The following is a 57,063-nucleotide window of genomic DNA, read 5'->3' on the forward strand; positions in this document are numbered from 1 at the left end:
TGCTGGCCAAGAAAGCCGTTGAACGCGGCCTCAAGAAACCGGGCTATGTGAAGAGCAGCTTGACCCCGGGCTCCCTGGTCGTTACGGAATACCTGGTTAAAGCCGGACTCATCGAGCCGCTTGAAGCGCTCGGATTCCACGTTGCGGGCTATGGCTGCGCCACCTGCATCGGGAACTCGGGACCTCTTCCTGACGAAGTCAGCGCGGCGATCGCCGAGAACGATATGACCGTTGCCGCCGTATTGTCCGGTAACCGGAACTTCGAAGGCCGCGTGCACGCTCAGGTTAAGGCGAACTACCTGGCTTCCCCGCCGCTTGTTGTAGCGTATGCGCTGGCAGGTACCGTCAACATCGATCTGCAAAATGATCCGCTGGGCTATGACCAGAACGATCAGCCGGTATACCTGAAAGACATCTGGCCTACTTCCGCGGAAATCAAAGAAGCGATCGGCCTGTCCGTCAGCCCGGAAATGTTCCGTGCCAAATACGAGAACGTATTTACCCAGAACGAGCGTTGGAACTCCATTCCGGTTCCGGAAGGCGAGCTGTACGAGTGGGACGAGAAATCCACTTACATCCAGAATCCTCCGTTCTTTGAAAAGATCAGCGACGGTCTCTCGGACATCGCCGATATCCGTAGCGCCCGCGTGCTTGCCCTGCTTGGCGATTCCGTCACGACCGACCACATTTCGCCGGCCGGCAACATTTCGCCGACCAGCCCTGCAGGCATTTACCTGAGCGACCGCGGTGTCGCCCGCAAAGACTTTAACTCCTATGGCTCGCGCCGGGGTAACCATGAAGTCATGATGCGCGGCACGTTCGCAAATATCCGTATCCGCAACCAGGTTGCCCCTGGCACGGAAGGCGGCGTAACGAAACACCTGCCTACGGATACGCTGATGTCGATCTATGATGCATCGATGAACTACCAGGCGGACGGCCAAAATCTGGTTGTCATTGCCGGTAAAGAATACGGCACAGGCAGTTCCCGTGACTGGGCGGCCAAAGGCACCTACTTGCTCGGAGTCAAAGCCGTCATCGCGGAAAGTTTCGAACGGATTCACCGCAGCAACCTGGTCGGCATGGGCGTACTGCCTCTGCAATTCCAGGAAGGCCACGGCTGGCAGACGCTCGGCATTGATGGCACCGAAACGTTTGATATCGTTGGCTTGAGCAACGATGTGAAGCCGGGCCAACAATTGACCGTTATCGCTACCCGTACGGACGGAACGCAATTCGAATTCCCGGTAACCGCCCGTCTCGACAGCATGGTCGACGTGGACTACTACCACAACGGCGGCATTCTTCAAACCGTTCTGCGGCAAATGATCGCGGAAAACAACTGATAACTGCAACTGCATATATAAACCAAGGCTGCCCTGTTTCCATGAAACAGGGCAGCCTTATCTATTGGATTGTATCTGAACCTCATTCAGCCCTCATCACATGCTCGTCCCGGCCTCGACATTCCATTACTCGGTCGAGCCATTCGCTAGCTAAGGCCTGGAATAGATCATGCTGCTCGATTTGCAGGTTATGTCCGGCCCGGTCCAGCATTACAAAGCTGGCATGCGGATATTGCTGGGCATATTCCCACTGGTTTTTGTACCCGACGACATGATCCTGTCTTCCTGTCAGAATAAGTACCGGTTTCATATACGGTTCCCGAGGCATATCCTCATTCCCGGTCAAATCATACTTTAGAGAAATTCGATTCAGAAATTCTTGATCACCCGCCCGAAGCCCGCTAAAAATTTCAGCTTTGAACCGCTCCCAGTTATACTCATCCTGTACTACCTGAATTTCGAGGAATTCAGAGATCCCAGGTTCGTTCTCCAGCCGGGCAAGTACAGTTTTGTCCTTATAAACCGTGTTAGACGGTGGCGCATCATGCAGCGCAATCCCTGCCGTAGGACATATTAAGAGCATTCCGTCGATTTGATCCGGCCTTTTGGACAGCAACGCTCTGGACAAATACCCTCCATAAGACTCTCCTGCCAGCACAAACCGTTGACCGGCAAAGACTTTATCCACGAACTGTTCTACAAGGGTTAGTATTTCGTCCGTACTTTGAATCCATTCTGCCCCCTTCGTCCTCCCCATACCGGGCAAATCAAGGTAAATCCGTTGCCAGCCTGGCCGGTTTTTAAACACAGGCTCCATACAGCCGATCATCAACCGCCGATCGCATCCGAATCCGTGGATGAGCAGTACCGGATATCCGGAACCATGAACTTCATAGTCGATCGTAAGCGAATCCAGAACGCATTTCATAATAAGCACTCTCCTCGTAAATTATACATAGACGTCTATGCTTTATTTTATTCTGAAAAATATATAGATGTCTATATATAAAGCCAAAAAAGATCATAGCCTATTGAGAATTCGTTTTAACATATCTTCCAATTGTGCTTGTTCATCCAGGGTTAAGCCGCCGTAGATGGCCTCATTCAGTTGATTTGAAACCGCCCGGAACGTTGGCCCCAGTTGCTCTCCCTTCTCGGTCAGACTGATTAAAATCACCCGCTTGTCTTGCTCGTCTCTTCTCCTTTCCACGTACCCCAACTGTTCCAGTTTTCTGACCAAAACCGTTACCGTTGGCTGAGTGCGGTTAATTTTCTCGGCCAATACGCTGATCGGCATTCCGTAGGAATGAAAAAGCAAAGAAAGAATATCGCCGTGCGAGGGGACAATGTCCACAACGCCATTCTGTTCCAGTTCGGCTATGATCTTCTTATTTACAGCATCTCTTATTTTACTAATCATGGAAGCGGCATTATGTTCTATCATACCCCCATATTAATAATTCACCGAATGAAGATCAAGGACTTTACATATACAGTGCCATCTGTTATATTCAATGTATAACAGTTAGAACAAAAAAGGAGGGTTCTCTTGATTATTGAGCTTGATTTGCAATCAGAGGTCCCCATCTATACGCAACTGGTCAACCAGATCATCGAAGGCATCGCAAGCGGGCGGCTTCAGCTCGGCGAACCATTGCCCTCGGTGCGCAGCCTGGCCTCCGATATCGGAGTAAACCTGCACACGGTCAACAAGGCATATACGCTGCTCAAGCAGGAGGGCTATATTCAGGTTCACCGCCAGCGAGGGGTTGTCGTTCACCCGGATGGGATGCCTCCGGTTACCGAGTCATTTGCCGATAAACAGCGCAGCGAACTGCGGCCCATCATTGCTGAAGCGATCTGCAGGGGTATGGGCAAAGAACAGATGCTTGACGTTGTCGAAAGCCTCTACAAAGAGATTACGGAATATAGAGAGGAGAAATAACCATGCAAATGCTATCCGCCCTGCTGCTTATCCTGATGTTTCTGCCGGTCATGATATCCATGGCATTCATGCCTTATCTCACCAGAGAAACCGTCAGCTTCGGGGTCTCCGTTAGCGAGGATAACTACCGCAGCGAACCTCTGCGCCGGCTGCGCAAGACCTACGCATCGATAAGCCTGACCATAAATGCCATTCTATTCATTCTCTGCATTTACAGTTCGGTTCAATCGAAGGACGGCTTGGAGCAAAATACGGCCCTCGGAATTTACATCTCGATCATGGTCGCTGCCTCCATCGCATTAAATCTGATATTTCACTTTAAAATGAAAAAACTTCGGTCATCCCTTCCATCGGCGCCTGCGGCTAAATCCGTTCTCGCTGTGGATACGGGCTTCCGCCGAAACAAATTGATCCTGTCCAACTACTGGTTCCTTATCCATGCCGCGGTCATTGCGGCCAGCACCCTGATCGTGCTGGTGAATTACGATAAAATTCCGTCCACCATCGCGATGAAGTTCGACTTCCAAGGCGAGGTCATCAACAGCGCAGCCAAGTCTTATTGGACCGTGCTTTCTCCTAACTTGATGCAGATCGTGATGACCCTGATCTTCCTGTTCATTAACTGGAGCATTTTGAGAAGCAAACAGCAAATCTATGCCGGGGATCCGGAGCGGTCCATTCGTCAGAACACCTTGTTCCGCCGCAGATGGTCGTTGTTCACCATTGTGTCCGGTTTTGCGATGGTATTGTTGCTCTCTTTTATCCAACTGAATATGATGCATCCGATGGATACGGGTGTGATTCTGTCCGTCAGCATCGCCATTCCCGCATTCGTCGTGCTGTTCGCCGTCACGCTCTCCTTCAATACGGGTCAGGGCGGCAGCCGGATCAGCCGCAGACCGGCAGGCTCCAAGGTACAGCCTGTGGATGACGACAGCCATTGGAAGCTCGGCAGCATTTATTTCAATCCTCAGGACCCTTCGATATTCGTGGAAAAAAGAGCAGGCATCGGCTGGACGATGAATTTCGCCCATCCGGCCGGTTGGATCGTCCTCGCGGGCGTTGCGATTGCCATTGTGGCATCCCTTGTTTTCTCGGGCTAAACCAAATTCATATATTCTAGATTCTGGAGGGATTTCTCATGTCTAAAAACAGGAAAAACACGTTAAAAGCAGCCGCCACCGTTACCCTGGCTCTAAGCCTTACGCTTCCTGCAGCGTCGGCTCTCGCCGCTTCCCCGGCACCCGTTTCCCAAAGCGGAACCGCTCTTGCCCCCTTACGGGAGACGGCAACCGGACTTGGAGCAACGGTACATTGGGATCAGAATAAACAAACAATCACGGTCAAAAAGGGCGCTCATGTCCTGGTTCTTCAACCCAATAAGAAAGAAGCTTTGCTGGACGGCCAAACCGTTACTTTAAACAACTCCGTTAGAATCGTATCCGGGCAGACACTGATCGAACCCGCTTTTATGAATAAAATATTTCCGACTGCCGAAACTCCGGCCGACCCGGCCGATGACTTCATGGACTTGTTGAAGGCCGGGAACGGAACCGAAGCCGCGGCTTATGTAGGCCCGGAAGCAGCTGTTCTTCTGTCCGCGGATGTGCTCGGCAAGCTCTGGTCCAACTATGAAAGTATTTTTGGAAAAGTGTCCGGTCAAGCCGTAAAAACCGAAGCAACCAATTCGGTTCACCGCAATGTGACATATACATTCCAAGCGGCAAACACCCCGTTCCTTGTGACCTTAAGAATGAACGCTCAGGGACAAATCGATGATTTCTTTGCCAATACCGTCACACCATCCCTGTATCAAAAACCGGCTTACGACAATTCCGACGCATACACCGAGCAGGAAATCACCGTAGGCGAAGGGGCCATGGCTCTTCCGGGCACGCTCACTTTGCCAAAAGGGGACGGCTCCTTCCCTGCCGTCGTCCTCGTTCACGGCTCCGGGCCGCATGACCGCGACTCTTCCATCGGCAGTGCCAAGGTGTTTCGCGATCTCGCCGCGGGACTTGCTTCGCAGGGTATCGCCGTGCTGCGCTACGACAAAGTAACGTATGAGCATTCCATGAAGGTATCGGCCGATCAGAAGTTTACCCTGAAGCGGGAAACGGTGGATGACGCGTTGGCGGCCGTGAAGCTGTTGAAGAACAACGCCAAAATCGATGCTTCCAAGATTTTTGTGGCCGGTCATAGCCAAGGCGCGTTCGCGGTACCGATGATGATCGATGCCGACAAGAACGACGATATTGCCGGTGCAATTCTGCTCTCCGGCCCGAGCGGCAAATTTGCCGACATCCTGGCGCTGCAGCAGAAGGAACTGGTGTCCCGCGTAAAACAAAGCGGCCTCGACGCTACGCTTTTCGAGCAGCAAGCCGCTCAATATACGGCGGTCGCCGATATGGTAAACGACCCGAAATACACGGTCGACAACATGCCTGCGAATTTCCCGATGCCTCCGGCCTACTGGTGGTATGAGCAAAAGAATTATGTCCCTTCCGAAGTGGCCAAGAAGCAGACCGGCCCGCTCCTTATTCTCCAGGGAGAGAATGACTGGCAGGTTCCATTAAGCCAGCTTGACGGTTGGATGCAAGCGCTGAAGGACCGCACCGACGTAGAATACAAGTCCTATCCAAAGGTCAACCATCTGTTGGCCGAGTATGACGGAATCTCAATCGGTTCGGAATACTACCAGCCTTCCAACGTATCTAAATCGATCGTTGACGATATCGCTGCCTGGGTGAAAAAGACTAAATAATCTTAAAGGATATGACGCGCTGGCACTGATGATGGTGCTGGTGCTGACTTAAACAAACAAGCCCTCAGAATGAGGGCTTGTTTGTTGTCTATATGAGAGTACATTTGTGATTGAAGTCGATCGAAGTCTTAGCCGAGGAAGTATCTTCCTATTTCAGCCGCCAAAGCTTCCGGCGCCATCATCACCGCAGAATGGTCCTGACCGTCAAGCGTCCGGTGATCTCCCTGTTCCAGCAGATCCGCCAGCGCTTTTGCCGCTTCGTGGAGGAAAGGGGGCGAATTTTCGCCGGAGGTAACGCTTACCGGAATGCTGACCTTCCAACGGTCGGCCGGCAAAGGCTGTCCGGATTGAGTACTGCCCATAATTTGCCCGTCATAAGCCAGTGTATGAGCCATGGAGCTCATTTTGTCCCAAGACGGGTCCGCCTTCATAAACTCGATATATTCGCCAGGCACGCCTACCGCTTCGGTCATAAAATATTCCACGGCACCGCTTCGATCATCCTCGGCCACCACGCGGTTTAAAGTATTCACATATTCCGGCGAGACCGGAGGACGGCTCTCATCTACAATGAACGGAGGCTCGTATAAAAAGAGTTTATTCACGCCGCTCCCTAATTTGCTTGCCGCTTCCAGGGCCAAGACCGCTCCGGAAGAGCTTCCGAAGAGAAACGCGCTCCCGCCGGCTTCTTTGATCAACGCATGGATATCTTCCACTTCCCGGTCTATCGCATAGGGTGAAGCTTCATTGCTGCCGCCGCGTCCCCGGCGGTCAAAATTGTACACGGTAAATTGTCCGGCAAGCCGGGCTGCCAAATGCTCGGCATCTGTATGATCTGCGGCTGCGGCGGCTACCAGGATAAGTGCGGGGCCCTCACCCAGCTTAACAAAGGCGATCTTCGTGCCGTCTTCCGAAATTACGCTATTCTTCGATTGAATCAATTCCATGGATGATCTTCCTCCCTAAAAGGTTAAATATTAATGTGTGTTCAAAAAGTCGACTTTTTAGCACCGAGAAGGTTCAAGATTCGATGCCGGGTATGCAACCTGAATCACTTCGTGATCAAAAGATGACTTTTTGAACAACCTCTATATAAAGTGATTCTCGAGCCGGGTGAGCGTCTCCTTATATCCCTCAATCATGCCCATGGCCTCGGCGGACTCCAGTTGTTTTACCTCTTGGAACCGGGTAGTTATGGTAAGCTTCGTTCCTCCGGCAATCTCTTCGAAAGCAATGATTGTCGGCATTTCGCTCCCTTCGACGACATTCCAATCCCGATCCGTAAACGAATCGATATAATAGAGCCGGTATGGCTCGCTTACCTCACAATATGTAGCTTTGCAATACGCTTCATCGCCTTTGCCGTCGGCCGGTGCCAGACTGTACCGCCAAACGCCGCCGGGTCTCACATCCATTTCATAGACGGTTGCCGTAAAATTTCCGGGCCCCCACCAGTGCACAATATGCTCCGGCTTGGTCCATCCTAGCCAGGCAAGCTCCCGTTTCACGGCAACAGTGCGTTCAATGATAAGCTCCCGCCTATCCAAATCTTTGATGACCTTTGTTTTTTTCCTGATGAGGAGCCCTCCTTACCCGATCTGGTCGTTAAACGAAATCGAAATGAAAATGTAATTACTCGCTTACTCCTCTCCTTGGATTTGAATCAAGTAATCTTCAAAGCTGTCAAGTCGATCTTCCCATAAACGGCTGAATGAATTGAGCCAGGCGTCCAATTCTTGAAACGGTTGTGCCTCAAGACTGTAAATGCGTTGCTGCGCGTTACGACGGACACCTACCAGTCCCGCTTCGCTTAAAATGCGCAAATGCCGGGATACCTGAGGTTGGCCAAGTTTTAGTTCTTCTACGATGTCGCTAACCGAACGTGGTCCGAGCTTCAATAGCTCCACTATGTTAAACCGGTTAGGCTCTGCAATGGTGAACAAGGTTGTTTGCAAGGCTAAAGTATTCATGTCCACAATATACACTTAAACATATATACATGTCAACGTATATAATGCAAAAAAAGAAGACCGCTGATCCCAACCTCGGATCAACAGCCTGCTTATTAGTTTAAGTTCGTGTTCAAAAAGTCAGGTTTTCAGGACCAAGCGTATGCTTTCGAAGTGCGTTTTTACAAAACGCTTTAGGTCGGATGAAGCTAGGGACTGAGTAGCGGAGCTAAACGTTTTCGTAGAAAACGACTTCGTAAGCATTTGCTCATAGGGTACGTGAGCAACGGAAGGCCCGGCTGAATTCAAGATTCGACGTCGGATCCACTTCATGATCTGCTTCGTCATGGAAAGATGACTTTTTGAACAACCTCTTTAAGTATGAATCATCATGCCCATTTCCCGGGCCGTTTCGATCAAGACCGGAGCGAAGTCCTCCAGCGTCTGGGGCGACAGCCGGCTGACCGGTCCGGAGACGGAAAGGGCCGCGGCGACTTTCCCGGTCCGGTCAAAGATCGGGGCCGCTACCGCCGCCGCGCCGGGCTCCCGTTCCTCATAGCTCGTAGCGTAGCCGAGCTTGCGGATCTCCTGCAGCTGGGCGACATATGCGGGCCGGTCCACCGCCGCCGGCCAGTCGGCGCTCTCCAGCACGGCGCGGACGATTGCCTCCTCCGCATAGGCAACCAGCACTTTGCTGGATGCACCGACGTACAGGGGCAGCCTTGCACCGACCTGCGCGACCCGACGGATCGCCTGGTTGCTCTGTACCGCCTGAATGCGCAGCCGGTCCGTTCCATCGCGCAAATACAGGCTTACCGTTTCTCCGAGCCGGTCGCGAAGCTGTTCCATTTGCGGCAGCAGCAGGATGGCCGGATCATCATTTTGGGACAAATGGGCTGAAAGCTCCCATATTTTCAAACCGAGACGGTATTTCTCCGTCGCCGAGTTGCGGATGACGAACCCCTTCTCCTCCAACGTAGTCAGCAAACGGTGCACCGTACTCTTATGAAGCCCAATTTCACCCGCAATCTCGGTCAGGCCCAGATCGCTGTCCTTCGTAAAACACATTAATATATCAAGCGCCCTCTCTACGGCGCGTACAGTAAGTTTCCGATCTTCCATCAGGAAACCACCCCTCCTTAAGTTTCACTGCATGAAACGCGGTTACATAAATTATAAAGACAGGGACAGGGTTCCGTCAATGAATCACAGCCAATTATACCCTTGCATTGACATAAAGGACGCCTCATCATACGATAATTTTATAGGATTCGTCTCGTTTCGACATATTCCGATTATATTCTTGTCATCCGGTTATATATGAAATATTAAATTTGAACTTTTCTGTTCGTAAGGGAAGCCCGGCTTTAAGGAACATATATTATTATCAGATATTTATAAGGAGGGGGAATCATGAGCCAAAGCAACCGGAACGATCTTCCCCTGTCCGGAGGTCTTAAGGAGAAAGAAATACCCGCTCTTGAAATCAGGCGCATCAGCTTCAAGCATATTATTGTGGCCTTGATGTTATCGGTTCTGTTTTTCCTGCTCTTCTGCTTCGTTTCTCTGCATGGATATATCGCCTGGGTATTGTCCAATCCTACGGTAGCCCCGATCTATTCCAATCCGAAGCTATCCAAGAACCTGGAGTACGAGGATATCGTCTTCCCTGCCGCCGACGGCAGCAGAGTCATGCATGGCTGGTATATTCCGGCCGCCGACTCGAACCAAACGATCGTTTTCAGCCACGGCTACGGAGCCAATCGCGAGGAAACCTGGATTCCGATGTACGACCTCGCTCACTACGCTCACCGGCTGAACTTTAATGTAGTGATGTTCGATTACGGATTCGCCGCGCAAAACAGCAAAGAGGTCGCCACAGGAGGCAAGAAAGAAGCCCAGCAGCTGCTCGGTGCCATCCAGTTCGCCAAACAGCGGGGAAGTCAGGAGATCATCGTCTGGGGCTTTTCCATGGGGGCGGGTACCGCACTGCAAGCCGCCTTGACGAGCAAGGATATCGACGGAATGATCCTTGACAGCACTTTCCTGCTTGAGCCGGATACGATGTATCATAACATTCGCCAGCATATCGATCTCCCGCGCCATCCTTCTCTGGAGATTATCGGAATGCTGTTGCCCGTGCTGAACGGTACGAGCTTGCGGCAGATTCCGTATCCCGAGGTCAAATCCAAGGATTACCCCTTCCCGATTTACTTTATTCACGGGACGGAGGATGAGAAGGCGCCTTACCCGATTGCCGAAAAACTGGCGGAAAACCAGACGAATCCCGCTTCCGGCGTCTGGATCGTGGAGGGATCCCATCATGAGCTTATTTTCCGCGAGCATCCCAAGGAATACTTGCGTATCGTTTCCACCTTTCTAAGCCGGGTAGGACAGTCCCAGCATGAGGGTCGGACTCAAGACCAGCCGGCAGAAAAAGACACTGACTAACCCAAGCATAAAGGCCCGTTTCGAATGGCATAGGCCAGGCCATCCCCGGAATACAATGTACACAACGATACATTCCGAGGAGGTTTAACCCGATGCTGTTTGTTTACGGGCCTTATTTGCCTGTCCGCATTTTGGAAGAGATTCGTTTCTGGAAAGAACAGGAGACCGAGCATACCGATGTCATCAAAGCGATTGTTCCCGGTTTGGAGCCGAACTTCGTTAAACTGCTGGACGAATGGAAGCAGGTATTTGCCTCTACCCAACAGGCGGCAGATCAGCTGCTCCAATTCGGCGTTTCCTCCAAAGAAGCAGCCTGCGACCCCTGGCTGATCAAGGAGACCGAAAGATTACTGGGAGCATCGTTCCGGCAATCCCAGGAATTTATCCGCCAGCTGTATATCATTCTCGACCAGAGCGCTGCCGCTAAGTCCGTCCCCCTTGCGAAAACCGTCCTGCTTCATATCATCCGCGAGTCGGAATATTTCCTCGGTGTGCTGGAAACGCTCAATCGTCCGGGACAAATTGCGAACAGCATGGCCGAGGCCCACCCGTTCCTTGGCCCTTACCGGCCGGAACAGGAGCAGGCTGCCGTCATTTCCGGTTCCGCACAGCAAGATGATATTCCTTCGGCCAGTCACCAACCCCCGGCCACTATGTCTCTCGCCCAGGTTCAGCAATTTGACCGGAACGACAAGGATCCGAAGAGTGAAACGGAATCGGAGCAAGCCCTGATCAACAGCCGTCCCGTCCCAATTGGCGGCCACACGCTCCCTCCGTTGCCCTATCCTTACAATGCGCTTGAGCCCTACATCGATGAAACAACGATGCGCATCCATCACGACAAGCATCATAAAACCTATGTGGACGATTTAAATAAAGCGGAGAAAAAACTTCAGGACGCCCGTAAATCCGGTAATTTCGATCTAGTCAAACATTGGGAGCGGGAGCTTGCCTTCAATGGCGCGGGCCATTACCTGCATACGATCTTCTGGGATATCATGAACCCCCAAGGCGGCGGAAAGCCTGAAGGCGAGCTGATGGAGCAGATCAAACGCGACTTCGGCAGCTACGACGCCTTTCATAAGCAATTCTCCAGCGCTGCGGAAAAGGTCGAGGGCGGCGGCTGGGCCATCCTTGTCTGGAGCCCGCGCAGCCATCGACTGGAAATTCTCACGGCGGAGAAGCATCAGAACCTGTCGCAATGGGACGTCGTCCCTCTCCTCCCGCTTGACGTATGGGAACACGCTTATTATCTGAAGCATCAGAACAATCGCAAGGATTATATCAGCGACTGGTGGAACGTCGTCTATTGGCCAGCCGTCGCGGAGCGGTATGGAAAAGCGAAGCAACTAAAATGGCAGCCGTATTAACGGCTGCCATTCTTGTGCGATCTATTCAAATTTCAAATGCACTTCTTACTCTTTAATCAAGGACAGAAATTCCGCCCGCGAAGCAGCTTCCGTACGGAAGGTTCCCCGAACCGCCGAAGTAACCGTCTTGCTTCCCGGCTTCTTGATACCCCGGGCGCACATGCACAAGTGTTCTCCTTCAACGACAACCATTACGCCTTGAGGCTTGAGGACCTCGTCCATAATGTCGGCGATTTGCGACGTAATACGCTCCTGCACCTGCAGACGGCGGGTTACCGCTTCCACCAGACGAGCCAGCTTGCTGAGCCCGGCGATCTTCCCGCTCGGAATGTATCCAATATGCACTTTCCCGAAGAAAGGCGCCATATGGTGCTCGCATTGGCTGTAATATACGATATCCTTTACGATAACGAGCTCCTCATGGTTCTCTTCAAACGTAACTCCAAGCACGTCCCGGGGATCGACTTCATATCCGCCGAAGATTTCCTCGTACATCCGGGTTACCCTCGCCGGCGTTTCGAGCAGTCCTTCCCGCTCCACATCTTCCCCGACCAACTTAAGAATCTCGCGCACGTGATGCTCAATCTGTTCCCGGTTGTCTCCCACTCGAGAGTTGACATAATCTTTTACTCCAGCCATTTCAGCGCCTCCTCCTTTCGATTCATTCAGCCACCATGATACAGCGGCATTACTTTTTCTTGCGTTTTCCTCCTGCTGGAGGCATTTGACCCTGGTTCTTCATCATTTGCTGGGCTTTCTGCATTTGCTTGCCGTTTAAATTATACCCCATTTGCTTCGCCATCTTTTGCAGCATTTGCGGATCAGACTGCATCTTCGTCAGTTGTCTGCGCAAATAAAAGACCCCGATTGCAAAGCCGCCGACCAAACCGACGATTAACGTAATAATAGGAATTACGATATCCATTGCTTAAGCCACCCCTGTATCAATCTCAATCTTCTGGCGCCAAGCTATACAGCTAGCGCACTCAACATATCATAGCATTCAAGAAGATGCGATTCAAGCCAGAACCGCTTCGATAAACACCGTCGTTTCCGTCGCCAAATCCACTTCTTTAACTTCCATATCCTCTCCCGAGCCCCGTATGACTCTAACGGACGGACGTCCGGGTAAACCGCGATGCTGGCTGACGACAACCCCCGTCTCCTTGGTCGAAAGCCGAACCGCCGTACCATTCGGATACACCGACACGATACGGGTAAACTCCACCAGAACGTCGCGGTCAAGCGTTTGTTCGGAGCAAGCCATCAGTTGCTCGCATGCCTCGTGAGGCAGCATCGGACGCTGTCCTCCGCTCCCCCCGCCGCCGATGAGATTATCGTACATATTGGCCGCTGCCACAATTTTGGGAAACAGATGTATCTCTTCCTTATTCAATCCCCTTGGCAAGCCTGTCCCATTCAGTCGTTCATGATGCTGAAGGGCGGTATGCGCGATGAGCAGGTTAAACTCCCGCTTATGCTTGAGAATTTCAAACCCCCGCCAGGCGTGGTGCAGCTTCAAGTCCTCCGGATCGGCATCCTCGGGCAGCGGTTTGCTTTTCCCGATGTCATGAAGAAGCGCTCCGATAGCCAGATCTTTCAATTGGCCAAAATTAAGTCCCAGATTAAGCCCGATCATCGCGGACACGAGACATACATTGACGGCATGCAGATATGCCGCATTGTCGGCCGTGCGAATCTCCGTCAGTTGGACCATCACCTCTTTATGATTGAGGACATCCTCCAGCAGGTGATCGACGGACGCGCTGATTTTACGTGGATTCCATTCCTTGCCCGACCGGACCGCTTCCAGCGTCTCGCTCATTTCACGGAATACCGCCTGTTTCGTCGATTCGCTTAATACATCTTCAATCTCGATATCTTCATAGTCGGGATCCTTGATGTAAAGCATCGTAACACCGATCCGTTTCAGCGTATTGATCATATAGACCGTCAGCTGAATGCCCGCCGAAAGGAGCACAGTCCCGTTCGCGGAATATACCGTCTTGCCTAAAAGTTGACCCGGTTCGATATCCTCAACGCTTATGAATCTCATGTCTTATCCCCCTAGGTAACGATCTCTTCCAGTTTGGCGCGGGCTGCCTCCAGCCGTTCAAGCACTTCCGGATCGGCCTCGCTTCCGGCAGCTTTTATCACCGCCGCCAGCGCTTCTTGTCCTCCGATACGGCTTAAAGCCCAAGCTGCGGTTCCCCGCAAAACCGGGCGGGGATCGTTATCCATTATATCTATTAATTTCGGCACGGAGGACAGATCTTTGAAGTTCCCGAGCGCGATTACCGCATTTCGTTGAATCGGCTTCTTACCTCTCCAGGCAGCAGCGCTGTTTCCGAATCGTTCTTTAAATTCCCGGTTGCTGAGGTCAAGGATGGGCAGCAGGAGCGGCTTCACCGTTTCCGGATCGGGCTGCAGCTCGGGGCGATGATACCAGGACTTCCCTTTGTTCTTAGGGCAAACAACCTGGCATGTATCGCAGCCGTAAAGCCGGTTGCCGATTTTCACCATGAATTCTTCTTCCACAAATCCTTTGGTCTGAGTAAGAAAAGAAATGCACCGCTGCGCATTCAATTGTCCCGGTCCGACCAATGCCCCCGTCGGGCAGGCATCCAGGCATTTCGTACAATCCCCGCAATCCTCTGTCACCGGCGTATCCGGAGGAAAGGGAATGCTCGTGATCAATTCTCCAAGGTAAATCCAAGAACCCCATTTGGGCGAGATGATCGCACAGTTCTTTCCGGAAAAGCCGATCCCCGCACGCTCGGCCACCGCCCGGTCCGATAAGGCCCCGGTATCGACCATGCTCTCAATGCGCGCCTCCGGTACACGCTCGGCGATAAACGCTTCGAGCTTCGCCATGGCCTCCCGGAGAACCTGGTGGTAGTCTAGTCCCCATGCTGATCTGGCGAGAATTCCCCGGCGGCTCCCCGGCTCCGACTTCGGCGGATTTTCCATTTTGGACGGATAAGCGACTGCAATAGATATAAGCGATGCCGGCTGTTCCAGTGACAGTTCGGGATAGATTCTCTTGTCCAGATCCGGTTCTTCAAAGCCGGATTCGTATCCTTTATCCCGCCGGTCCTGCAAAATGGACTTCAACGATAAAAACGGGTCTGCGGCAGCAAACCCGATGTCATCGATGCCGAGCGACGGCGCGGCTTCCTTGATTTCCCGCTTTAGCTCTTCCCATACGGACCGGCCCGTCGCCCCGTCTTTGGCCATTAGGTTTTGTTCGGCCTTCGCCATCGTCACAACCTCCTTTTTGCGTCATTCTAAGGTGATTTATTCTCCCGTTATTTCGAGGACAAACGTTTAATCGCTTCCCGCGCGAGCAGGTCGCAATGATTGTTGAGCTCGTTATCGCTGTGGCCTTTGACTTTAACGTATTCAACTTCATGAATTCCCATCAACCGCCACAATTCCTGCCAAAGCTCCTTATTCTCTACCGGCTGTTTCTTGCTGTTCTTCCAGCCGTTCTTCATCCAACCGTGAATCCAGCCTTGCTGGAAGCAGTTGACCACATAGGCGGAGTCGCTGTAAACCTTAACCTTGCATGGCTCCTTAAGAGAACTCAGCGCCGAAATGACGGCCTGAATCTCCATCCGGTTATTCGTTGTCATCGGCTCGCCGCCGGACAGTTCCTTTCGATGACCGTTATACAGAAGCACGGCGCCCCATCCTCCCGGTCCCGGGTTTCCCGAACAGGCACCGTCCGTATAAATCATAATTTCCTTCACGAAATAACCTCCACCATTTTCTCTTTCTTTGGTATTACAAACCTCTTATCTTGGTAATCGGCCAAAAGACGAATTCCGCCCGGCCCACGATATCCTTCTTATTTACGTTGCCGAAGTAACGGCTATCTTTGCTCTGTCCGGCGTGACGATTATCCCCCATGACAAAATATTCGTCTTTTCCCAATGTCACCGGAGCCAGGTTGCTGTCTTCAATCGCCGTATCGGTATAAGGCTCGCTCTGCGGCTGTCCGTCAACCAGCAGCTCGCTGCCGCGGATTTCCACCGTTTGTCCGGGCACGGCAATCACCCGCTTGACTAGAAACGGCTTTTTGTCGGGGCCTGTGCTCGGATCCCGGAGCACCACGACATCGCCGGCGTGAGGCGGCGTAAACCAGTAAACGATTTTGTCTACAAACAGTCTTTCCTGCTCCTCCAGCGTCGGTTCCATCGACTGCCCTTTTACCATGGACAGGTTGAACACAAATACATTCAGCAGCAGCATAATTACGAATGCGATCGCCACCGTCTTGAGCAAATCCCAGAGCTCTGTCGCCCAGCCTCTATTGGCCTGTACCGTTTCCTCAGCGGAAGCGTTACCCGCCTGTTCCTTCTCTATCATATCCTCCTCGGTCGGAGGAGAAGTCATCGGTTCCATGAAGCACCTCATCAATAACATTTTAAAAATGATCTAATAATAGAAAAGCATATCCTGCACCCATTTGCAACGGGCGGAAGATATGCTTAAGTCCTGCAAAAATTAGCAAGATCGAATAATTCCTTCTTTATCTGGATCCGGACAACGAGCTTACCGCAGCGATACCAAGCTTCTGGAATGCCTCCAGAAATTTGCTTGCGCCGTAGCCCATAGCTTCATACAACGGGGCAATCGCTTTGTTGTGCGGGTCTCCGGCAATCATAATTTGGCGAATATTGTACTGCCCGAATCGCTGTTCCATAGCAGTTACGAGATTTTTGCCTACTCCTTGACGGCGGTAATCCGGATGAACGACGGTACGATAGATGAACCCCGTATTTTGGTCGATCGTTCCGATCAACGTACCTACAATTTCGCCATCCTCCGACTCAGCTATCATAATCAATTCCGAGTCCCAAGACAGCTGTCTGGCAAAAGCCCGTTTCGTGTCTTCGTAGCAATCCTCCATTAAGGCTACCTGCAAAAGCTCCATCACTTGATTAACATCACTCAATTGGAAGGAACGAATACGCATGCTATGATCTCCCTTTTCTCTACACATGATAGATTCATGTAAAATGGACGGCTGACGTTTTTACATCAACCGAATAATTGAATCCAGACAAAAATCGAGAAAAAACTGCTTTCTTGTCCATTAAACCATAATTATCTCCCGAATACACCATTTTTCTTCTGAAAGCGCTTTATATGAAGCGTTTACATTTATTTTTTTAAAATATTTTTCTAATATTGGAAATGAAAATGCATAATTTCTGACTATTTTCCAATAATAGGATTGTTAAACCCCGGTTTACATTTCGTTAGCTCATCCCCGAAAAGGGTAATAGTTTAATGATCCACAAACAATCCATTACTAAAATTAAAACTTGGAGGTACAACGAACATGGCTCATGAATTGCCCGACCTTCCCTATCCTGCAAACGCGCTGGAACCTCATATTGACGAGCAGACAATGAATATTCATCATGACCGGCACCATAATACGTACGTTACCAATCTGAATGCCGCTCTTGAGCAGGCGCCGGAGCTGCAAAGCAAAAGCGTGGAAGAGTTGATTTCAGACCTGAACAGCGTACCTGAAAATATACGCACCGCGGTTCGCAACAATGGCGGTGGCCATGCCAACCATACCTTGTTCTGGCAGATCATAGGGCCGGGCGGCGGCGGTGCCCCCACCGGAGCCGTTGCCGAAGCCATCGATCGCGACTTGGGCGGATTCGACAAATTTAAAGAAGATTTTACAAAGGCGGCAACTACCCGCTTCGGCAGCGGATGGGCTTGGCTGGTCGTCGGTAAGGACGGAAAACTTGCGATCACCAGTACCCCGAATCAGGACAACCCGCTATCTGAGGGTCTGACTCCCATTTTGGGGTTGGACGTCTGGGAGCATGCCTACTACTTGAAATATCAAAACAAACGTCCCGATTATATTTCGGCCTTTTGGAACATCATTAATTGGGACGAAGTAAACAAGCGTTACGAGTCAGCAACAAAATAACACCACCCCAGGAGGGATTCCCATGTCAACGGACAAGCAGCATGGTTTGACGAACGATCCGCAGGAGATGCTTAAGGCCAAGCATGAGGCGGACAAGCAGAAGCAACAGTTTACGAACTTTGCCCGCAGCGTCAGCGGAGATACCCCTGTCGACAATGGCCAGGTTTCGCCGGACAAGCACCATGAACCCGACCAGCAGAATAATATGAAGGATCAGGAGAATCGCATGATCTGAGGAAGTTTGAATCGCTAAAGAACGAAAAAGGCCGGACGAAGGATTACTTCCCTCGTCCGGCCTTTGTTTTGCCTTGTTAAGCTGCAAGCGACTTTAACTTTAACCTTTAGCCCCATAGAGGGGAATATTGCTTCAAAATCCGTAGAAATACATTCGGAAACGCAAGCGCCGCCATGTCCTCCGGTTTGATCCAGCGGTATTCCGCCGAGTCATCTTCGAGCACGGAGCCGCTTGTTTCGTATGCGGCCCCCGCTTCGGCAGCGGCAAGGCCGAGGCCCGGTAAGCCTGCGGCAGCGGCATGCCCGGCCGCTTCATGGAAGCGAAAAACGCGGAGATTCCAGTGGATATGGCTGAACGTATGCTCCGCGTCCATGAACGCTTCCACCGGCTGGGCGGGCACTCCCGCGGCGGCCAGTTCGGCGGCGAGCCGATCCATGGCCGGCCCGTCCGGCAGGCCGGCACCTTCGCCGGCGATCGCGGCTGCGGGGATGTGGGGCAGCTCCCACATCCGTGCGAGCAGCCCCGTATCCGGCCGGCGGCGGACGAGCACGCGCCCGGCGTGCTCCCCGTCACCCTCAACGAGGGCGACGAGCCGGTACTCCGGCCGCGGAGGCTTCGCCTTGCTCTTCACCGGCAGCGTCTCCTCCACGCCCTCAATCCGGGCCGCACAGTGGGCCATAACCGGGCATACCAGGCATTGCGGCGATTTGGGCGTGCATACCAACGCACCCAGCTCCATCAGCGCCTGGTTAAAGTCCGAGGCCCGTCCCCGGGGAATTAGTCCGGCGGCCAGCTCCTCCATCAGCGTACGGGTGCCGGTCTTCATAATATCGTCCCGAATCAGGAAATAACGGGAGAGCACCCGCATGACATTACCGTCCACCGCCGGCTCGGGCTGATTGAAGGCGATGCTTAAGATCGCGCCGGTCGTATAAGGACCGACGCCCTTAAGCGCGGCCACATCCGCCTTGTTCGCGGGGACAACCCCGCCGTGCCGCTCCATGACCTGACGAGCGGCCGCCTGCAAATTACGGGCCCGTGAATAATAGCCGAGCCCTTCCCAGCATTTGAGCACATCCTCTTCGGGCGCTTCGGCCAAATCCTTCAGTGTAGGAAAGCGCTCGATAAAACGCTGGAAATATGGAATGACCGTGTCCACCCGGGTCTGTTGAAGCATAATTTCCGAGACCCAAATCAAATACGGATCACGCTGTCTGCGCCAAGGCAAATCCCTTTTGGAACGGTCGTACCATTCCAGCAGCTCGGTACTGAAATATGTTTTGCTGTCTATATTGTCCTGCATGTTCTTCTCCTTAAATTTCAGTCTATCCATTGAATGGATGTGGGGCCAGTACGTATAATGTTCCTTCGATCGCTGTTGGTTCCAGATTTCTTGAATTTATAGAATCTGAGAAGGCAGAAATCCGGAACCAAAGGCGAACGCTCCACTTCTTCGGAATCATTTTACTCCCTTGCCTGCATCCCATTCTTTTAATTCATCTATCTATGAATTAGCTTCAATCCAAGCGTTCCACTACCGCGAAGGCTGAAGCCAGTTGGCGTTCATGCGTAATGCTCAGATGAACAGTGTATTGCTCCGGGGACAATCCTAACCGATTCCACGCTCCGTCGGATAGCGACACATACGGCTTGCCGTGGCCATCAGGTAAAATCTCCATATCGACAAAGCCCAGCTTGCTGCCAATGCCGCAGCCAAACGCCTTACTTAAAGCTTCCTTGGCGGCAAACCGCCCGGACAGGAACTCAGCAGGACGCGCACTGCATCCCGGAAGCTTCAGCTCTTCCGGCGTCAATACCCGCTGCTTCAGCTTGTCCCCCGCTTTTCCCTCCAGCATGCGTTGCATGCGTCCGATTTCCACCACATCATGACCGATACCATATATCAAAAGGCTGCCCCTCTTCCTCAATACGCTTCCTTATAGAGGTTGTTCAAAAAGTCATTTTTCTACGACGAAGCAGATCACGAAGTGGATTCGACGTCGAATCTTGAATTCAGCCGGGCCTTCCGTTGCTCTCGTACCCATGTACGCTCCGCTACTCAGTCCCTAACTTCATCCAACCTTCTTGGTCCTGAAAACCTGACTTTTTGAACTCACACTTAGAGATTCATAATTAAAAGGACTGTTCTATTGCTTCCAACTTACATTCCCATTGTAACAGGGAAGCCACCACGACGCGAGTCCGGCGCCCTCCCTATGTTATAATGAAGCTATTCTGCAGCATAACGACAACTCCCAAATAGAAAAGGAGAGACAAGCTTATGCCGATCGATTTTGAAATCCCCTTAAACGGTGGTCATCTGTTAAGATGCTCCCGCTTTCCCGCCCAGGAGCCTGCGGGCCCGGCGGCCCTGATTGTCATCGCCCATGGATATAAAGGGTTTAAAGACTGGGGAATGTTTCCCCATGCCGCGGAATATTTAAGCCGCCATCATGAAGTCATCACCTTCAATTTTTCCCATAACGGCATCGGCAGCCAACCCGAGGAGTTCACCGAACTCGAGAAATTCGCCGTGAATACCTATGACCGGGAGTTAACCGATCTGGACGAGCTTATTACCTACCTACAGTCTGACCCAAGTTATGCCGGACTCCCCCTATTCCTGCTCGGCCATAGCAAGGGTGCCGGTGTCTGCCTCATCCATGCGCTCGACCATCCCGGCCAGGTTCAGGGCGTCATCTCGTGGAACGGGATCACGAACCTTGACTTGCTCAGCGACAAACAGAAGGAAGAGATGACCCGGACCGGCCGCAGCTATGTGGTCAACGGACGTACCGGACAGCAAATGCCTCTCGACAAAATAATCCTCGACGATCTTGACCGGCAGCGGGAACGGTTCGATCTTTTAGGGCGGATGGCCCGCGGCTCCGATTTCCCCGTCATTCTGATCCAAGGCTCCGAAGACGGCGCCCATTTGCGCAAGGGCTCCGCGGAACTAGTCTCCCTGCGGCCCGACATCACCTGGATAGAGATCCCGGGCGGCAACCATACCTTTGGAACCGTTCATCCTTTTCAAGGTTTTACGGAGCCTTTCCATGCGGCGCTTGAAGCCACACTCTCCTTCATTTCCAAGATTTCCGGAAACGCGCCTTCTTCCCATCGCCATTCCGGAGAGCAAGAATGATCAAGCTAGCGGCTCCCTCACCCCCTATACTTAACACATAGACCGGTCTGGAGGAAGTTCATGAACAATGTTGAAATCATTCAGCAAAGCATCGAGTATATCGAATCGCGGCTTGATGAGGATTTGACCCTGAAGGGGGTGTCTCAGGCAATGCATTATTCGGAGTATCATTTCCATCGTACCTTTCTTCATCTGGTCGGGGATACGGTTACCTCGTACATCAGGAAACGCCGTCTCTCCAAAGCGGCGGAGCTGCTTGCCTTCAGCAACAAGAAAGTGATCGACATTGCGCTGGAATGTGGCTTCGGTTCCCACGAGGCTTTTACTAGAGCTTTCCGCAAAATGTACGGCATTTTACCGTCGGCCTGCCGCAGACTGGGGCGTCCCCCTTTTCTCGTCGCCAGATTCGAGGCGCATGATCTATTCGATGAACAAATCTATTTGGAACGGGGAGAATTTCATATGGAATATCGGATTGAGACTTGTCCGGCAATGAGAATCATCGGATACGCGATTCAAACGACCACGACGGACGGACAGAACAACACGGAAATCCCGGCCTTCTGGCAAGCTTACATACGGGATCAATTGGGCGCCAATGTGCCCGGCAAAAAACGTCCCGAGGTAGAGCTCGGCGTTTGTACTACCATGGACGAAGACGGCACTTTCCGCTACATCATCGGTTTTGAGACCGACGACAAGACCGAGGTACCGGAAGGAATGGTGGAGCTCACCATCCCGGAGGCGACCTACGCCATCTTTACGACCCCGCCGGCCGATCGAGCGGATTTCACCGACTCCATCCAGTCAACCTGGAACAAGATTTTTAGCGAGTGGTTCCCCACTTCCGGATACGAACAGGCTTACGCTCCCGACTTTGAATGGTATGATCAGCGGTGCTGGCCTGACAAAGGCCAGCAGATGGATATCTACATTCCTGTTCAGCCCTCAACCAAGCAATAACGAACAAGAAGCCGGCATTAGCGGATAACACAAAAATATAAAATGACGGTGCATGGATCATCATCTCCATAGCACCGTCATTTTTTTGGTCTTTCGCTCGTTATTCATGCTTCCGGAATATCATTCATAGCGCAGCGATTCGATCGGATGCAGCTTGGAAGCTTTGTTAGCTGGATACAGGCCGAAGAAAATGCCCACCGCCGCCGAAAATCCGAATGCCAGCAGGATCGCCCAGAGGGACACCACGAAGGGCCAGCCCGAAATTAGGCTGAACAGATACGCGGCAAACAATCCCAGCAAGGCTCCCACCGTTCCCCCGATAAATGAAAGGATGACCGCTTCAATCATAAACTGAAGCATAATCGTACCCGGCGTGGCTCCGATCGCCTTGCGGATCCCGATCTCACGCGTCCGCTCCGTGACCGAAACGAGCATGATGTTCATGACGCCGATTCCTCCGACAAGAAGGGAAATTCCCGCAATCGATCCGATGATCGTCTGTAAGATAGAAAATGTGCTGGATACCATCTTTTCCGCGTCTTTTCCGCTTTCGGTCAAGTAGGAATCCGGCTCCACGTTTTTCCTGTCGGCCAGCCAACTCTTAAGGGTCTTCATCGTCCCTTCCATTTGATCCGGGGAGGAAGCTACGATCTCCAGCATCCCGAGCCGCCCGTTATCCCCGGCTTCTCCAAATGAAACCGCCGTGATAGGCACATACCCGGAATACCTTTCTCCTTCCATCCCGCTCAAGATATTCTCCTCCGTCTTGTATACGCCGATAATGCGGAACGTATCGTTCCCCAGAACGACTCTTCTGCCGACGGCTCCTCTTGCCGAGCCAAACGCCTTCTCCGCATATTTTGCGTCGGCCACAATGACTTTCTGTCTGCCTCTTTCCTCCTGGGCGCTAAAAAATCTGCCCGCCGTGATATCCAGCTTTTGCATTTTGGGCATCTCCGAGGTAGTTCCCGTTAAGGTGAAGCGCAGCTTATCTTGCTTCAGCTTCGTCGTCACCCCATAGCCAAGGGAGGCAGAGACATAACGAATGCCCGGAACCTTGCGTACTTCAGCTATATCCCGCAGCCGGAAATCGGCCTTCTCCACATTACTTTCATCATTATAATTCGGATAAATTACAAAATAGCCGTCTTCATAATTGGAAACCATCGAAATAATGGAGGATTGCCCCGCCTGCCCGATAGACACCACCGTAACAACCGCAGCGACCCCGAACACAATGCCGATCATCGTCAAAAAAGAGCGCAGCTTATTCATCCGCAAATTATCCAGGGCGACCCATACGCTTTCCCAAATGCTCATAGGCGGGCACTTCCCTTGCGCGTATCCTTAAGCAGTTTGCCGTCTCCGAACAGCAGCACGCGGTCCGCATGTTCCGCGATATCCGGCTCATGCGTGACCAGAACAATCGTCGTCCCTTCCTGGTGAATCTCTTTGAACAAGGCCATGATGTCATGGGAGGATTTCGTATCCAGATTCCCGGTCGGTTCATCCGCGAGCAGGATGGGAGCATCCATCGTCAAAGCGCGGGCGATCGCTACCCGCTGCTTCTGTCCGCCGGACAACTCGGTCGGCCGATGCTTCACCCGATCCTTAAGCCCCACCTTTTCCAACAGTTCCAGCGCCCGCTCGTTCCGCTTTTCCCGAGAAATCCCTGCGTACATCATCGGCAGCGTCACATTTTGCAATACCGTTTGCCTTCCCAGCAGATTGAAGCTCTGAAATACAAAACCGATCTTGCGGTTGCGAACCCGGGCAAGGTCATCCTCATTCAGCATATGGACTTCCTCCCCGTCGAGCACATAACTGCCGGAGGTCGGTACGTCCAGGCATCCGATAATATTCATCAGCGTCGATTTGCCGGAGCCCGAAGTCCCCATAATGGCTACGAACTCGCCACGTTCGACCTGCAGATTGATCTGGCTTAGTGCTTCCACTTCGAGCGGTCCATTTTTGTAAACTTTAGTGATGTCCGCCAGAGTAATCATTGGATGGCCACCTTGTCGCCGTCCCGGAGAGAATCCGCGCCTTCCACCACGATCCGCTCTCCTTTGTCGGCTCCGTTTACGATTTCGATCTGTTCCTCGCCCTCCTTGCCGGTTGTGACGGGCACTTGGACGGCTTTGTCTTCCTCAACAACGAACACAAAGGCCTGATCCCCCTCGTACTGTACAGCACCGATCGGAACGAGAAGCCGCGGCTTGTCCGGAATTTCCATGGCGATCGTCACATTGTAGCCGGAACGAAGCTCAGGCGACGCGGATTTCAGACCTACCGTCATTTCTACTGAGGCATCCTTCGAAGCGGGATCCACGACCTCCGCCGTCGGGGCCAAATAAGTCACCTCACCGTCATAGGTCTCTGCGATGGATTCGCCGGTAACGACAGCCTTCATCCCGACGGCAGCTTTACCGGCATCCAGTTCATTCAGATAAGCGCGAACCTTGTAGGCCGACAAATCGGAGATGGAGACAATTCCGCTTCCTTCGGCAATGAGCTGGCCCTCATTCACGGCTAGTCCGGTAACGACTCCGTCGACGGTCGCATGCACGGCGCTGTGCTCCAGTCTTCTCTCCAGAGATTCAATCGTTAGCCTGCTGCTTTGAATGCGCAGATCATAGGCCGTTAAATCCAGTTCCTCCACTTCCAGCCCGGGGTCCTCGCTCATCAGCTTTTTAAAGTTCTCGAAATGCTGTTTTTTAGCTTGAAGCCGCTCGGATTCCGCCAGTTGCAGATTCAGGCGCTCTTTCTCCAATTGTTCCTTGATTTCGTCCATCTTGAGCGTCAACAGAACTTGGCCTTTGGTCACGGAATCGCCCAGTTTGACGCTTAACTCTCCTATGACCCCGCTGGCCGGAGAATATACCTCCGTCGTCTTCTCCGGCTCCAGCTTGCCATTGGTGTATATCTCCTCTACGATCAATCCTTCTGCAACTTCGGCGGTCTTCACCGGTGTTGCCCGTTTTATGTTCACCAGGTTGACGAGAACCAGGCCGATTACGATTAATCCAAGAATCAGTCCCCAAATCCACTTTCGCTTTAACACTTCCATCACCCTATCCTATTCTCTGGTCAAACGAACAACAACGAGCCTAGTGAAAACACGAGCCAGGTGCCGACAATCCACATGCCAACCGTCTTTCGCGGCCGTTTCATCATCACCGAAGCGCCGATCACATAGAGGACCAAGCCCCAGATAGCGAACGGATTACTCAGCGTCAAAACGTAATACAACATACTTGTCTTATCCGATACGAGGGCGGCCAGGCTGATCGAAACGTCCGTGACCGCCTTCGCTTCGGTGGCATATACCATAATTCCGGCGAGCAAGCTGCCAAGCATCCCGGGCAAAGCCGCGTAGGACATCATAGTTACCAGTTGCATGTACTTGGCCTCACCCCGGACAATCAGGTTCAGAAGCACATACAGCAGGGCTCCGACAAAAATCATGGCCACAATACTCAGCGGCGTCGTGACTATGGAGACGACATTAGTAGAGGCCACAATGCTGTCAATATTACTTGGATCGACCAGCCCTTGCTTTTTCAAAGCATCCATGGTCGCCTGCTCCATGGCCGGCAGTTGCAGATAAATCGCCACCGTGGATACTACCATTAGCAAGATTAAAGGAAAAATCCATGCCGTCTTGCTTTTTTCCCTGACCCTTTGGAACGTTTCCGTTGGCGATACGAAAATGGTGAACAAGTTTTTCAAGCGCAATCCTCCCTAGCTCCGTTTTTTCATCATATGTATTAGAAACAAGCTGCTAATATGTATACGGAAAACTATGGAATAAAGATTCGGAAGCTTTGAAAAAAGTCACCAATTCAGTAAAATCAGATCCCAGGAATCGGACTTCGTTTATGCTCTGTCTTCCGGTACAAAGACTCCAAGCGCTCCCGGACTGCCGGCTCTACCTCTTTCCCCTCCAAATAATCGCTGTTATCCTCATAGCTGATTCCAAGTTCCTTCTCGTCGGTTTGACCCGCCCACAGGCCGGCTGACGGTGCTTTGTCAATGATATCGGCCGGCACGCCGAGATGGAGCGCAAGCTGGCGCACCTGCCGTTTGTTCAGCGAACTGAGCGGCGTAATATCGACGGCCCCGTCTCCCCATTTGGTATAGAACCCCGTAATGGCTTCCGAAGCATGATCGGTACCGACCACCAATAAATTGAGTTCAAAGGATAGGGCATATTGGACAACCATGCGGGTCCGTGCTTTGACATTGCCTTTGCCCTTATGGCTCAGATGCCGGAATTGTCCGATATTTTTTAATCCGTGTTCCGTTTCCAACGCGATTTCGTCAACCGTATCCTCGATATTCGTCTCTACCGTATGCGTCAAACCGAAGGCCTTGGCTACCTCGTAGCTATGCCCGATATCCTCCTGCTCTCCATAAGGCTGAAATACGCCGAGCGTGATATATTCCCGGCCCGTCTCCTCGGTCAATTCATCTGTCGCACGCTTGCACAGGGCGGTCGCCACCGCGCTGTCAACTCCGCCGCTGATTGCAATCAGCAATCCTGTAGTACTGGAGCTCAATACATGCTCCTTCAAAAAGTCCACCCGGCTGCGGGTCTCCTCCTCCACGTCAATCGCGGGCTTCACACCTAAACGTTCAATGATTTCCTGTTGCAAACTCATTTTTTATCCCTCCGTTATCTGCACTTATGCAATATGTAAAACGTAAAACGCCCCGCAAGTCGCTGTAAATGCCGATCTGCGGGACGCTTGGGTCCTATCATTAAGTTAGAGCCTTAACGGCAAAAGCGGTCAAATGCGCTTGTCAGATCAGCGGCAATTTCTTCAGCCGAACGATCCTCAATTTGATGACGCTCGATAAAATGTACAAGTTCTCCATCCTTCATCAGTGCAATCGAAGGCGAAGACGGCGGATAGGGAGCAAAGTATTCCCGAGCCGTCGCAGTTGCTTCTTTATCCTGCCCTGCAAAGACCGTAAACAAGTGGTCAGGAGTCAAATCATGCTGCAGCGCTTTGGCCACGCCAGGACGGCATTGTCCGGCCGCACAGCCGCAAACCGAGTTTACAACGACCAGCGTCGTCCCTTTTGCGTCAGGCAAAGATTCCTTTACTTCCTCAGGAGTGCGAAGCTCCTGAATTCCCAGAGAGGTCAGTTCATCCCGCATCGGTTGAACCATATCTCTCATATATTGATCAAATGACATTGACATAGCTGTATCACTCCTCATGAAAACTGGTGTCTCGAAAGCGGACCCTCCGCTTCGGCATCAAACTATATATAATTATACATTCATAAGGAAGGAAAGCAACTTTACATCCACGGTTATATGTATATTCTCATACTCGGCATTCCCTTACACTGCAAGGTTTTGCTGACTAATCTTCCAGCGCCGAGGTTGCTGTATTGCGGTGAAGCTGCGAAGTTTGGGCGAATGGAAAAAATACAGTAAACGTTGTGCCCTTCCCTTCCTCCGATTCGATGCTGATTTTGCCGCTATGCCGCTCCATAATACTTAGACAAAGCGACAGACCCAGCCCCGTTCCCTGCGATTTTGTCGTAAAAAAAGGTTCGAAGAGTCTTTCCTGCTGAGCCGGGGAAATGCCTGCTCCCGTATCCTTGACATATAGCTCCACACCGTCTGCGCAGCACTTTGTCTCCAGAACCAGCTGCCCCTTATCGTCCATCGCTTCCATTCCGTTGCGCCCCAGATTCAAAATCAGCTGTTTGATTTCCTTCTGGTTCAGCAGCAGCTCCGGAACCTTCTCATCCAACATAACCTCGATGCTTTGGCCCCGTAGATTGGCATCCGCCCACAGGAGAGGCGTTAGTTCCTTGATGATTTCATGCAGGCTGCAAAGCTCCATCTTGACGGCCCGGTTCTGCGCCAGGGACAAGAAGTCGTTAATGATACTGTTGGCACGGTCTAACTCCTCCATCACGATCCGATAATAATGTTCCAGAGAAGAAGGACTCTTCTCCCGCATCAATTGGAGAAATCCCCGAACCACGGCCATCGGATTTCGAATTTCATGCGTAATCCCCGCAGCCATCTGCCCTACGAGACTGAGGCGTTCGACATGATTCAGTTCCTTGCGGAACGTTTCCAATTCGGTAATGTCCTGAATAACGACCACCGCGCCGATCGTTTCGTCGGTGTGCCCTTTTGTGATCGGTGACGTACTGGTAAAATAGATTTGATCCCCGTTCTGAAGCAGCTCCCGAGTTTTCGTATTTCTTTCCAGCGTCTCGGTAGCCCGGGAATTCAGAACTTGGAATTGGCTGTCGGTAAGAACCGTGTTCAGCTTGTGCTTGATCAGGTTATCTCTTGTAGCCGAAGGATCACTCTTGCGATACAGGCGGAGAAACGTTTCGTTAATCGCCATAATATCTCCCTGCCTGTCGAGCAGAATAATGCTGAGCGGAGCGGCATCCATACTCTGCTGCAGCTTCTCCGCCTCGCGGAAGTAATTGCGTGACAACTGCATAACCTGGAGGCGAAGCTTTTCCTTCTCCAGAGTATGCTCAATCATATAGACGAACAGCGACCCGATCAGGAGCGTTACAAGAATATTAATCAACGCTGCAGCCAGGGAAAACAAGTCGGTTTGCAACGTCTCCATCCCGGTCAGAAACGGGGAAGACGTAATCATCAGCTCACCGGCGACAAAAAATACGGACAGAGTTACGACCTTGCCGTGCCGCCCTGTCATTTTGAAATAATTAGATGTCAGGAGCACCAAAGGATACAGAAGCATCCCGGTTTCCAGGATTAAGCCGGAAAAAGTGAAGTTTAATGCAAATAAGGGGTAAAGCAGCAGATGAAACAGCCCCAGTGCGATACCATCGCGCAACCGGCCATAGAGCATCAAGGCAAACAACGGTAAAATCCCATAATTAATCGGAATGTAGTCCCATAAGCGGGTGGAAAAAACAGAGCAAAGCAGCATGCTTAACGTACAAGTATACAAGAGTCCTACGGAATAGGATTTTTTGCGTCCGGCCCTCTCCTTCGGCATCGAATCGGCGGCGGACTTCCCATAAGACAGCGGGAACAAAAATGCAGGTAAACCGGCAACCAGCATCTGCAGCAAGACTTCTTTTATCTCCCCCACGTTCTCCCTCCTTTGGCGGAAGAATTCATTCTATTTCCGATTAAATCATAGGCGACAAAGTTTTACAATATTTCTTGTTTTGGATAAAAGAAACAATTTGCATTTGTGAAAAAAGTACAAATAAAAAGGGGTAGTCCATATGAAGAATTACGAGGTTATTGTTATTGGCGGCGGACCGTCGGGTTTGATGGCGGCAATCGCTGCCGCGGAACAGGGGGCAAAGGTTGCTTTGCTTGATAAAGGGGACAAGCTGGGGCGCAAACTCGGCATTTCAGGAGGCGGACGGTGCAACGTTACCAACGCCAAGGAGATCGATGAGTTAATCACCTTTATCCCCGGAGGCGGGCGTTTCCTGCACAGCGCCTTCGCTTTGTTCGGCAATCGGGATATTATCGCATTCTTTGAAAACCTGGGGATTCCTTTGAAGGAAGAGGACAATGGAAGAATGTTTCCGGTATCGGACAAAGCCAAAACGGTCGTTGACGCCCTGATCGGCAAAGCCAGATCACTGGGGGTAACGCTGTTGACCCATCATCCGGTCCGGGAACTGTTATTCGGTGCCGAAGGTACGGAGGGCGTTAAGCTGACAAATGGCGAAAAGATTGGAGCCAAGTCGATTGTGGTGGCGACCGGAGGGAAATCCGTGCCCCATACCGGATCGACCGGCGATGGTTATCCATGGGCAGAAGCTGCGGGGCACACGATTACAGAGCTGTTTCCTACCGAAGTACCGATCATCTCGAAGGAACAGTTTATTGTCAGCCGGGAGCTGCAAGGCTTGTCCCTCCGCGATGTGAAGCTGTCCGTTCTGGATCCGAAGGGTAAAACCGTTATTTCCCACCGGGGCGACATGATCTTCACCCATTTCGGACTCTCGGGGCCGATCGCCCTGCGTTGCAGCGGATTTATTCGCGGAGTCAAGAAGAAACATCAGGTATCCGAAGTCACCATGTCCATAAATTTGTTTCCCGACCGTTCCTCCGGGGACCTGGAATCCTTTCTGCGCAAAATGGCCGTTGCCGAACCTAAAAAGGCATTGAAGAATGTTCTGAAAGGAACAATCCCGGAGCGGTTGCTTCCGCTTCTGTTCGAAAGAGCCGGGCTCCCTGGTGAAACCACCTATGAACATCTTCCAAAGGAAGCTTGGCTTGCCTTCGTAGCCGAGACGCAGAACCTCCGAATTCAGGTAACCGGAACCCGTCCGTTCGAAGAGGCGTTCGTCACCGGCGGCGGCGTAAACCTGAAGGAAATCAATCCGAAGACGATGGGCTCGAAGCTGATGTCCGGTCTATTCTTCTGCGGCGAGGTACTCGATGTCCACGGATACACCGGCGGATACAATATCACGGCAGCCTTCGCCACCGGATATACCGCCGGTCATCACGCCGCGAAATCGGCGCAGGGGGAGTTATAAGCTCCCCCTGCGCCGGTATCCGGACGGGAAGAGCTTCCACATCGTTCCGGCGACCCGGGCAATGAGCAGTCCGGCCGGAATCCCGGCCAAGACTCCCCACCAAGCCTGGAGCAATGCGGCACCAAGCACGCAGGTGATGATAACGACCGCCGGATACAGCAGCAATGCCATCAGTTGGGTTGCGCAGCGGTATTCGGTATGCTCGGCAACCGGCAAAATGTCCATGAGATCCCGGGTAAAAAAGTAACGGCGATGGCCGTTCAACCAATAAACCAGGAGTACCAGCAACGCGGCATATACGATGAGATTTACCGGGTATGCCGGAAAATAAACCGCTATGCAGCCGAAAAACGTGAATTGCCCGTACAACTTGATTTCAGGACCTCTGAAAAAGGATTTGAACGCCGTTTCCGCGATCCGGTCCTCCGGCTTGCTGGAACGGAGTAAACGTCCGCCGCGCCGGAATAGCCAAGGCCGGGTCCGCACCGCGGGAGGACGATCCACGGCCCCGGACAGCAGCATGCCGGTCAGCGACGTCTTTTGCCGCTCATCCTCGCGAATCTCGGCGTCAAATCTTCCGCGGAGGCGAAAGAAGCGAATCCAAGCGAGCAACAAGGCCAGGGAAATGCAGAGGATCAGGGTTGCCGCGGTTGCCGCCGGGCTACCCATCCCCCGCAGCATCCAAAGGGTGAAGCTTCCCCCCAGCATGCTGAATGCGATCGACTTCAACACCATCTGCCTCCAGCCGGACCAGCGTACATTTATCAGGTTCGACAAGAGGAGATGTACGGTTTTAAAGCCGCAGGTCACGGCCAACAGCACCAAAATACCAGGCAGTCCCATATCATAAACCCGGCTCAACAACGGAGCGATCAGCACGAAGCAGGCGCCGATCGCGGTAAAGCTGCCGAGCATCGAGGACAGCGCGCCTCCGATCATCATGCCTTTCAGCCAACGCGGACGCTGCTTCAGAAATAGCACATCAGCGGCTTCGATATACAAGACCAGACCACCAAAGGCATAGATCAGGATGAGCAGCAGACCGGATAAGGCGGTCAACGGCAAGCTCTGGAGCCATAGGGGAAGTTCCTCCCTCCAAAGGCCGAAATAACCCCTCCCCAGCAGAAGCAGTCCGGGAATGCCAAGATACAGCAAGACGATGCCGTCAAAAGTGTACCGCAGAATCGCCATTTGCTTTCCCCAGTGATCGGCCCATCTCCTTAATAATAATCGCCGGACATTCATTTCGGCCGTAATTCGAAACATCGTCTTCCCTCCTTCCCGCCCATCAAGTCAGCACGTCGAAGCAGTCAAACAGAGGCGCTCCCGGAAGCCCTGCGGTCCGGCGGATCTCATCCAGCGTTCCGCTGGCAGCCACCTTGCCGTCAGCCATCAAAATAAAATCATCGCAAATGCGCTCCGCCGTGTCGAGAACATGGGTGCACATCAGGACTCCGGCTCCCCTTAACCGCTCCTCTTCCAATAGCCCGAGAAAATCTTTCGTGGCTCGTGGATCCAAACCTATAAAAGGCTCGTCCACGATGTATACATCCGGTTTCAGAAGAAAGCCGATCATTAGCATCATCTTTTGGCGCATCCCTTTGGAGAAGCCCCCCGGAAGATGATTCCGAACTTCGGTCATTCTGAATTTCTCCAGGAGGAGAAGGCTCTCGCTTTCGAATTCCCGCTCGTCCATTCCATATACCGCAGCGGCCAGGCTTAAATGCTCCCATAATGTCAAAGTATCGTAAAAAAACGGATGCTCGGGGACATAAGCGTACTTGTCCGAGCTTCCGGTAAAGCTCACATTTGCTTTTACCTCCGGGAGCAGGCCGAGAATCGCTTTTAATGTCGTGCTTTTGCCCGCACCATTAGGACCGATCAAGCCCGTTAATTTCCCTGACTGTACATGAAGGGTGACATGTTCAATTTTAGGTTTGCCGGCCTCGTAGCCGGCTTCCTCGATTTCTACCCGCAGCAATGGCTCTGTCATATGCTTCCCCCGCTTCTTTCTGCCGACTGTTTTCCTTCTCTTACTACGTTTCGTTCGTCCCCAAGGTTTCGCCGGGTGATTGCGTGAGCCGCGATCAAGCAGTCAGTTCCCGCTCCAAAATCAGCGGCCTGAGCAAAAAGTAGCTTTAAAAATTAAATCTGAAAATTGTGATAAATTATATTTTTTTAAAACTTTCCGTGTTCTAAGATAACAATGATCCTAACTACTTTAAACACTGTGAAAATATAGAAAGAGGCGGGATGAACATGTTGAAAACCGAGGAACGCGGAACCGATTTGTCGCTTCATCTGTACCGGGTATTTGCCAAGTCGTTCAAAAGCGTCAACGAGCATGCCGTGACAGGAAGCAAAATTCAAGGTTTTAATCCAACGGCTTTTGCCGTAATGGAAGTGCTTTATTACAAGGGAGCTCAGCCGATTCAGCAAATCGGTGCCAAGCTGCTGCTGCAAAGCGGCAATGTCACTTATGTTATCGACAAGCTGGAATCGGCCGGATACCTGCACCGCACCCCTTGCCCGCGTGACCGGCGCGTTATTTTTGCCGAGCTCACACCGAAAGGCAAGGATTTGATGGACCAGCTATATCCCGAATTTTCAGACCGGATCGATCACGCGCTTAGCGGATTGAACGAAGACGAAAAGCAGGTCATGATCGAGCTGCTCAAGAAAATGGGACGAGAAGCCGAGAAATTGGCCCCGCTCGCCCGGAAGTAGAGTCATAGTCCGTTTCCGGTGCATCGGAAGATGTTATCGGGAAAACAGCAATAAACAGCAAAACGGCTTGATCGGGAAGTATCCTGATCAAGCCGTTTTTTGTTCCTAATGCGAAGGGTCCATGTCTCTCTCTTTGTTATGATTGCGGACGTCATGTGTACGGCGGTCATTGACATCCTGCTGCAGCTGCTGTGCCTGGTGGCTGTTTACGGGAGATTGCTCCAAGTCGTGAACGACATTCCCCAGGTTTTTATCGCCGGCAAATCCTCTGGCTTTCGTCATCCGGGCAGTCCTCGCTTTCTCAATTAGGCTTTGTAATCCGTTGAAGGGCCTGGGCACATTCATGAAGATGACGGACATAATCCGAGGTCATCTCCTGAATTTTCTCGCTCCGCTCATTGACGGTCTGCCCGTCCCTTTCCACATCAACCAACGCCACGGAAACCTCGCGCGTATCCTTATAAGAACATTCGAAATCGAACGAGTAAAACTGGCGGCCCGCCGCATTGATATGAATACGGAGTCCTTGCGGATTTCCGAGATCGGCCTCCACCTGCGCCGAATCTCCCGGGTTCAGATATTCCGGCAGTTGCTGCTGCCACGCATGGACGAGCGAGCCTTGATCCAGACTCAATTCCTCATTCATCCTAACACCTCCCCTTTCCCGTTATGGTGTGGAGGAAGCTGCTGTTTTATACCTCTTCAGGTTCAGGCGCTTTGCTGCGAAGACCGAGTGCGGAAACTACGCCGAGGACCGCTATAATTGCCATAATGATAAACAAAGTATGGAGACTTCCGCCAAGCACATGCTTCAATTCCGCCCACAATTCCTTCGGCAGGAGGTGAACCTTTTCCGGGGACAACAAGTTGTTGATGTCATCCTGGGAGACCTGGGTGCCTGAAGGCGTGCCTTTAGCGGTTCGGGACACAATCCCAAGATTGATTAAGGTACCGAATACCGTAACTGCAATCGTCTGGCCGATCGACTTAACGAACGAGTTAAGCGCATTGGAAGCGCCGCGCAGATTGTAATTGACGGACGATTGAGCGATGATTGTGAACACCGAGAATGAAAACCCGAAGCCAAGACCGTACAGCGCATTAAAAATCAGCATCACGTAAATCGGCGTTCCTTCATGAATAAACGCCATACCGCCTGCACCCACGGCGATGATCAGCATGCCGATGAGCGACGTTAGCCGTGACCCGCGGCTGATAATCCAACGCGACCCGATGATCGACCCCAGCATCCAGCTGATCGACATCGGAGCGAGCACCAGGCCGGAAATGGTGGCGTTTTTCCCGAGAACGCCCTGTACCCATAAAGGAAGATACGAGGTAAGTCCGATCAAAAGAGCGCTCGCCAGCAAACTGGCGACATTGGAATAGGCAATATCGCGGATGCGGAACAATTTCAATGGAACGAGCGGTTCCTCCGCTTTTTTCTCCACGATAAAGAACAGCGCCAGCATCACTGCCGCAAGAACGAAGATGCCGATTAACAGCGGCGAATTCCAGGCCAATTGCTGGCCACCGGTCGCGAGACCGAACAGCAGCGCCGTTACGCCGACCGTAAAGGTGACCGCTCCGCTGATGTCGACCTTCACTTTTCGTTTCACTATATCTTCTTTTAAATATTTTATGATGAAAATGAGCGACAAGAGCCCGAATGGCACATTAAACCCGAAAACCCAACGCCAGTTGAGCGAATCGACAAAATAGCCGCCGAGCAAGGGGCCGATCAAAGAAGAGATCCCCCAAACCGAGCTGATCCAGCCTTGAACCTTCGCTCGTTCGTTAATGGAGTAAATATCGCCGATAATCGTAAACGTGACCGGAGTCAAAGCACCGGCGCCGATCCCCTGGATCGCCCGGAACAGGATTAACTGCTCCATGCTTTGCGAAAGCCCGGATAATAGCGAACCGGCCAGGAACAATACCGAACCGATGACAAACACCGGTTTTCTTCCGTACAAATCGCTGATTTTGCCAAAAATCGGCGTCGTTACAGCCATCGTAAGCAAGTAGGCGGTAAACACCCAGCTTAGCAGTTCCACTCCTCCCAGATCCCCGACGATTCTCGGCCCGGCCGGACCGATTACCGTTCCTTCAATCGCAGCCAGGAACGTGGAGAGCAGCAAACCGATTAAAATATAATTCCTTTTTAGTGCGGTACCCAAAATAATGACTTCCTTTCTCAAACCTCTATGCGTGCAGACTTTTATAAGACAATTAATTATATAGGAAGCCCTTCTAAAAATAAAGACAGCATACCTCCAGGCGAAAGCCGGAGACTGCTGTCCGGATGAAGTTAATTTTCCCGAAGTTTGCCGTTATCGAGCGTCCATATTTTGGTCTGCTCCCCAGCAAAAAACTCGGGTTCATGCGTAATCATCAATATGGCCGTCCCCTCGGAAACCGCCTTCCGGCACAAGGCCGACAGCAAGCGGGCGCCTGCGTAGTCCGTGCCTGCCGTCGGTTCATCCAGCAGGATGAGCCTCTTCCCGGTCATGAACCCGGCCGCGGCGCTCAGAAGGCGCTTCTCTCCGCCTCCAAGCACATAGGGCGAAGCTTGCTCCCGGCCTTCCAGACCGATCATCCGGAGCATTTCCTTCGCCTTCAGAAGCAATGGCTCCGGGGTTGCATCCTTGGCTCGAAGCTTCAAAGAGCAACGCGGTCCGTAAAGCAGCTCGTCCAGCACCGTCGAAGCGACAAATTGCTGATCAGGATGCTGGAAGACATAGCCGATGTCCTCCGCTAATTCGTACAAGGAGCTGCGCGAAGCGTCGCGGCCTCTCCAGAAGATGGCTCCCGAAGGTGCCGGAAGCAAGCCGAGCATCAGCCGGGACAGCGTTGTTTTGCCCGACCCGTTGTCCCCGCGCAGAATATGCCATTCGCCTTCGTGAATCTGCATGTGCACATCCTTCAGGACGGCCGGTTCCGTCAGATCCGGCCTGCTGCCGGACCGCCTCCGGCCCTTTGCCCCGTAGGCAAAGGAGAGCCCGCGCAGCTCCAGCAGCGGAGCTGCGCCGGGCCGGGCGTCCGCCGCTGCGGCCGGGGCCGCCTCTCCGCTCGGCGCTTCGCCCGGCGCCTGCGGCAGTAGCCCCAGGCCGCTTAGCAGCGGGCGCTGATCGCGCAGCAGCTCCGCGGCCGCGCCGTCCGCTGCGACGCGGCCGGCGGCCAGCACGACCAGCCGCGGCGCGGCCAGGGCGAGCTCGTCCAGCCGCCCCGTCAGCGTCACCAGCGTCCGGCCGCTCTGGTGAAGCCGGCGCAGCAGCGCCAGCAGACGCTGCCTTGACGCCGCGTCCAGGCTTGCCGCCGCCTCGTCCAGCACGAGGATCGGCGGCTCCAGCGCCAGCACGGACGCGACGGCTGCGCGCTGGCGTCCCCCGCCGGACAGCTCGTTCACGTTGTCCCGGCGGCGTTCCAGCAGATCCGCGTCCTGCAGCGACGCGGTCACCCGCCGCTCGATACTTTCGACCGGCAGGCAAAGATTTTCCGGGCCGAACGCGACCTCGTCCTCCAATCGGCCTTGGACGAGTTGAGCGTCCGGGTCCTGAAAGACGATGCCGATCACGCCGGCCAAATCTGCGATCTCCGCCGAAGCCGGGTCAAATCCGCCTACCGTAACCCGGCCTTCCCGGGAACCGCCTCCCGCCCGGGGAAGATATCCGCTTAGGAGAGCGCCCAAGGTCGATTTCCCGCAGCCGCTCGGTCCGGCGATCGTTACCCATTCCCCTGCGCGAATGGCGAGAGAAATTCCATCTATAGCCGGGCCGGCTTCACCTTCATAGGTATAAAATACATCTTGCAAAGCTATCGCCAAGTTGCCGTCTCCCGATTGAGCAAATACGGAAGAAGAAACGATTGAATTTTTCATCTAACCCTCGACGCCCCGCTTGACGGCATACCGCCGCAAAAGTCCGCTGCGTGCCAGCGCGTCTCCGATCAGCTTGGACAGCAGACCGCAGAGCACCATCCCGCTGAGAATACGAACCGCCAGCGCAATCAAGAGGATATCCGTTCCCCATTTCATATAACCGAACATCCGGGCCGCGAAGAAAAACCAAATCGGCACCAAAGCCCCGCCTGCCAGAAGCATGACTGGAAAACTCCACTTTCTGTAACGGAAAAAAGCAAATATCGCTTCGGCGACAACTATATAACACGCCGCGGCCACAAAACAGGATGCAATCCCGTAGGCCGAGCCCATAAACGCCTGTACCACCGCTCCAATTCCGTATGTAATGACCGCCGTCCCCGGCTTGCGGATGATGTAGCAGGCAAGCAAACCATAGATCATGTATAGACCGGTTACTGTCGAAGTGGCGATCGGTCCTCCGAGTCCGTTTAGAGCCATATTCAAGGGCGAAAGATACACCGTCATTACCGCATTGGCGGCAGCCAACATCGCCATCAACACTATATCCAGGGTTGTAAACGCCTTAAAGGTGATCTTCCCCTTACTTGCATTTGCATAGTCCTTCATATTTGTCATCCTCTCCGCTTCATTGTAAACCACGTTTTTTAAATATAGGTTGACAATAAGGATTCGTCAAGGCTTTCTTTGCGGGTTCGCGCCCGATTCATTTATATAAGAAACCATAATCCCGTTACGGCAGCGATGCTGATAATCATAAGCGCGTACCCCCTGGCTGAAACCTTGACCTCACGCAAAAAAGTTCGGCTTTTATAGGCTCCAAACCCTTTGGTTTCCATCGAGCCTGCGGTTTGCTCCACACGCCGGATTGCCCCCGCGAACACGGCTACCAGATTTTCGCGCCAAACCCCAAATCTCTCACCGAGCCCCCGAGGTTTCCGGCCATAACGAATCTTACGGGCCTCGGCGGCACTCCTTCTTTCCTGTTCCAAAAGCGGAAGAAACGTAAGCGCCATCGATATTCCGAACACAAACCGGTACGGCAGCTTCAGCCGGGTCGTCATCATAATAACGAAGTCCTGAGGATCGGTCGTCTCAATATAAATCAGCGACGAAATAAACAGGCAGAACATCCGGAGCGTAATCGCCGCCGCATATAGAATCGCTTCAGACGAGATGCGAATTCCGCCCAGCGCCCAATATTCTCCTCCCCCGGGTGAGGCGAGTGTTGTCAGAACGAACAACGGCAACCCGAAAACGGCAATATAGCCCATCCGGCTGGCCAGCCTTCCCCAGGACATTCCCGCACCGGACAGAGCGGAGACCGTAAGCAAGAGCAGCAAACCGCACAAAGGCAGCGGCTTGTCCCAATGCATAGCCAACATTGCGATGCAAAACAAAGAGATCAGCTTGCTAAGCGGATCAAGCTTATGTAGCGGATATTGGCCTTGTTTCCTCACTCCGGCATTCCTCCCCTTCCCTCAGCGTCCGTATTCTCTCTTCAAAAGAGAGTATATCAACAGATCGACAAAGCCCTCTTCCGTTTTCTGATACTCGCGCAGCAATCCTTCTTCCCGGAAGCCAAAAGCCCGAAGCAGCGATCTTGACGCGTCATTCCTCGGATCCACCAGCGCCTCGATCCGGTTCAGCCCCATCGTTCCATATCCGAAGGGCAGCACCATCCGAAAAGTTTCGGACATATAGCCCCGGCCCCAATATTCACGTCCTAAATCATAACCGATCTCCCCGCGGTAGGCGCCGGCCAGCTCCCAAACATTGAAGCCGCAACTCCCGATCAGCCTGCCGGTCTCTTTCAATTCAATTCCCCAGCGCAGGGTATCCTCGCTCTCGGAAAGACCGTTCAGCAAATTGATCATTTCGTAAGTATCCTCGATGGAGGCAAACGGAGGCATATTCATATACCGTACTACCTCGGGATCGCTCCAGTAACGGAACATCTCGCGGGCATCCTTCTTTTCCATCCGCCGCAAAATCAGCCTCTCGCTTTCAAGCACCGGAATCTCTCCGCCGCATTTATACATCGGAATCCCCCTGACAGAACGTTGTTTGTTTCATCTACCGCTTCCCATTCATTTATATAATCACATAAGCCGGCAAGCCGTCAAAGCCGGAATCCCCCTTAAAATCCAGGGCAACCCGGATCATTAAAAATCGGATTACGCGATTTTCCCGCCTGTTTTTCGGTGATACTATTTACAGAAGAATTAACATGACAACGATGGGATGGGAAAAGGAGGACGCCTCTTATGATTTACTCTATGATCATGGTACCCGTATTCTTGCTGCTTGCCGTTAGCGGGATAACGAGGTTCGCTTTTCGCCAAATCACCCAAATGAAGCTGCAAACTCATGAGAGAATATTCAATTACTTGGAAACGACAGGGGTCTACTCCCGTGAACAATTCAACAATCTGAAGAAACGGGAAGTGAAGGTTACCTCTAAGGATGGATTGACGCTGAGCGGCTATACTCTGGAGCCTCATCCCGGGGGAAAGCAATGGATGGTCATCGTCCATGGTTACACAGTATCCCTGCATGTTTCCGCGCAGTATATCGAAATGTTTGAGCAAGAGGGCTTTAACATACTGTTGATAGATCAGCGGAGACACGGAAACAGCCAAGGCATCTATACCACCTACGGCTTTATGGAAAAGTTCGATGTCGAAACCTGGGTTAGCTGGATTTTGGAGCATTACGGGGAAGAGTGTGTTATTGGGCTGCACGGGCAATCGTTGGGCGGGGGAACCGTGCTGGAGTATCTCGCCATCGCGGACCCGCACGTCAAATTCGTGATCGCCGACTGTCCTTATTCCGATCTCAGCCGGTTGATGTACCACCAGGTACGGGTTCTCAACAAGATCCCTGCATTCCCGCTGCTAGGACTCGTCAACAAACGGATGGAGCGTATGGCCGGGTTCCGCATGGAGCAGGTCAGCCCGCTCAAGGCTGTAGAGAACAGCAAGATGCCTGTCCTGTTCGTACATGGAACAAAGGATAATTATGTGCCTACCTATATGAGTGAGGAATTGTTCGAGCGAAAGCCCGAGCCCAAGCAGCTTCTGCTGGTGGAAGGGGCGGTCCATGCCAATGCCTATGGCGTGAATCCGCAGCGTTATGCCGAGGAGGTTCATACTCTAATACAGAATGCATTGGAAAAAGAAGAGGCACCCGCAGGTTCTCCTCAACTCTGCAATCCGTCACAGACTGCCGCAACCGTAGCTACAGCTACAGCCACATAAGATAGGCTCATCTCCCAAGCATTTGATTCTGAGCCATTACAATATACTGATCCAGTCTCTGGCTCAATTCCACTACCGTAACGCTGTTGAAATCTTCCTGTTCGGCAGCGTTCATTAATTCGGACCGCAGATGCTCAATCATATCCATCAGTTCGCCGCTGACCTTCGGGCGCCCCGGCGTTCGATTGAAGCTCTTGAAGGAGGGATAGACCATGCAATTCACCTTCTTTATCTTCATAGAGAGGTTGTTCAAACCTCCAAACCTGTCTTTTGAATTCGTACTTAAAGCCCATTTTAATGCATGATGCAAAAAACATATTTTGCAAATTTTAAAAAATTTAGCACACTTTGTCGTTGCGTGTAAAATTTTTAACCAAAAAAAGGAGGCTGACTCTCAGGTGTAAAAACCTTTTGAGACAGCCTCCTTGCCACGCCTTCGCCTAGACCGAATTTACGCCGGCCTTGTCTTCCTTCTCCGGCTGATTCACTGTATCGCACAGCTTTTTCAGCACGGTTCGGATCTCCTTCAATTCTTCCTTCCCAGCGCCGGTCATCGAGTATACATCATCATGAGAGGTGAGAAAATTGTCTTCCGCTAAACGTTCCAGTTCCTGCTTCACTTCGCGCTCTCCCACTTTATACCCTTGCGCCTCCAATAGCGGAAGCGTATCGCTAACAGTAAGATCCTCAAGCGTAGCCTGATGGAGCATATGAATTCGAATAAACAAATTTTGCACGTCGGCGCGCATGATGTTTTCCCCTTTCCGGCGTTAGATCGTTCAATTTTAAATTACCCTGCGGAAAGTAGGCGGAAACAGCAGTTATTCAGTATAATGAGTTGTACAGATAAAGGAGGAATTCCAGCTATGTTTCATGCCGCTGAACTTGCAGGCTCCCGCGAGGAGCAACAGAACGAAGTTCTGTCCCAGCTACAAGCGCTGATCGAAGGAGAGCGGAGCGCCGCCGCCAACCTGGCCAACGCCTCTGCACTTCTCCATTACTTTTTACAGGATATTAACTGGGTAGGCTTTTATTTATTCGACGGGCGCGAGCTGGTACTGGGTCCGTTTCAAGGCCTTCCGGCCTGCATTCGTATACCCATGGGCAAAGGCGTGTGCGGAACCAGCGCCGAACGCCGTGAAACGCTGCGTATCGAAGACGTCCATGCCTTTCCAGGGCATATCGCCTGCGATGCTGCGTCGAACAGCGAAATCGTTATTCCGCTTGTAAAGGAAGGCCAGCTTCTTGGCGTACTGGATATCGACAGCCCGCTAAAAGGGCGATTCGACGAATTGGACCAGTCGTTCCTGGAACGCTTTGCCGGGCTTCTGACAAAGCAGCTCGAAACTCCGCTCGCCCTGTTCTAGACCGCAATATAATCGTGTCTCAGACTGCAATAACAATGGCCTTGCTTGGAGCAGTTCTTCTCCAAGAAGGCCATTATTCATACCAGCTACATCTTCAAGGGCCGTTCGTTCCCTCGTTTAAAATTGCCTGTCGCTTTCGCCAAAAGCAACTGTAATTCCTTCTCATCTTTCGCCGCGTTTACTTTTTCCAGAAAGCGTTCCGCCTCTTTCCCTTTTAACATTTTAACCACTTTACCGAAGTACTCCAAAAATACAGCTCCGTTTTTAGCCGTCCGGTATAGGAAGGGGTGCTCTTCCAGCTTGTTCCTCTTGTCGATTCCGTTCATCTCGTTTATTATTCCTCTCCCGCTTATTGCTCGCCCGGTCTCCGGATGATTTCCAATCCCTCCACATGCCGCTTGCCCATCAGCTTGCGTTTCTTCCGGTTTTCCTTGGAGTCCAGCACGATGTCCAAATCATAATCCTCCGGATAGAGCTCTTCCTTCTTCAGATAAGGCTTAAGTCTTTTGCGGTTTATCTTCACTCTTTGCTTTTGAATCATCACCCCGACGATTCCTCTGGAATCCTCGGGTTCGCAGACGATGCCGATTTTGCCGAAGGCCGTGACGAATACGGCGTCACCAACCTCAAATTTCACCGGCGGCGTCTTCCCTTCACTTACTTCAGCCGGAGTGTCCTCTTGTTCCTTTTCTCTTTCTTTGGAGGTAAGAGCAGCCCTCTCCTCTTCTTTCCTCAAGTGAGCATTCTGAGCAACCTCACTTTTCCTTTCAGATTCCGGAACAATTTCATCCCAGAGCGAAACCTTACCGCCCTCACCGATCTGGCGGCTTACGATATGCTGGGATCTGGCAATAATATCGGCCTTGATCCCCAGTTTCCTGGCGATTTCGATCGCATAGCTTTGACCGGACCTTCCGATCGTCAGGCGGTACAGCGGCCGCAGCGTCTCGGCGTCAAATTCCATTCTGGCGTTCTCGAACCCCTCCGCTCTGGAAGCGAACGTCTTCAGCTCATTGAAATGCGTCGTCACCAGAACGGTAGCGTTCTTACGGCTGAATTCCTCCAAAATGGCGATCGACAAGGCGATTCCTTCCCCCGGATCGGTTCCCGCTGCCAGTTCGTCGATCAGCAGCAAGGTATGCGGCCCCGCCTCTCTTAGCATCGACACCAGGCTCTGGATTTGAGCCGAGAACGTACTGAGCGACTGCTCCAGATTTTGCCCGTCCCCGATAACAGCCCTGATGCCGCGGTATACCGAGAATTTGCTCCCCCGCCCCACCGGGACCAGCAATCCCGACTGCACCATGAGCGCAAGCAGGCCGAACGTTTTCAGTACAACGGTCTTCCCGCCCGTATTGGGTCCCGTAATAATCAAGGTCTTATAACGTGCGCCGATCTCCAGATCCAGCGGCACCATGCTTGCCAGCAGCTTCGGGTGTCTAGCTTCCCGGAGCACAGTCTCTCCCCGGTCGTTCAATTCAACCGGAACCCCATTGATGGAAGCCGCATATTTCGCCTTGGCGAAAATAAAATCATAGGTCCCTGTAATCTCGATGTTCCGTGCGATCTCATCGGCCTCTTTTTCCACCAGATCGGTCAGATAGCCGAGAATTTTGGCCTCCTCCCTGGCTTCTTCTCCTTGCAGGGCCTCCAGCTCCCCTTGCAGGGCAGAAATGTCGTCCGGCTCCATAAACACCGTCTGCCCGCTGGTCGACTGATCCAGCATCCGGCCTTTGACTTGTCTGTAGAACTCCTTTTTCACCGGAATAACATATCTTCCTCCTCTCACGCTGACGATGTTCTCCTGCAAAATGGAGGCATACCGTGACATGACGGATTGAAGCCTTTTACCGATCTTTTCCTTGATCATCTCGATCTTCCGGCGCACCTTCTCCAATTCCCGGCTCGCGTCATTCACAATCACGCCATGGCGGATACAACGCAGAATCTCCTGCCTTATCGTAGGAAGGTCCCGCAGCGAGGACGCATATATGCCGATTTGCCAAGCCGCTTCTCCCTTCGATTCGATGTATTTCTTCAATTGGCCGCAGCTTTGCAAAAAGGTCGACACCGCCATTAAATCCTGTTCCTTAAACAGATATCCCGTACCCATCAGCGACATGACCAGTTCGATTCCGTCCAGGGACGGAAGAGGAATGCTGGAGCCTTTTCCGAGCAGCTCGCGGGCCTCTGCGGTTTCTCCCATCGCCCTCTCAATCGCTCTGAGCTCCTCCATTGGCGCTAACTTCTCAATCCTTGCCCGGCCTTCGTACGATACGGCAAATTTTATCAGTTCCTGTTTGATGCTTTCATATTCCAACATGTTTAAAGTGAAATTCTCCATTAAGGTTGAATACCTCCCGATTTGATGTAGTTCGATAACAAAAAAAGGGCAAAAGACAGCACGAATGCCATCCTTTGCCCTTCTTCTCCCGCAAGCAGTAAAAATGTTTGCCCCTCGTAAACTCAAAAAAAGCCGCGCTGATAAACAGCACGGCTTCGGCTTCGTTCTCCGAAGAAACAAACAGCGGTCAAAGCGCTGAATGATGTTCTGCGTGTGTTCTTAACTAAATCAATAGACTGAAATGGGCGCAAAAAATAAAGGGACCTTTCTCTCCCGAAAAAAAAAGCGGAAGACACCATTCCCGAGCGACCTGTCTTACAGTCCATATGAAGTTAATTAGTTAAGAACGTTCACCGACATCAAAATCTCTCCTAATCAGAGGTTAAAATCCTACTTGCGGATGTCTTCAATTTACCAAAAACAGCGGGTAGAAGTCAATAACGCCAACAAAGGAATGGTTACCTGTGTTTATCATGGAATTTCTTGCTAAATGTGTGAATTGATTTATTTTCATCTTTGATTCATTTCATGTATGATATTAAGGGTGTTTGAAGTGTAATCGCTGCGTTAAATATTAAACAAATAGAGATAAAGCGAAAGGATGGATCGTACTGTGTCCGCTCTAAACCGTATCAGGCTGGGCAATACAAAGCCGTTTGTCTTTTTTACCCTGATCATGATTCTTAAAACGTATTTGGCCTGGGTCTCCATTTTTGACGGTATCCCGCCATGGGGCCCGCTGTTGAAGGAGCTTCCGTTCATCTGGATTCTGTTCTGCCTCATTGAATGGTTCTCTTCCAAACGTAAAATGGGCATTTATCTGACGGTCAACCTCATCGTCACCGCGGTCTTCTTCGCCGCTATCATGTATCATAAATATTACGGTGTCATCGTTACTTATCATGCGCTTCAGCAAGTCAACCAGGTTACAGCGGTCAGTAACAGCGTGTTTTCCCTGCTGGCACCTTACTATCTGTTAATTTTTGTGGATATCGTCATTATCGGCTTCTGGCTGCTTCGCAAAAAAAGAGCCGAGAAGCTGAAAGCTTATTTTAATATGAAAAGACTGCGTACCGGCGCCCTCGCGGCTGTCTTCGGCATTTCGGTCGCACTCTGCATCTTCAACGTTTGGCCAAACCGGGCCAGCATGAACGAAATCAAGCAGGCCGAGCAAATGGGCATTCTGAATTACGAAACTTACGCGATCTTCTCCAGCAAGCAAGAAGAACTGGTGGACAAGAAACAAATTACGCAAGCCAAGATCGACCAGCTGAAAGGGGTAAGTCAGCCGGCTGAACCGAAGTATTTTGGCGCGGCAAAAGGAAAAAACCTCATAATCATCCAGTTGGAGTCCTTCCAAAACTTCCTGATCAACTTAAAGATCGACGGACAGGAAGTTACGCCGGTCATGAACTCGCTGGTGAAGGATAATCAGTATTTCAAGCACTTTTATCAAATGGTCGGCCAAGGGAATACATCGGATGCCGAATTCGTAGTGAATTCTTCATTCTACATTCCTTACAACGAAGCCGCCACGCAGAACTATCCGGATAAAGAGCTGCCGAGCCTTCCGAAGATGATGAAATCGGAGGGTTATGATACCGCAACGTTCCACACGAATGTGGTTGAATTCTGGAACCGCGGCGAGTTATACAATGCGCTCGGCTTCGACCGGTATTACGATCAAAAGTTCTTCGGACAAGAAGATACGGTATTCTTCGGACCTTCCGATGAAGTGTTGTACAAGAAAACCGCTGAAGAGCTAGACAATATGCAGCAAGCAGGCAAGCCGTTCTATTCCCAGGTTATCTCTATGACTGCGCATCATCCGTTTACGATGCCTCATGACAAGGACCGGATTACATTGCCTGAACGTTTCCAAGACAACATGGTCGGCGATTATATTCGTTCCCAAAATTACGCAGACTATGCGCTTGGCCAATTTATCGACGATCTGAAGCAAAGAGGAATATGGGATAACAGCGTTGTGGTCATTTACGGCGATCACCTTGGACTGCCGATGTACTCGCTGGACAAACACGGCCTGGAACTGATGCATGAAATCTATGGACGCGATTACGGATACATCGATATGATCAATATTCCGTTGATCATTTCCGCTCCTGGCGTTGCCGAACCAACCGTCCACGAAAATGTAGGCGGACAGGTCGATATCCTGCCGACAGTCGCCAATCTGATGGGAATTTCGATGAAGGATCACATCCATTTCGGAGAAGATATTTTCAATCAAAGCTATAACCTGATTCCACAACGTTACTACTTGCCTTCCGGCTCGTTCCTGAACGATAAAGCCTTGTTTATGCCGGGCGTCTGGTACGAGGACGGAACCCAGTATCCGTTCGCCGAAGGCGGCGTGAGTCAGGCATTGACGACGGAGAATGAATACAACCGGGCGCTGGAACTTCTGCGCATGTCCGACAGCTACGTGAAGCAGCTTCCCGACCGGGTGAAGGAAACCAAATAAGAGAGACTCCGACCTATTGTTATAAATTTAAAGCCGTGAAAAGGGGATGCCCCTTCTCACGGCTTTTTTATATGCATTCCACTTTTTATTTTACAGCGCCGGACTAGCCATACCTTCATTGCACCGGCACTGCTGCTCTTCCCTCTCTTTCTGAAGGTCCGCTTCCTTCATCCGCAAATGTTTGCGGCCTCTCCAGCGGAAGAAAGACAGCACGCCACGCACGTACTCGTCAATGATCATACAGGAGTAAATGGCAATGATGCCGATGCCTAACGATACGCCGAATAAATAAGAGCATCCCGTAGCGATAAGCCACATGAAGATCAGGGAGATTTTCATCGTATACCTGGTATCCCCGACCGCATTAAGCGAGTTGCCGATCGCCATATTGACCATTTTTCCCGGCTGAAGCAGCAGGTTCAACAATAACAGCGAAGTGCAAAGGTTCAGTATATCGACATCCTTCGTAAACAATCCGAGCACGTTCCGACCGAATAGGACCAGTATAAACGCATTGACGATGACGAGCGGTAAACCGACCTTCAGCACTTTAAATACGGCATGATACGCTTCTTTGGTCTTCCCCGCCCCATAAAGATGGGCAATCTGGATCTGCGCGGCCAGAGCCAGCGAGAATCCGAGCAGGAAGCAAAACGACTCCAGTGTGTTCATATACGTCCTCGCCGCCAATTCCGTTGAACCGAGCATCGCAAGGAATGAGAATATCGCCAGTTGAGAGAATACCCAGCTCGCCGAGTTGACGCCGAGCGGCCAGCCGATGGCCAGAATTTCCTTAAACAGCTTGCGGTCAAATATTTTGAAATCGCGATGTCCGATTTTTCGTTGAAAGGAGTTCAGGAAAATGACAAACAAGACGATTGTGGCTAGAAGTCTGCTAATCACGGTGGAGATCGCCACTCCGGTCAGCCCCCATTGCGGGAACCCGAAAGCACCGAAAATGAAACCATAGTTCATGATAATGTGAATGAAATTCATGCCGATCGCCGTCATCATCGGCCCTTTGGTGTTTCCCGTATTTCGGATCGCTGTCCCGAGTACCGCCATAGCTGCGGTGAGGATCATCCCGCCTCCGACAATGGAGATATACACCTTCGCTAACGGAATCAATTCATCCGGAAGCTGAAGCATTCTCGCGATCGGCTCGGGAGCCGCGATCAGCAGGATACTGAGGAAGACGCCAATAGCAACCGTAACGTTAAAAGCAATAATCGCGACAGAACGCGCTTCTTCCTCTTTGCGCGAACCGATTTTTTGAGCAATGACAATCCCTGCTCCGCTTGCGACGGTCGCAAAAAGTGTCATCAAGGCATTAAACAGCTGATTCGAGAACCCAACCACGGCTACCGCATTATCCGAAATCCGGCTCACCATCAGCGTATCGACCGATCCGAGTAAAAACTGCAAAAACTGTTCGATAAAGATGGGCCATGCGAGCAGCCACAGGGAAAATTTGTTTTTCTCGCTGCCTTTATTTTTCATCATTATTACAACCTCCTGATAGAACGGGGACGGTTCTACCTGCCCGCATTTAAACTTTGTAGCATGAATCACATTATAGATGCTATAGTTAAGTCAATGTATCAGCTAAACAACTCAATCTTTAATAATTCCAACCTGAAAATATCGAAATATCCGGAGGTGCCCCATGCCGTCTGTTATCGAGTTCACAGCCCCCCCGCTACCGCATTATATTATTAGCGGATTCTCCCCCCTTCCGGTAGGCGGCAAGCATCCCAGCCGTAAAAATATCGGCGCTTTCGATCTGCTGGTCGTGGTGCAGGGTTGTCTCTACGTTGAGGAAGGGGGCCATGAATATGAAATCACTGAGGGTCACGCGCTGATTCTGCGCCCCGACAGCTCCCATTACTCTTATATGGGCTGTAAGGAAGAGACGCTGCATTATTGGGTGCATTTTCAAATCCTCGGAGATTGGAAAGTCATTGAGGAAGAGGATTACCTTGCCTGCCATGGACGTTATCCCGAGGGGGAACCGGGGTATTTATCGCTCCCGCCTTTTGAGATAACTCCTTACAACATTGCTCTCCCCCAGTTCACTAAGTTGGCCCAGCCGCAAAAGATGGCCGAAACGATTAGCGAATTAAATGAGATGAACCGGAATATTCATCTGGCGAGCGTCAGGTTAAGACAACAAGCCTTGTTCCAGGACGTCATCATGCTGCTCTCAGCTTCCCTGGGAGCCGACGGCCCTTCCCCCCAGTCCGCCTGTGCCGAGCGCGCCGCCTCTTACCTGCGTGAGCATTACCGCGAGCCCTTCTCCGCCAAGCAATTGGGAGAGGCCATTAACTTTCACCCGGTGTACATCGCCCGCTGCATGCAAAAGGTCTTCGGCTGTTCGCCGTCAACCTATTTGCTGCGACTGCGGATCGATCAGTCCAAATTGCTGCTGATTCAGACGGATCTGCCCGTGGAGCGGGTTGCCGAGGAGGTCGGTTTCAATCATGCCGCTTATTTCACCGCCAGTTTCACCCGGTTCGAGGGGATGGCTCCGCGGAAGTACAGGCAGCGTTTTGCCTGGAATAAAGGGTAAGTTTAACTGTCCGGATACGCGACAAATTTTACCTTGATCGATAATTTTGCGTATAAGACGGCTGTCATCTATAATCAAGGAAAGCTATCCTATTAAACTACTAAATCTATTAATGGAGGAAATGCGTTGACACAAGTGAAAATCTTCGCGGACAGTATCTCCGATGTCCCGGAATCCTGGATGAATCAATACGATATCGGAGTCGTTCCGCTCTATGTCGTGTTCGGTGAAACTGCTTACAAGGACAAACTTGAAATCACCACAACCGATATTTACCGGAGGGTCGACGAGTCCGGGGAACTGCCCCGCACTTCGGCACCGTCCCCCGCAGACTTTATTGCGGCCTTCTCGCCCTGGATTGAGCGAGGCGATACGATTCTGTTTATCAGCATGTCATCCAAGCTCTCCTCAACCTACCAGAACGCCCTGATCGCCGCAGATGAGCTGCCCGAGGGACGCGTGGTCGTCGTTGATTCACTAAATGTGTCCGGAGGCGTCGCATTGCTCGTTATGAAGGCGGCTCAAGCGGCCAAAGCCGGGCTCCCGGCAAGCGAAATCGCCGTTATGCTGGAGGAGCTTCGCGATCGTGTCGAAATCGAGGTGCTTGTCGACAGCCTGGATTATCTTCATAAAGGCGGACGCGTTTCCAATGTGCAGCATATGATCGGCAGCCTTCTGAAAATCCGTCCCGTCCTGCGCATTAAGGAAGGGTTCGTCATTTCCGCCGATAAATATAGAGGCAAGACCGAAAAAGCGGTGGAGCGCATGCTCCAAAATTTTACGGACAATATTCACAAGGTGGACCGGGAATTAATTATTGTGGCGCAAACTCTCGCCGAAAAAGCAGCCGATTATATCAAAACAACGCTGATGGAGAAGACGGACGTGCGCGAAGTAGCCGTGATCGAGGGCGGATGTGCCATCTCCTGTCATTGCGGTCCGCGGACGGTCGCTATCATGTATTTACGTAAACATGGTTATTCCATGTAATTTGTAATTCACCTTTATATAAAGATCGTCTTCCCGGGTAATCCCTGTGCTGAAGACGATCTTTTTCTGCTTATATGCCTGCTGTTTAGGTGTAAATAAAGGATACGGAAACTTTTTCGCAAATCGGTTCGTAATATTGAAATATAGATATAGATTCTGTAGACAAGATGAACTATTGAGGTGGATGTGGGACAAGTGCGTGAAAGGATCCTGCATAAGCATCCCTGAGGAGGTGGAGAAGGATGAGACTGTGCTCAATCCCATTTGTAAAAACTGCGGTTTGCGCTTTGCTGGTTTGCTCCGTTCTACTGACCGGCGGCCCGCTTCTTCCGAATCAACCCCGTGCCCATGCCGGATACTTCAGCGATCTGTATAAGGGAGTTAAGGAACTTTCGGAGCTTCCCGATGAAGTAAACGAGCTTAAAGCCAGTTATCAAATGACGCAGGACAAGCTGGCAGAAGCGGAATCGACCATGGAAGCGTATCGGCAGCAAAACGAGGCGTTGTTGGAACAGAACCGGGAGCTCAGCGCATCGGTAGCGGCTTTGACGGAAGCCCAGCAAGCCCGCGAGGCCAGCGCCCGGAAGACCCGGATCCTGATCCTCACGGGAGTGCTTCTGCTTGCCGGATATTTCATTCTGCTCCGGATCATCCGCGTGGTGCTCCGGCGATAACTGCCGATTAAAGTGGTGATCAGGCTCCAACAAAAGGCCTTTCCCCAATAGAAACGGAGGGATTCGCAAGATGGAGATTTTGTACGATAACGAACCCTCGGGCTATGGAGGACAAGCTGTTACCTTCAAAGTCCATGAAGGAGAGAAACTCCATGTGCTCCATCCGGCTCAGGTCATCGCCTTCAGAGGCCCATCCGGATGCCGGAGCGACAAACTTATGAATGTGAAGGGCATGTACCGCAAAAAAAAGCTGATCCGGGCCGACTTCACCGGAACCTGCCAATTTGTGGCGGCGATGCCGCCTTCTATCACGCTAAAACCGATCAAGCTGACCGCCGAAAGCGATTTGCTGTATGACTTCCGGCATCTCTTTTTTTATACGGACGGCGTTCGTATGGAAACCCGATTACTCAGCATGAAAAATATGATGATTACCCGCGATGCCGTCAAAATGAAGTTTTCCGGCGACGGACAGATCGGCATTCTGACGCAAGGGCAGGTGCTCGAGCTTCCCCTCTCCCCTGATCAACCGCTGTACGTCGAAGCCGGCTGCGTGATCGCTTATCCCGAAAACGCCAAGCTGGAGTTGTCCGTATACGGCAACCATCTGGCGAGCCAGCATATGAAATACCAGTGGAAAATCACCGGCCACGGCTCGGTACTGATCCAATCCGGCGGCGGAAGCCGGGAACTCGAGCGCGACCTGGACAATAACGACGGGATCGTTAAGCGCTTCTTGCGCGAAGCAATTCCGTTTGGAGGCGTGTTTATCAAGTAGGGCGAGTGTGGCAGTGGTGCGGAGGCCGTGAGGGACGAGGGGCGGGGCGCGCTTGGCCGCGGGGCGGCCGTGGTGCGGAGGCCGTGAGGGACGAGGGGGCGAAGGAGCGATTGGCCACCCAGGCCGGGCGCGGAGGACGCGAGGGCCGGGCACGTAGACCGCGAGGGCCGGGCACGTAGACCGCGAGGGCCGGGGAGACTCAACGTCCACGCAGGCACGGAGGCCGCAAAGGGCACGGGGCACATAGGCCACAGGCCCAGCTGACCAGGCAGGCTGCCTCCCTTGCCCCGTTGATGCAATTAGCTGTATAACCTACAGTTAATTTGCGAGAAAGGACCACTTTTTGCGATTTAACTGTAAAACTTACAGCTAATTCTACGCTTTCCAACACTTTCGGGCAGATTGGATGCAAATAACTGTAGGTTTTACAGTTATTTTTATCGTTGAGAGCTAATCACCAAAAATAGATGTAGGAAATACAGTTAATTTCACGCGAGTTTGCTAACCCTGGCTCAAACGGGATAAGTAACTAGAAATATTAGTTTGTTTAGATCTAGAGCATTGGAGCACTTATTGGAGCGTTAGAGAAAACACAGGAACATTAGAGCACATACTAGTGCATTAGTTAGTTTACATACTAGAGCTTAGAGTACATATTGGAGCACTAGAGAACACACTGAACCTTAGAGCAACGTACTTGAGCATTAGTTAGTTTACATACTAGAGCTTAGAGTACATATGGGAGTACTAGAGAACACCCTAGCATTAGAGCACACACTGGAGCATTAGAGCCACCTAGAGTATTAGAGCCACATTAGAGCATTAGAGCCACATTAGAGCATTAGAGCATTGGAGCACATTAGAGTATTAGTCCAGTCCCAAAACGGCGGGCTTGAGCCGGATCACGCGATCAAAAGGGATCGCAGCGATCCGTTCCCAGCGCACCAGAAGTAAAAATGCGCTGCCCGCCAAAGCATCTGAATGCTTGGGAGCAACGCGTGTATGATACCGGTGTATAGGGTGCCGGTTTTATTTTTTGCCTGCATCTATATCCTGCGGACGTAAGCCTTCCCAAATGTTCGGGATGTCTACCGCATCGGGATCATCGAACACCAGGAACGCTGTTGGTAAATACCGTTCACCGTATTCGGAGGACGGCTTGTTGACGATCTCTCCGTCTTTGGTAGCCAATACCGTGGAAGACCCGCCGTCCAGGTTTGCCGCTATGACCGCGCCATGATCCAGCATGATCTGCTGAACGTCGTACAAACTGGCTCCGATACTGTATCCTGGCTGGCGTCCATCAATAATGACAAACAGAATTGCACCATCTTCCCTTTGGCCCATCGCCGTTCGCGGCGCGATACCCCAGCCGTCCTTCTGGCTGCGGATTTGGCCCTTGCCGTTGACGATGATCCGCGGCTGGAAGGTCACCGCTTCCTGGATGCCCAGCTTATCCAGCTCGTCGAGCGTGTATTTACCGGCGATCATCCTCCCTTGTTTGTCGAGACCGACAATTTGGGTCGATGCATTGTTGCTAATGCCGTTATAATACAGCTTCCCTTGCGAGATGACGACCCCGATCGGTTTAAAGCCGTTGCCCTTCCAGTTCGGATCGGCAAACCCGCCTCCGTTTACTCCGGCTACTGCACCGGTTCGGGCAACCATGCTGGATACCTTCTCTCCTTTACCGCGTTTGGCCGGAACACCCAGTCGGATTTTCGTCGGATCGTTCACCGTCAGTACGTAACCGCGATACCCGGTGCCGGAGACCTCCTCTATTTCGATCAACGGTTTCTCCGCTTGTTCTTCCGTCTCTTCTACCTGATCAGGCAGATTGATCGTATGGGTGTCTTTTTCCGTGCCCATCTCGTCAAACTGTTGCTGGTATGCGGCAACCCGCTTATCCAGTTCCGCTTGTCCTATTATATATTTCGCCCAATGACGATGCTGCGTTGTAATCAAAGTATCCGCCATAAGGAAGCGCATATTGTTACCCGAAGGCGTAAGGAATAGCCAAATGACCGCAAGTACTCCTAATAGCATCATTACGGTGATCATTCTGCCGACAAACCGGAGAAATCCTCCCTTTCGCCTGCTTTTCTTGCGTTTACGTTTGTTAGTCCCCTTCCCCTTCCTAACCGAAGAACGGCTGGGCAGCGATGCGGACTCAGGCTGCATAACTTGCATACTTAATCTCCTAACTGCTTGCTTGATTTACATGCTACTCATGTAAACGTCAGGCAGAGGATAAAAGTTTCACTTCACTAGGCCTATATTCACAAACGCATACAGTTTCGAGTGACCTAAGCACAGAATTTCCCGCGCACCGCGTAGATCTCCTGAAAGCCCCGGCTTTTTAGGAGTCTTGCCGCTTTTCTTCCTTGATGCAAGCTGTCCGAGAGGATGACTACCGGTTCATCGGGAGACAACTCTTTGTTCCAGAGGAACGGGAGCCTCCCGATCGAAATGTTGATCGCGCCGCTGACATGACACTTTTCATAGAAGTACGCATCACGGACATCGACCATCTTAGCCTCGGCTGGGATTTCAGGCGTCTCACGGAGCTTGCTCGCCTCCACGTAAGCCAGCCCTTTTACAGGCCAGAAACGGTGCACCAGCCATAAGCCTGCGGCGCCGGCGCCCAGCAGCAGGACGGCAAACATCAGTATCATCATGTTTTAGACCAGCTCGCCTCTCCAGGCCAGCAAACCTCCGGTCATATTTACCACGTTGTATCCACTTTCGGAGAGCAGTTCACACGCAAGCCCGCTCCGTCCCCCGCTGCGGCATACGATAAACCACTCTTGCTTAGGATCGAGCTCCTCGAGTCTCTGGGGTAATTGCCCTAACGGAATGTGCTTGGCTCCCGGGATATGGCCTTCTTCCCACTCAACAGGCTCACGTACGTCAACAATATTCAATTCTTCTCCGCGCCCCAGCCGTTCGGCCAAATCATGGGCGGATATTTCTTTATCGGGTTGAAAACTCATAATCAAATCATCTCCTTGTATGTTACTATCTGCTCTTTACAAGCAACTCTACAGCTTCCTTAACCAGCTTCTCAGTAGTATGGCCTTCAGCCTGTTCCTTCAGCAGACAATGCTGCAAATTGTCCGCCACGATCTGTGCGATCGCCTTATCTGACGCATTGCGAACAGCGGAAAGCTGGCTGACAACGTCCTTGCAAGACTTGCCTTCCTCCATAAGCCGCAACACCCCACGCACCTGGCCTTCAATCCTTTTCAGGCGGCGTTTTAAATCATCCGAGTATTGAATTTCTTGATCTGACATCGGAGTCCCTCCATCTCATGTAGAATACCCCTATGGGTATAAATAATAATAAATCCTTCCGTACTTGTCAAACCCTAAGAATAGTGCAAAGACAGCAAAAGAGCCCCCAGCCTGCGGAGGCTCTTTCTGCTATATGAATTAGACGATTTGCCACGGACCTTCCGTCGGTCATCTTTTTGGAGGATATGATCTTTTTGAAAATTGTAAATTAGGGCAAACAATCCCTATTTAAATTTACCTTCCCAGAAGAAGCGTCCCTTAAACAAACGTTCGGCGATGAGCTCGTGTTCTTCATCCGAAAGTACGGCTGCCATTTCATCCAAGATTTTGCCCGAGTCATACTTTTCACGGCTCATATGCAACTTAACCTCATTACGATCGGCATCCAGTATCATTGCCGTCGTCCCGCCTTCTTTGGAATTCCAAGGTTCCCATTCCGGCAACCCCGGTTCGCCGTTTGGGGAGCCTTCGCGCAAAAATCGTTTCAAATAAGCACTCATCGCATGGGTCAGCTTAGCCCTTCCGGCTTTATCGGCTTCGCTATAATAAGATTCCCCAGGAATTTCAACCAGCCAATGATTCGTATGACCGGACCAGAAATCCATGTCCGCCCCGTGCGTACTCCCCAGAGCCGCAAGCACACCACCCGAAAAAGCCGCGCTGGGCCTCCAGGCAAAGCGGTAAACATAAATGAAGGGCTGATCCCGATTCCCGGCCAATGCCTCAGCCACCTCATCTGCATTGAATCCCGCATATAGCCGGCTGCCGAACGAGTTCGCTTTTCCGTAAAGCGCGGCTTCCTTCGAATCGGCTTGTTTAAGAGGATCCCGAGCATATTCTGCAAACATGTCATTATTAAAAATAAATCCTGCGAATTCATCCATCGTGCAACCGAGCATCAGGGGCACCTTTATGTATTTTCCCTGGCCAAGCCGATTAAAGCCTTCCCTCGGAATGACGCTCCCGTCCATGAACAGGTGAGGGAACGCCTCCATTCGAATCTCGGCCGGTTCGCAATGCAAGAGCAGTTCCTCCGCGCTCTTCCCTCGGGCGTAAGCGGCCTTGTCCGCTTGCGACAGGTTGTGCAAATAACGGCGAGCTTCTATCGTATTCGCTTCATACCTATCCTTCATGACTAACTTGGAAAGGAGCTTTTCCGCATAGGCCTCCCCCTGCGCTTTACTCGCTAAAGTCAGTCCACCGCTAAACACGGTCGCCTTGTGATACAGTCCTTCCGCGCAAGGCGATATGAACGAGGCCAGAATATTCCTTGCTCCGGCCGATTGTCCCGCCAAGGTAACATTGTCCGGATCACCGCCGAAACTGGAAATATGCTCGCGGACCCAGCGTAATGCCTGAAATATATCCAGCAAGCCATAGTTCCCCGAATCATTCTCGGCGTCACCAGTAGATAGCCCGCTCCAGGAAAACCAACCGAACGGGCCCAGGCGGTAGTTGATCGAGACCACGATGCCATCGACCGCGACAGCAAGGCGATCGCCACAAAAGTCCTCACCCGAACCATTCTGATTTCCGCCGCCATGGACATATACCCATACCGGAAGATCGGTTCTTGTATGATCCGGACGCCAAACATTTAAATATAAACAATCTTCGCTTCCGATCATTGCTCCGTCGCGCATCTGCGCGCAAGGCATGGCAAACCGGCGAGCGGACCTGATTCCTGTCCAGGGCTTGACCGGCGCAGGAGATTTCCATCTCGCCTCTCCGACCGGCGGTTCGGCATAAGGAACGCCAAGCCAACATAACACGCCTTCTTCCTTGTCCCTCAGACCATCGACCACTCCTATGGTGAGCGGTTGCAGCGTTTCTCCCTTGAATCTGACTGGTTCATTGTCCGTCATAACGCATTCATCCCTTTGTCGTAAAGTTCTACCAAAGCTTCCTAAACAAATAGAGAGCGGCACTTTGTCGTCCGCTCTCCTCTACTCCATCTTTTCTAATCAAAACATATCAGTTCATCAAATTCAACAATCAATACGTTGGCTTCTTGTGCGCGAGTGCCATTCCAG

General features: G+C 51.8%; 59 protein-coding genes and 1 pseudogene (1 of these 60 cut by a window edge). 19 read left to right on the forward strand and 41 right to left on the reverse strand.

The features are described from left to right. Nucleotides 1-1,346: the final stretch of an aconitate hydratase AcnA gene (gene acnA, locus KB559_RS18295; protein WP_211023676.1), read on the forward strand. Its footprint begins 1,372 nt before the window's first position; only the last 1,346 of its 2,718 coding nucleotides appear in the window; the start codon falls outside the window, past its left edge; it ends in the stop codon at nt 1,344-1,346. Between the two features lie 82 nt (nt 1,347-1,428). Here the strand turns inward: acnA and KB559_RS18300 are convergent, their stop codons facing one another. Together KB559_RS18300 and KB559_RS18305 are read right to left on the reverse strand one after the other, a co-directional pair. Continuing rightward, nucleotides 1,429-2,274: an alpha/beta fold hydrolase gene (locus tag KB559_RS18300; RefSeq protein WP_211023678.1), complete on the reverse strand. Its 846-nt coding sequence runs from the start codon at nt 2,272-2,274 to the stop codon at nt 1,429-1,431. A gap of 93 nt (nt 2,275-2,367) precedes the next feature. Then, nucleotides 2,368-2,766, reverse strand: a complete 399-nt coding sequence (locus KB559_RS18305) for a MarR family winged helix-turn-helix transcriptional regulator (protein ID WP_247681937.1) — start codon at nt 2,764-2,766, stop codon at nt 2,368-2,370. Nucleotides 2,767-2,895: 129 nt separating this feature from the next. On the opposite strand from KB559_RS18305, the gene KB559_RS18310 reads away from it, so the two are divergent. Genes KB559_RS18310 through KB559_RS18320 form a run of 3 tightly spaced genes read left to right on the forward strand, consistent with a single transcriptional unit; the run spans nt 2,896 to nt 6,055 of the window. Then, on the forward strand, nt 2,896-3,291 hold the full coding sequence (locus tag KB559_RS18310; RefSeq protein WP_211023682.1) for a GntR family transcriptional regulator: 396 nt from the start codon (nt 2,896-2,898) through the stop codon (nt 3,289-3,291). A gap of 2 nt (nt 3,292-3,293) precedes the next feature. Next, on the forward strand, nt 3,294-4,394 hold the full coding sequence (locus KB559_RS18315; RefSeq protein ID WP_211023684.1) for a DUF1648 domain-containing protein: 1,101 nt from the start codon (nt 3,294-3,296) through the stop codon (nt 4,392-4,394). A 38-nt stretch (nt 4,395-4,432) separates the two neighbouring features. Then, nucleotides 4,433-6,055 carry an alpha/beta hydrolase family protein gene (locus KB559_RS18320; protein ID WP_211023686.1) on the forward strand — a complete coding sequence of 541 codons (1,623 nt, stop codon included), beginning with the start codon at nt 4,433-4,435 and terminating at the stop codon, nt 6,053-6,055. Nucleotides 6,056-6,183: 128 nt separating this feature from the next. Here KB559_RS18320 and KB559_RS18325 read toward each other — a convergent pair whose 3' ends face one another. The 4 genes from KB559_RS18325 to KB559_RS18340 form a co-directional block, all read right to left on the reverse strand. Further along, on the reverse strand, nt 6,184-7,002 hold the full coding sequence (locus tag KB559_RS18325; RefSeq protein WP_211023688.1) for an alpha/beta fold hydrolase: 819 nt from the start codon (nt 7,000-7,002) through the stop codon (nt 6,184-6,186). A 141-nt stretch (nt 7,003-7,143) separates the two neighbouring features. Next, nucleotides 7,144-7,563, reverse strand: coding sequence for an SRPBCC domain-containing protein (locus tag KB559_RS18330; RefSeq protein ID WP_348772935.1), 420 nt, complete (start codon nt 7,561-7,563; stop codon nt 7,144-7,146). A gap of 132 nt (nt 7,564-7,695) precedes the next feature. Further along, a complete protein-coding gene (locus tag KB559_RS18335; protein ID WP_211023690.1) occupies nt 7,696-8,025 on the reverse strand; it encodes an ArsR/SmtB family transcription factor in 330 nt (109 codons plus the stop codon). A gap of 354 nt (nt 8,026-8,379) precedes the next feature. Then, complete coding sequence (locus KB559_RS18340; protein WP_211023692.1) at nt 8,380-9,126, reverse strand: IclR family transcriptional regulator; 747 nt, start codon at nt 9,124-9,126, stop codon at nt 8,380-8,382. Nucleotides 9,127-9,417: 291 nt separating this feature from the next. On the opposite strand from KB559_RS18340, the gene KB559_RS18345 reads away from it, so the two are divergent. Next, entirely contained in the window at nt 9,418-10,455 is a 1,038-nt protein-coding gene (locus KB559_RS18345) for an alpha/beta hydrolase (RefSeq protein WP_211023694.1), read from the forward strand. 92 nt (nt 10,456-10,547) lie between these two features. After that, a complete protein-coding gene (locus tag KB559_RS18350; protein WP_211023696.1) occupies nt 10,548-11,825 on the forward strand; it encodes a Fe-Mn family superoxide dismutase in 1,278 nt (425 codons plus the stop codon). A 45-nt stretch (nt 11,826-11,870) separates the two neighbouring features. Here KB559_RS18350 and folE read toward each other — a convergent pair whose 3' ends face one another. The 7 genes and pseudogenes from folE to KB559_RS18385 form a co-directional block, all read right to left on the reverse strand. After that, nucleotides 11,871-12,464, reverse strand: a complete 594-nt coding sequence (gene folE / locus KB559_RS18355; RefSeq protein ID WP_211023698.1) for a GTP cyclohydrolase I FolE — start codon at nt 12,462-12,464, stop codon at nt 11,871-11,873. 49 nt (nt 12,465-12,513) lie between these two features. Further along, complete coding sequence (locus KB559_RS18360) at nt 12,514-12,750, reverse strand: YneF family protein (RefSeq protein ID WP_211023700.1); 237 nt, start codon at nt 12,748-12,750, stop codon at nt 12,514-12,516. A gap of 93 nt (nt 12,751-12,843) precedes the next feature. After that, complete coding sequence (locus KB559_RS18365) at nt 12,844-13,881, reverse strand: HD-GYP domain-containing protein (RefSeq protein WP_211023702.1); 1,038 nt, start codon at nt 13,879-13,881, stop codon at nt 12,844-12,846. Between the two features lie 23 nt (nt 13,882-13,904). Next, a pseudogene (queG, locus tag KB559_RS18370) lies at nt 13,905-15,086 on the reverse strand (tRNA epoxyqueuosine(34) reductase QueG); the annotation flags it as partial. A 47-nt stretch (nt 15,087-15,133) separates the two neighbouring features. Further along, entirely contained in the window at nt 15,134-15,577 is a 444-nt protein-coding gene (gene rnhA / locus KB559_RS18375) for a ribonuclease HI (RefSeq protein ID WP_211023704.1), read from the reverse strand. 34 nt (nt 15,578-15,611) lie between these two features. After that, complete coding sequence (gene lepB / locus KB559_RS18380; protein WP_247681939.1) at nt 15,612-16,232, reverse strand: signal peptidase I; 621 nt, start codon at nt 16,230-16,232, stop codon at nt 15,612-15,614. A 127-nt stretch (nt 16,233-16,359) separates the two neighbouring features. Next, a complete protein-coding gene (locus tag KB559_RS18385) occupies nt 16,360-16,806 on the reverse strand; it encodes a GNAT family N-acetyltransferase (RefSeq protein WP_211023706.1) in 447 nt (148 codons plus the stop codon). A 369-nt stretch (nt 16,807-17,175) separates the two neighbouring features. Between KB559_RS18385 and KB559_RS18390 the strand changes: the two genes are divergently transcribed. Next, entirely contained in the window at nt 17,176-17,790 is a 615-nt protein-coding gene (locus KB559_RS18390; RefSeq protein ID WP_211023708.1) for a superoxide dismutase, read from the forward strand. A 22-nt stretch (nt 17,791-17,812) separates the two neighbouring features. Beyond that, on the forward strand, nt 17,813-18,025 hold the full coding sequence (locus KB559_RS18395) for a hypothetical protein (protein WP_211023710.1): 213 nt from the start codon (nt 17,813-17,815) through the stop codon (nt 18,023-18,025). Nucleotides 18,026-18,131: 106 nt separating this feature from the next. Here the strand turns inward: KB559_RS18395 and mutY are convergent, their stop codons facing one another. Both mutY and acpS read right to left on the reverse strand, forming a co-directional pair. Further along, nucleotides 18,132-19,358, reverse strand: a complete 1,227-nt coding sequence (gene mutY, locus KB559_RS18400; RefSeq protein WP_481856469.1) for an A/G-specific adenine glycosylase — start codon at nt 19,356-19,358, stop codon at nt 18,132-18,134. A gap of 184 nt (nt 19,359-19,542) precedes the next feature. Beyond that, nucleotides 19,543-19,932 (reverse strand): holo-ACP synthase, encoded by a 390-nt coding sequence (gene acpS / locus KB559_RS18405; RefSeq protein WP_211023712.1) that lies wholly within the window; start codon nt 19,930-19,932, stop codon nt 19,543-19,545. A 374-nt stretch (nt 19,933-20,306) separates the two neighbouring features. On the opposite strand from acpS, the gene KB559_RS18410 reads away from it, so the two are divergent. Together KB559_RS18410 and KB559_RS18415 are read left to right on the forward strand one after the other, a co-directional pair. Beyond that, the gene (locus tag KB559_RS18410) at nt 20,307-21,170 is read left to right on the forward strand and encodes an alpha/beta hydrolase (protein ID WP_211023714.1); all 864 of its coding nucleotides are present in this window, start codon (nt 20,307-20,309) and stop codon (nt 21,168-21,170) included. A 60-nt stretch (nt 21,171-21,230) separates the two neighbouring features. Beyond that, the gene (locus KB559_RS18415; protein ID WP_211023716.1) at nt 21,231-22,133 is read left to right on the forward strand and encodes an AraC family transcriptional regulator; all 903 of its coding nucleotides are present in this window, start codon (nt 21,231-21,233) and stop codon (nt 22,131-22,133) included. Nucleotides 22,134-22,253: 120 nt separating this feature from the next. On the opposite strand, the gene KB559_RS18420 is transcribed toward KB559_RS18415, so the two are convergent. From KB559_RS18420 to KB559_RS18450, 7 genes are all read right to left on the reverse strand, one after another. Continuing rightward, nucleotides 22,254-23,453 (reverse strand): ABC transporter permease, encoded by a 1,200-nt coding sequence (locus KB559_RS18420; RefSeq protein WP_211023718.1) that lies wholly within the window; start codon nt 23,451-23,453, stop codon nt 22,254-22,256. Then, complete coding sequence (locus KB559_RS18425) at nt 23,450-24,139, reverse strand: ABC transporter ATP-binding protein (RefSeq protein ID WP_211023720.1); 690 nt, start codon at nt 24,137-24,139, stop codon at nt 23,450-23,452. Before KB559_RS18425 ends, KB559_RS18420 begins: the two co-directional genes overlap by 4 nt. Continuing rightward, nucleotides 24,136-25,203, reverse strand: a complete 1,068-nt coding sequence (locus KB559_RS18430; protein WP_247681940.1) for an efflux RND transporter periplasmic adaptor subunit — start codon at nt 25,201-25,203, stop codon at nt 24,136-24,138. Before KB559_RS18430 ends, KB559_RS18425 begins: the two co-directional genes overlap by 4 nt. A 20-nt stretch (nt 25,204-25,223) precedes the next feature. Next, a complete protein-coding gene (locus KB559_RS18435) occupies nt 25,224-25,865 on the reverse strand; it encodes a YIP1 family protein (protein ID WP_211023724.1) in 642 nt (213 codons plus the stop codon). 122 nt (nt 25,866-25,987) lie between these two features. Further along, nucleotides 25,988-26,797, reverse strand: coding sequence for an ammonia-dependent NAD(+) synthetase (nadE, locus tag KB559_RS18440; RefSeq protein WP_211023727.1), 810 nt, complete (start codon nt 26,795-26,797; stop codon nt 25,988-25,990). Between the two features lie 113 nt (nt 26,798-26,910). Beyond that, the gene (locus KB559_RS18445; protein WP_211023729.1) at nt 26,911-27,345 is read right to left on the reverse strand and encodes a BrxA/BrxB family bacilliredoxin; all 435 of its coding nucleotides are present in this window, start codon (nt 27,343-27,345) and stop codon (nt 26,911-26,913) included. A 166-nt stretch (nt 27,346-27,511) separates the two neighbouring features. Then, entirely contained in the window at nt 27,512-29,248 is a 1,737-nt protein-coding gene (locus KB559_RS18450; RefSeq protein ID WP_211023731.1) for a two-component system sensor histidine kinase NtrB, read from the reverse strand. Between the two features lie 139 nt (nt 29,249-29,387). On the opposite strand from KB559_RS18450, the gene KB559_RS18455 reads away from it, so the two are divergent. Beyond that, the gene (locus KB559_RS18455; protein ID WP_211023733.1) at nt 29,388-30,662 is read left to right on the forward strand and encodes a BaiN/RdsA family NAD(P)/FAD-dependent oxidoreductase; all 1,275 of its coding nucleotides are present in this window, start codon (nt 29,388-29,390) and stop codon (nt 30,660-30,662) included. Here the strand turns inward: KB559_RS18455 and KB559_RS18460 are convergent. Both KB559_RS18460 and KB559_RS18465 read right to left on the reverse strand, forming a co-directional pair. Further along, nucleotides 30,657-31,928, reverse strand: a complete 1,272-nt coding sequence (locus tag KB559_RS18460; RefSeq protein WP_211023735.1) for an ABC transporter permease — start codon at nt 31,926-31,928, stop codon at nt 30,657-30,659. The two genes, KB559_RS18455 and KB559_RS18460, sit on opposite strands and share 6 nt — an antisense overlap. Nucleotides 31,929-31,950: 22 nt before the next feature. After that, nucleotides 31,951-32,655 carry an ABC transporter ATP-binding protein gene (locus KB559_RS18465; RefSeq protein ID WP_211023737.1) on the reverse strand — a complete coding sequence of 235 codons (705 nt, stop codon included), beginning with the start codon at nt 32,653-32,655 and terminating at the stop codon, nt 31,951-31,953. A gap of 266 nt (nt 32,656-32,921) precedes the next feature. Here KB559_RS18465 and KB559_RS18470 point away from each other — a divergent pair, with 266 nt between their 5' ends. Continuing rightward, nucleotides 32,922-33,389, forward strand: a complete 468-nt coding sequence (locus KB559_RS18470) for a MarR family winged helix-turn-helix transcriptional regulator (RefSeq protein ID WP_211023739.1) — start codon at nt 32,922-32,924, stop codon at nt 33,387-33,389. Nucleotides 33,390-33,494: 105 nt separating this feature from the next. On the opposite strand, the gene KB559_RS18475 is transcribed toward KB559_RS18470, so the two are convergent. From KB559_RS18475 to KB559_RS18505, 7 genes are all read right to left on the reverse strand, one after another. Next, nucleotides 33,495-33,671: a hypothetical protein gene (locus KB559_RS18475; protein ID WP_211023741.1), complete on the reverse strand. Its 177-nt coding sequence runs from the start codon at nt 33,669-33,671 to the stop codon at nt 33,495-33,497. A 19-nt stretch (nt 33,672-33,690) separates the two neighbouring features. Next, nucleotides 33,691-34,035, reverse strand: a complete 345-nt coding sequence (locus KB559_RS18480) for a hypothetical protein (RefSeq protein WP_211023743.1) — start codon at nt 34,033-34,035, stop codon at nt 33,691-33,693. Nucleotides 34,036-34,081: 46 nt separating this feature from the next. Then, nucleotides 34,082-35,569 (reverse strand): MDR family MFS transporter, encoded by a 1,488-nt coding sequence (locus tag KB559_RS18485; RefSeq protein ID WP_211023745.1) that lies wholly within the window; start codon nt 35,567-35,569, stop codon nt 34,082-34,084. A gap of 131 nt (nt 35,570-35,700) precedes the next feature. Beyond that, nucleotides 35,701-37,269 carry an ABC transporter ATP-binding protein gene (locus KB559_RS18490; RefSeq protein WP_211023747.1) on the reverse strand — a complete coding sequence of 523 codons (1,569 nt, stop codon included), beginning with the start codon at nt 37,267-37,269 and terminating at the stop codon, nt 35,701-35,703. Continuing rightward, nucleotides 37,270-37,878: an ECF transporter S component gene (locus KB559_RS18495; protein WP_211023749.1), complete on the reverse strand. Its 609-nt coding sequence runs from the start codon at nt 37,876-37,878 to the stop codon at nt 37,270-37,272. A gap of 101 nt (nt 37,879-37,979) precedes the next feature. Beyond that, nucleotides 37,980-38,729 (reverse strand): energy-coupling factor transporter transmembrane component T family protein, encoded by a 750-nt coding sequence (locus tag KB559_RS18500; protein ID WP_211023751.1) that lies wholly within the window; start codon nt 38,727-38,729, stop codon nt 37,980-37,982. Between the two features lie 21 nt (nt 38,730-38,750). Next, nucleotides 38,751-39,311: a GNAT family N-acetyltransferase gene (locus KB559_RS18505; RefSeq protein ID WP_211023753.1), complete on the reverse strand. Its 561-nt coding sequence runs from the start codon at nt 39,309-39,311 to the stop codon at nt 38,751-38,753. A 225-nt stretch (nt 39,312-39,536) separates the two neighbouring features. Here KB559_RS18505 and KB559_RS18510 point away from each other — a divergent pair, with 225 nt between their 5' ends. Then, nucleotides 39,537-40,529 carry an alpha/beta hydrolase gene (locus tag KB559_RS18510; protein WP_211023755.1) on the forward strand — a complete coding sequence of 331 codons (993 nt, stop codon included), beginning with the start codon at nt 39,537-39,539 and terminating at the stop codon, nt 40,527-40,529. A gap of 7 nt (nt 40,530-40,536) precedes the next feature. On the opposite strand, the gene KB559_RS18515 is transcribed toward KB559_RS18510, so the two are convergent. Both KB559_RS18515 and KB559_RS18520 read right to left on the reverse strand, forming a co-directional pair. Then, nucleotides 40,537-40,767, reverse strand: coding sequence for an aspartyl-phosphate phosphatase Spo0E family protein (locus tag KB559_RS18515; protein WP_247681941.1), 231 nt, complete (start codon nt 40,765-40,767; stop codon nt 40,537-40,539). 202 nt (nt 40,768-40,969) lie between these two features. After that, on the reverse strand, nt 40,970-41,278 hold the full coding sequence (locus KB559_RS18520) for a hypothetical protein (RefSeq protein WP_211023757.1): 309 nt from the start codon (nt 41,276-41,278) through the stop codon (nt 40,970-40,972). A gap of 117 nt (nt 41,279-41,395) precedes the next feature. Between KB559_RS18520 and KB559_RS18525 the strand changes: the two genes are divergently transcribed. Further along, nucleotides 41,396-41,896 carry a GAF domain-containing protein gene (locus KB559_RS18525; RefSeq protein WP_211023759.1) on the forward strand — a complete coding sequence of 167 codons (501 nt, stop codon included), beginning with the start codon at nt 41,396-41,398 and terminating at the stop codon, nt 41,894-41,896. A gap of 86 nt (nt 41,897-41,982) precedes the next feature. Here the strand turns inward: KB559_RS18525 and KB559_RS18530 are convergent, their stop codons facing one another. Then, a complete protein-coding gene (locus tag KB559_RS18530) occupies nt 41,983-42,222 on the reverse strand; it encodes a hypothetical protein (protein WP_211023761.1) in 240 nt (79 codons plus the stop codon). Between the two features lie 23 nt (nt 42,223-42,245). Continuing rightward, nucleotides 42,246-44,240: an endonuclease MutS2 gene (locus tag KB559_RS18535; RefSeq protein WP_211023763.1), complete on the reverse strand. Its 1,995-nt coding sequence runs from the start codon at nt 44,238-44,240 to the stop codon at nt 42,246-42,248. Nucleotides 44,241-44,853: 613 nt separating this feature from the next. On the opposite strand from KB559_RS18535, the gene KB559_RS18540 reads away from it, so the two are divergent. After that, the gene (locus KB559_RS18540; protein WP_211023764.1) at nt 44,854-46,725 is read left to right on the forward strand and encodes an LTA synthase family protein; all 1,872 of its coding nucleotides are present in this window, start codon (nt 44,854-44,856) and stop codon (nt 46,723-46,725) included. Between the two features lie 90 nt (nt 46,726-46,815). On the opposite strand, the gene KB559_RS18545 is transcribed toward KB559_RS18540, so the two are convergent. Beyond that, entirely contained in the window at nt 46,816-48,228 is a 1,413-nt protein-coding gene (locus tag KB559_RS18545; RefSeq protein WP_481856470.1) for an MATE family efflux transporter, read from the reverse strand. Nucleotides 48,229-48,391: 163 nt separating this feature from the next. Between KB559_RS18545 and KB559_RS18550 the strand changes: the two genes are divergently transcribed. From KB559_RS18550 to KB559_RS18565, 4 genes are all read left to right on the forward strand, one after another. Next, complete coding sequence (locus tag KB559_RS18550) at nt 48,392-49,294, forward strand: helix-turn-helix transcriptional regulator (RefSeq protein ID WP_211023766.1); 903 nt, start codon at nt 48,392-48,394, stop codon at nt 49,292-49,294. Nucleotides 49,295-49,420: 126 nt separating this feature from the next. Further along, nucleotides 49,421-50,284, forward strand: coding sequence for a DegV family protein (locus KB559_RS18555; RefSeq protein ID WP_211023768.1), 864 nt, complete (start codon nt 49,421-49,423; stop codon nt 50,282-50,284). 242 nt (nt 50,285-50,526) lie between these two features. Then, a complete protein-coding gene (locus KB559_RS18560; protein WP_211023770.1) occupies nt 50,527-50,958 on the forward strand; it encodes a hypothetical protein in 432 nt (143 codons plus the stop codon). 70 nt (nt 50,959-51,028) lie between these two features. Next, nucleotides 51,029-51,736 carry an AIM24 family protein gene (locus KB559_RS18565; RefSeq protein WP_211023772.1) on the forward strand — a complete coding sequence of 236 codons (708 nt, stop codon included), beginning with the start codon at nt 51,029-51,031 and terminating at the stop codon, nt 51,734-51,736. Between the two features lie 1,029 nt (nt 51,737-52,765). Here KB559_RS18565 and KB559_RS18570 read toward each other — a convergent pair. From KB559_RS18570 to KB559_RS18590, 5 genes are all read right to left on the reverse strand, one after another. Further along, on the reverse strand, nt 52,766-53,917 hold the full coding sequence (locus KB559_RS18570) for a phosphodiester glycosidase family protein (RefSeq protein ID WP_211023922.1): 1,152 nt from the start codon (nt 53,915-53,917) through the stop codon (nt 52,766-52,768). A 125-nt stretch (nt 53,918-54,042) separates the two neighbouring features. Further along, nucleotides 54,043-54,411 carry a rhodanese-like domain-containing protein gene (locus tag KB559_RS18575; protein ID WP_211023774.1) on the reverse strand — a complete coding sequence of 123 codons (369 nt, stop codon included), beginning with the start codon at nt 54,409-54,411 and terminating at the stop codon, nt 54,043-54,045. A 6-nt stretch (nt 54,412-54,417) separates the two neighbouring features. Then, a complete protein-coding gene (locus KB559_RS18580; RefSeq protein WP_211023775.1) occupies nt 54,418-54,729 on the reverse strand; it encodes a rhodanese-like domain-containing protein in 312 nt (103 codons plus the stop codon). Between the two features lie 25 nt (nt 54,730-54,754). Further along, nucleotides 54,755-55,030, reverse strand: a complete 276-nt coding sequence (locus tag KB559_RS18585; protein WP_211023777.1) for a metal-sensitive transcriptional regulator — start codon at nt 55,028-55,030, stop codon at nt 54,755-54,757. 224 nt (nt 55,031-55,254) lie between these two features. Continuing rightward, nucleotides 55,255-56,895, reverse strand: coding sequence for a carboxylesterase/lipase family protein (locus KB559_RS18590; RefSeq protein WP_211023779.1), 1,641 nt, complete (start codon nt 56,893-56,895; stop codon nt 55,255-55,257). Nucleotides 56,896-57,063 lie beyond the last annotated feature (168 nt).

Origin of the sequence: Paenibacillus sp. Marseille-P2973 (genome assembly GCF_018101095.1) — a bacterium.
Taxonomy (GTDB): domain Bacteria; phylum Bacillota; class Bacilli; order Paenibacillales; family Paenibacillaceae; genus Fontibacillus; species Fontibacillus vini.

Bases quoted from the DNA above. Each gene is read 5' to 3' on its own strand.
- KB559_RS18350 (WP_211023696.1), top strand. From the start codon at position 10,548: ATGCTGTTTGTTTACGGGCCTTATTTGCCTGTCCGCATTTTGGAAGAG.
- KB559_RS18510 (WP_211023755.1), top strand. From the start codon at position 39,537: ATGATTTACTCTATGATCATGGTACCCGTATTCTTGCTGCTTGCCGTT.
- mutY (WP_481856469.1), bottom strand. From the start codon at position 19,358: ATGGATAGACTGAAATTTAAGGAGAAGAACATGCAGGACAATATAGAC.
- KB559_RS18420 (WP_211023718.1), bottom strand. From the start codon at position 23,453: ATGAGCATTTGGGAAAGCGTATGGGTCGCCCTGGATAATTTGCGGATG.
- KB559_RS18300 (WP_211023678.1), bottom strand. From the start codon at position 2,274: ATGAAATGCGTTCTGGATTCGCTTACGATCGACTATGAAGTTCATGGT.
- KB559_RS18470 (WP_211023739.1), top strand. From the start codon at position 32,922: ATGTTGAAAACCGAGGAACGCGGAACCGATTTGTCGCTTCATCTGTAC.
- KB559_RS18550 (WP_211023766.1), top strand. From the start codon at position 48,392: ATGCCGTCTGTTATCGAGTTCACAGCCCCCCCGCTACCGCATTATATT.
- KB559_RS18535 (WP_211023763.1), bottom strand. From the start codon at position 44,240: ATGGAGAATTTCACTTTAAACATGTTGGAATATGAAAGCATCAAACAG.
- KB559_RS18395 (WP_211023710.1), top strand. From the start codon at position 17,813: ATGTCAACGGACAAGCAGCATGGTTTGACGAACGATCCGCAGGAGATG.
- KB559_RS18480 (WP_211023743.1), bottom strand. From the start codon at position 34,035: ATGAATGAGGAATTGAGTCTGGATCAAGGCTCGCTCGTCCATGCGTGG.
- KB559_RS18495 (WP_211023749.1), bottom strand. From the start codon at position 37,878: ATGAAGGACTATGCAAATGCAAGTAAGGGGAAGATCACCTTTAAGGCG.
- KB559_RS18415 (WP_211023716.1), top strand. From the start codon at position 21,231: ATGAACAATGTTGAAATCATTCAGCAAAGCATCGAGTATATCGAATCG.
- KB559_RS18460 (WP_211023735.1), bottom strand. From the start codon at position 31,928: ATGTTTCGAATTACGGCCGAAATGAATGTCCGGCGATTATTATTAAGG.
- KB559_RS18320 (WP_211023686.1), top strand. From the start codon at position 4,433: ATGTCTAAAAACAGGAAAAACACGTTAAAAGCAGCCGCCACCGTTACC.
- nadE (WP_211023727.1), bottom strand. From the start codon at position 26,797: ATGAGTTTGCAACAGGAAATCATTGAACGTTTAGGTGTGAAGCCCGCG.
- KB559_RS18515 (WP_247681941.1), bottom strand. From the start codon at position 40,767: ATGAAGATAAAGAAGGTGAATTGCATGGTCTATCCCTCCTTCAAGAGC.
- lepB (WP_247681939.1), bottom strand. From the start codon at position 16,232: ATGGAACCGATGACTTCTCCTCCGACCGAGGAGGATATGATAGAGAAG.
- KB559_RS18305 (WP_247681937.1), bottom strand. From the start codon at position 2,766: ATGATTAGTAAAATAAGAGATGCTGTAAATAAGAAGATCATAGCCGAA.
- KB559_RS18340 (WP_211023692.1), bottom strand. From the start codon at position 9,126: ATGGAAGATCGGAAACTTACTGTACGCGCCGTAGAGAGGGCGCTTGAT.
- folE (WP_211023698.1), bottom strand. From the start codon at position 12,464: ATGGCTGGAGTAAAAGATTATGTCAACTCTCGAGTGGGAGACAACCGG.
- KB559_RS18580 (WP_211023775.1), bottom strand. From the start codon at position 54,729: ATGAGTTTTCAACCCGATAAAGAAATATCCGCCCATGATTTGGCCGAA.
- KB559_RS18490 (WP_211023747.1), bottom strand. From the start codon at position 37,269: ATGAAAAATTCAATCGTTTCTTCTTCCGTATTTGCTCAATCGGGAGAC.
- KB559_RS18545 (WP_481856470.1), bottom strand. From the start codon at position 48,228: ATGATGAAAAATAAAGGCAGCGAGAAAAACAAATTTTCCCTGTGGCTG.
- KB559_RS18530 (WP_211023761.1), bottom strand. From the start codon at position 42,222: ATGAACGGAATCGACAAGAGGAACAAGCTGGAAGAGCACCCCTTCCTA.
- KB559_RS18575 (WP_211023774.1), bottom strand. From the start codon at position 54,411: ATGATACTGATGTTTGCCGTCCTGCTGCTGGGCGCCGGCGCCGCAGGC.
- KB559_RS18430 (WP_247681940.1), bottom strand. From the start codon at position 25,203: ATGGAAGTGTTAAAGCGAAAGTGGATTTGGGGACTGATTCTTGGATTA.
- KB559_RS18585 (WP_211023777.1), bottom strand. From the start codon at position 55,030: ATGTCAGATCAAGAAATTCAATACTCGGATGATTTAAAACGCCGCCTG.
- KB559_RS18445 (WP_211023729.1), bottom strand. From the start codon at position 27,345: ATGTCAATGTCATTTGATCAATATATGAGAGATATGGTTCAACCGATG.
- KB559_RS18525 (WP_211023759.1), top strand. From the start codon at position 41,396: ATGTTTCATGCCGCTGAACTTGCAGGCTCCCGCGAGGAGCAACAGAAC.
- KB559_RS18465 (WP_211023737.1), bottom strand. From the start codon at position 32,655: ATGACAGAGCCATTGCTGCGGGTAGAAATCGAGGAAGCCGGCTACGAG.
- KB559_RS18560 (WP_211023770.1), top strand. From the start codon at position 50,527: ATGAGACTGTGCTCAATCCCATTTGTAAAAACTGCGGTTTGCGCTTTG.
- KB559_RS18475 (WP_211023741.1), bottom strand. From the start codon at position 33,671: ATGACGAAAGCCAGAGGATTTGCCGGCGATAAAAACCTGGGGAATGTC.
- KB559_RS18385 (WP_211023706.1), bottom strand. From the start codon at position 16,806: ATGCGTATTCGTTCCTTCCAATTGAGTGATGTTAATCAAGTGATGGAG.
- KB559_RS18590 (WP_211023779.1), bottom strand. From the start codon at position 56,895: ATGACGGACAATGAACCAGTCAGATTCAAGGGAGAAACGCTGCAACCG.
- KB559_RS18410 (WP_211023714.1), top strand. From the start codon at position 20,307: ATGCCGATCGATTTTGAAATCCCCTTAAACGGTGGTCATCTGTTAAGA.
- KB559_RS18335 (WP_211023690.1), bottom strand. From the start codon at position 8,025: ATGAATACTTTAGCCTTGCAAACAACCTTGTTCACCATTGCAGAGCCT.
- KB559_RS18365 (WP_211023702.1), bottom strand. From the start codon at position 13,881: ATGAGATTCATAAGCGTTGAGGATATCGAACCGGGTCAACTTTTAGGC.
- KB559_RS18425 (WP_211023720.1), bottom strand. From the start codon at position 24,139: ATGATTACTCTGGCGGACATCACTAAAGTTTACAAAAATGGACCGCTC.
- KB559_RS18345 (WP_211023694.1), top strand. From the start codon at position 9,418: ATGAGCCAAAGCAACCGGAACGATCTTCCCCTGTCCGGAGGTCTTAAG.
- KB559_RS18455 (WP_211023733.1), top strand. From the start codon at position 29,388: ATGAAGAATTACGAGGTTATTGTTATTGGCGGCGGACCGTCGGGTTTG.
- KB559_RS18390 (WP_211023708.1), top strand. From the start codon at position 17,176: ATGGCTCATGAATTGCCCGACCTTCCCTATCCTGCAAACGCGCTGGAA.
- KB559_RS18570 (WP_211023922.1), bottom strand. From the start codon at position 53,917: ATGCAGCCTGAGTCCGCATCGCTGCCCAGCCGTTCTTCGGTTAGGAAG.
- KB559_RS18520 (WP_211023757.1), bottom strand. From the start codon at position 41,278: ATGCGCGCCGACGTGCAAAATTTGTTTATTCGAATTCATATGCTCCAT.
- KB559_RS18315 (WP_211023684.1), top strand. From the start codon at position 3,294: ATGCAAATGCTATCCGCCCTGCTGCTTATCCTGATGTTTCTGCCGGTC.
- KB559_RS18360 (WP_211023700.1), bottom strand. From the start codon at position 12,750: ATGGATATCGTAATTCCTATTATTACGTTAATCGTCGGTTTGGTCGGC.
- KB559_RS18505 (WP_211023753.1), bottom strand. From the start codon at position 39,311: ATGTATAAATGCGGCGGAGAGATTCCGGTGCTTGAAAGCGAGAGGCTG.
- KB559_RS18325 (WP_211023688.1), bottom strand. From the start codon at position 7,002: ATGGAATTGATTCAATCGAAGAATAGCGTAATTTCGGAAGACGGCACG.
- KB559_RS18565 (WP_211023772.1), top strand. From the start codon at position 51,029: ATGGAGATTTTGTACGATAACGAACCCTCGGGCTATGGAGGACAAGCT.